51 protein-coding genes, 2 tRNA genes and 1 pseudogene (2 of these 54 cut by a window edge) are annotated in these 56,909 nt (G+C 65.8%); 25 read left to right on the plus strand and 29 right to left on the minus strand.

What is annotated here, in order from left to right:
- Positions 1-451, plus strand: partial view of an ABC transporter ATP-binding protein gene (locus AC4LGL_RS28895; protein ID WP_491841740.1) — the 3' portion only. It extends 551 nt beyond the left edge of the window; only the last 451 of its 1,002 coding nucleotides appear in the window; its start codon lies beyond the left edge, outside the window; the stop codon is at positions 449-451.
- 1 nt (position 452) lies between these two features.
- On the plus strand, positions 453-1,286 hold the full coding sequence (locus tag AC4LGL_RS28900; RefSeq protein WP_463805217.1) for an NYN domain-containing protein: 834 nt from the start codon (positions 453-455) through the stop codon (positions 1,284-1,286).
- Positions 1,287-1,290: 4 nt separating this feature from the next.
- Here the strand turns inward: AC4LGL_RS28900 and AC4LGL_RS28905 are convergent, their stop codons facing one another.
- The 4 genes from AC4LGL_RS28905 to AC4LGL_RS28920 are packed head-to-tail and all read right to left on the minus strand — an operon-like array spanning position 1,291 to position 5,931.
- The gene (locus AC4LGL_RS28905; RefSeq protein ID WP_491841741.1) at positions 1,291-2,787 is read right to left on the minus strand and encodes a SulP family inorganic anion transporter; all 1,497 of its coding nucleotides are present in this window, start codon (positions 2,785-2,787) and stop codon (positions 1,291-1,293) included.
- Between the two features lie 29 nt (positions 2,788-2,816).
- Positions 2,817-3,566 carry an ABC transporter ATP-binding protein gene (locus tag AC4LGL_RS28910; RefSeq protein WP_491841742.1) on the minus strand — a complete coding sequence of 250 codons (750 nt, stop codon included), beginning with the start codon at positions 3,564-3,566 and terminating at the stop codon, positions 2,817-2,819.
- A complete protein-coding gene (locus AC4LGL_RS28915) occupies positions 3,563-4,450 on the minus strand; it encodes an ABC transporter permease (RefSeq protein WP_491841743.1) in 888 nt (295 codons plus the stop codon). Before AC4LGL_RS28915 ends, AC4LGL_RS28910 begins: the two co-directional genes overlap by 4 nt.
- A gap of 23 nt (positions 4,451-4,473) precedes the next feature.
- Positions 4,474-5,931: an ABC transporter substrate-binding protein gene (locus AC4LGL_RS28920; RefSeq protein ID WP_491841744.1), complete on the minus strand. Its 1,458-nt coding sequence runs from the start codon at positions 5,929-5,931 to the stop codon at positions 4,474-4,476.
- Between the two features lie 143 nt (positions 5,932-6,074).
- On the opposite strand from AC4LGL_RS28920, the gene AC4LGL_RS28925 reads away from it, so the two are divergent.
- Positions 6,075-6,419: a YidH family protein gene (locus AC4LGL_RS28925; RefSeq protein WP_491841745.1), complete on the plus strand. Its 345-nt coding sequence runs from the start codon at positions 6,075-6,077 to the stop codon at positions 6,417-6,419.
- Positions 6,416-6,751, plus strand: coding sequence for a DUF202 domain-containing protein (locus AC4LGL_RS28930; protein ID WP_491841746.1), 336 nt, complete (start codon positions 6,416-6,418; stop codon positions 6,749-6,751). The genes AC4LGL_RS28925 and AC4LGL_RS28930 overlap by 4 nt, the downstream gene beginning before the upstream one ends.
- On the opposite strand, the gene AC4LGL_RS28935 is transcribed toward AC4LGL_RS28930, so the two are convergent.
- The 7 genes and pseudogenes from AC4LGL_RS28935 to AC4LGL_RS28965 form a co-directional block, all read right to left on the minus strand.
- Positions 6,727-7,626: a hypothetical protein gene (locus AC4LGL_RS28935; protein WP_491841747.1), complete on the minus strand. Its 900-nt coding sequence runs from the start codon at positions 7,624-7,626 to the stop codon at positions 6,727-6,729. The two genes, AC4LGL_RS28930 and AC4LGL_RS28935, sit on opposite strands and share 25 nt — an antisense overlap.
- 169 nt (positions 7,627-7,795) lie before the next feature.
- Positions 7,796-9,713, minus strand: a pseudogene (gene gyrB, locus AC4LGL_RS28940) (DNA topoisomerase (ATP-hydrolyzing) subunit B).
- 56 nt (positions 9,714-9,769) lie between these two features.
- A complete protein-coding gene (locus AC4LGL_RS28945; RefSeq protein WP_491841748.1) occupies positions 9,770-11,134 on the minus strand; it encodes an arylsulfatase in 1,365 nt (454 codons plus the stop codon).
- 62 nt (positions 11,135-11,196) lie between these two features.
- Entirely contained in the window at positions 11,197-12,009 is an 813-nt protein-coding gene (locus AC4LGL_RS28950) for a GntR family transcriptional regulator (RefSeq protein ID WP_491841749.1), read from the minus strand.
- 125 nt (positions 12,010-12,134) lie between these two features.
- The gene (locus AC4LGL_RS28955) at positions 12,135-13,010 is read right to left on the minus strand and encodes a formylglycine-generating enzyme family protein (RefSeq protein ID WP_491841750.1); all 876 of its coding nucleotides are present in this window, start codon (positions 13,008-13,010) and stop codon (positions 12,135-12,137) included.
- 18 nt (positions 13,011-13,028) lie between these two features.
- Positions 13,029-14,132, minus strand: coding sequence for a galactokinase (locus AC4LGL_RS28960; protein WP_491841751.1), 1,104 nt, complete (start codon positions 14,130-14,132; stop codon positions 13,029-13,031).
- Positions 14,132-15,166: a patatin-like phospholipase family protein gene (locus AC4LGL_RS28965; protein WP_491841752.1), complete on the minus strand. Its 1,035-nt coding sequence runs from the start codon at positions 15,164-15,166 to the stop codon at positions 14,132-14,134. Before AC4LGL_RS28965 ends, AC4LGL_RS28960 begins: the two co-directional genes overlap by 1 nt.
- Before the next feature lie 131 nt (positions 15,167-15,297).
- Between AC4LGL_RS28965 and AC4LGL_RS28970 the strand changes: the two genes are divergently transcribed.
- The 4 genes from AC4LGL_RS28970 to AC4LGL_RS28985 are packed head-to-tail and all read left to right on the plus strand — an operon-like array spanning position 15,298 to position 18,776.
- The gene (locus tag AC4LGL_RS28970; RefSeq protein WP_491841753.1) at positions 15,298-16,470 is read left to right on the plus strand and encodes an FAD-binding domain; all 1,173 of its coding nucleotides are present in this window, start codon (positions 15,298-15,300) and stop codon (positions 16,468-16,470) included.
- A gap of 46 nt (positions 16,471-16,516) precedes the next feature.
- Positions 16,517-17,428: a hypothetical protein gene (locus tag AC4LGL_RS28975; RefSeq protein ID WP_491841754.1), complete on the plus strand. Its 912-nt coding sequence runs from the start codon at positions 16,517-16,519 to the stop codon at positions 17,426-17,428.
- Entirely contained in the window at positions 17,425-18,153 is a 729-nt protein-coding gene (locus AC4LGL_RS28980) for a hypothetical protein (RefSeq protein ID WP_491841755.1), read from the plus strand. Before AC4LGL_RS28975 ends, AC4LGL_RS28980 begins: the two co-directional genes overlap by 4 nt.
- Positions 18,153-18,776, plus strand: a complete 624-nt coding sequence (locus AC4LGL_RS28985) for an Rv0361 family membrane protein (RefSeq protein WP_491841756.1) — start codon at positions 18,153-18,155, stop codon at positions 18,774-18,776. Before AC4LGL_RS28980 ends, AC4LGL_RS28985 begins: the two co-directional genes overlap by 1 nt.
- A gap of 4 nt (positions 18,777-18,780) precedes the next feature.
- Here the strand turns inward: AC4LGL_RS28985 and AC4LGL_RS28990 are convergent, their stop codons facing one another.
- Together AC4LGL_RS28990 and AC4LGL_RS28995 are read right to left on the minus strand one after the other, a co-directional pair.
- Complete coding sequence (locus AC4LGL_RS28990; protein WP_491841757.1) at positions 18,781-20,133, minus strand: cytochrome P450; 1,353 nt, start codon at positions 20,131-20,133, stop codon at positions 18,781-18,783.
- A gap of 78 nt (positions 20,134-20,211) precedes the next feature.
- Positions 20,212-20,424 carry a hypothetical protein gene (locus tag AC4LGL_RS28995; RefSeq protein ID WP_491841758.1) on the minus strand — a complete coding sequence of 71 codons (213 nt, stop codon included), beginning with the start codon at positions 20,422-20,424 and terminating at the stop codon, positions 20,212-20,214.
- Between the two features lie 453 nt (positions 20,425-20,877).
- Between AC4LGL_RS28995 and AC4LGL_RS29000 the strand changes: the two genes are divergently transcribed.
- Together AC4LGL_RS29000 and AC4LGL_RS29005 are read left to right on the plus strand one after the other, a co-directional pair.
- Positions 20,878-21,543 (plus strand): sensor domain-containing protein, encoded by a 666-nt coding sequence (locus AC4LGL_RS29000; protein WP_491841759.1) that lies wholly within the window; start codon positions 20,878-20,880, stop codon positions 21,541-21,543.
- Between the two features lie 105 nt (positions 21,544-21,648).
- Positions 21,649-22,323 carry a glycoside hydrolase family 25 domain-containing protein gene (locus AC4LGL_RS29005; protein WP_491841844.1) on the plus strand — a complete coding sequence of 225 codons (675 nt, stop codon included), beginning with the start codon at positions 21,649-21,651 and terminating at the stop codon, positions 22,321-22,323.
- Between the two features lie 199 nt (positions 22,324-22,522).
- Here the strand turns inward: AC4LGL_RS29005 and AC4LGL_RS29010 are convergent, their stop codons facing one another.
- From AC4LGL_RS29010 to AC4LGL_RS29030, 5 genes are all read right to left on the minus strand, one after another.
- On the minus strand, positions 22,523-23,626 hold the full coding sequence (locus tag AC4LGL_RS29010; RefSeq protein WP_491841845.1) for a fatty acid desaturase family protein: 1,104 nt from the start codon (positions 23,624-23,626) through the stop codon (positions 22,523-22,525).
- Between the two features lie 130 nt (positions 23,627-23,756).
- Entirely contained in the window at positions 23,757-25,235 is a 1,479-nt protein-coding gene (locus AC4LGL_RS29015) for a glycoside hydrolase family 130 protein (RefSeq protein WP_491841760.1), read from the minus strand.
- A complete protein-coding gene (locus AC4LGL_RS29020) occupies positions 25,232-26,209 on the minus strand; it encodes an AGE family epimerase/isomerase (RefSeq protein ID WP_491841846.1) in 978 nt (325 codons plus the stop codon). The genes AC4LGL_RS29015 and AC4LGL_RS29020 overlap by 4 nt, the downstream gene beginning before the upstream one ends.
- Before the next feature lie 38 nt (positions 26,210-26,247).
- Entirely contained in the window at positions 26,248-27,381 is a 1,134-nt protein-coding gene (locus AC4LGL_RS29025; RefSeq protein ID WP_491841761.1) for a glycosyltransferase, read from the minus strand.
- Positions 27,382-27,763: 382 nt separating this feature from the next.
- Positions 27,764-27,982, minus strand: a complete 219-nt coding sequence (locus AC4LGL_RS29030) for a hypothetical protein (RefSeq protein WP_491841853.1) — start codon at positions 27,980-27,982, stop codon at positions 27,764-27,766.
- Positions 27,983-28,173: 191 nt separating this feature from the next.
- Between AC4LGL_RS29030 and AC4LGL_RS29035 the strand changes: the two genes are divergently transcribed.
- Complete coding sequence (locus AC4LGL_RS29035) at positions 28,174-28,854, plus strand: sensor domain-containing protein (protein WP_491841762.1); 681 nt, start codon at positions 28,174-28,176, stop codon at positions 28,852-28,854.
- Positions 28,855-28,867: 13 nt separating this feature from the next.
- On the opposite strand, the gene stpK7 is transcribed toward AC4LGL_RS29035, so the two are convergent.
- The gene (stpK7, locus tag AC4LGL_RS29040; protein ID WP_491841763.1) at positions 28,868-30,667 is read right to left on the minus strand and encodes a serine/threonine protein kinase StpK7; all 1,800 of its coding nucleotides are present in this window, start codon (positions 30,665-30,667) and stop codon (positions 28,868-28,870) included.
- Positions 30,668-30,914: 247 nt separating this feature from the next.
- Between stpK7 and AC4LGL_RS29045 the strand changes: the two genes are divergently transcribed.
- Positions 30,915-33,290 carry a flippase-like domain-containing protein gene (locus tag AC4LGL_RS29045; RefSeq protein WP_491841764.1) on the plus strand — a complete coding sequence of 792 codons (2,376 nt, stop codon included), beginning with the start codon at positions 30,915-30,917 and terminating at the stop codon, positions 33,288-33,290.
- A 191-nt stretch (positions 33,291-33,481) separates the two neighbouring features.
- Here the strand turns inward: AC4LGL_RS29045 and AC4LGL_RS29050 are convergent, their stop codons facing one another.
- Both AC4LGL_RS29050 and AC4LGL_RS29055 read right to left on the minus strand, forming a co-directional pair.
- Positions 33,482-34,015: a hypothetical protein gene (locus AC4LGL_RS29050; RefSeq protein ID WP_491841765.1), complete on the minus strand. Its 534-nt coding sequence runs from the start codon at positions 34,013-34,015 to the stop codon at positions 33,482-33,484.
- Positions 34,016-34,042: 27 nt separating this feature from the next.
- Positions 34,043-34,285, minus strand: a complete 243-nt coding sequence (locus tag AC4LGL_RS29055; protein WP_491841766.1) for a hypothetical protein — start codon at positions 34,283-34,285, stop codon at positions 34,043-34,045.
- Between the two features lie 183 nt (positions 34,286-34,468).
- Here AC4LGL_RS29055 and AC4LGL_RS29060 point away from each other — a divergent pair, with 183 nt between their 5' ends.
- Positions 34,469-36,415, plus strand: a complete 1,947-nt coding sequence (locus tag AC4LGL_RS29060; protein WP_491841767.1) for an SNF2-related protein — start codon at positions 34,469-34,471, stop codon at positions 36,413-36,415.
- Here the strand turns inward: AC4LGL_RS29060 and AC4LGL_RS29065 are convergent.
- Complete coding sequence (locus AC4LGL_RS29065) at positions 36,399-37,520, minus strand: DUF7159 family protein (protein ID WP_491841768.1); 1,122 nt, start codon at positions 37,518-37,520, stop codon at positions 36,399-36,401. The genes AC4LGL_RS29060 and AC4LGL_RS29065 overlap by 17 nt on opposite strands.
- 145 nt (positions 37,521-37,665) lie before the next feature.
- Between AC4LGL_RS29065 and AC4LGL_RS29070 the strand changes: the two genes are divergently transcribed.
- From AC4LGL_RS29070 to AC4LGL_RS29080, 3 genes are all read left to right on the plus strand, one after another.
- Positions 37,666-38,112: a hypothetical protein gene (locus tag AC4LGL_RS29070; RefSeq protein ID WP_491841769.1), complete on the plus strand. Its 447-nt coding sequence runs from the start codon at positions 37,666-37,668 to the stop codon at positions 38,110-38,112.
- 167 nt (positions 38,113-38,279) lie between these two features.
- The gene (locus AC4LGL_RS29075) at positions 38,280-39,401 is read left to right on the plus strand and encodes an inorganic phosphate transporter (protein WP_491841847.1); all 1,122 of its coding nucleotides are present in this window, start codon (positions 38,280-38,282) and stop codon (positions 39,399-39,401) included.
- Positions 39,398-39,682, plus strand: coding sequence for a hypothetical protein (locus AC4LGL_RS29080; RefSeq protein WP_491841770.1), 285 nt, complete (start codon positions 39,398-39,400; stop codon positions 39,680-39,682). The genes AC4LGL_RS29075 and AC4LGL_RS29080 overlap by 4 nt, the downstream gene beginning before the upstream one ends.
- Before the next feature lie 4 nt (positions 39,683-39,686).
- Here the strand turns inward: AC4LGL_RS29080 and AC4LGL_RS29085 are convergent, their stop codons facing one another.
- Positions 39,687-40,586 carry a cutinase family protein gene (locus AC4LGL_RS29085; protein WP_491841848.1) on the minus strand — a complete coding sequence of 300 codons (900 nt, stop codon included), beginning with the start codon at positions 40,584-40,586 and terminating at the stop codon, positions 39,687-39,689.
- A gap of 349 nt (positions 40,587-40,935) precedes the next feature.
- On the opposite strand from AC4LGL_RS29085, the gene AC4LGL_RS29090 reads away from it, so the two are divergent.
- The 3 genes from AC4LGL_RS29090 to AC4LGL_RS29100 all read left to right on the plus strand — a co-directional run bounded on the left by AC4LGL_RS29090 (position 40,936) and on the right by AC4LGL_RS29100 (position 45,408).
- Positions 40,936-41,649: a TetR/AcrR family transcriptional regulator gene (locus AC4LGL_RS29090; protein WP_491841771.1), complete on the plus strand. Its 714-nt coding sequence runs from the start codon at positions 40,936-40,938 to the stop codon at positions 41,647-41,649.
- Between the two features lie 271 nt (positions 41,650-41,920).
- Positions 41,921-43,561: a PE-PPE domain-containing protein gene (locus AC4LGL_RS29095; RefSeq protein WP_491841772.1), complete on the plus strand. Its 1,641-nt coding sequence runs from the start codon at positions 41,921-41,923 to the stop codon at positions 43,559-43,561.
- Between the two features lie 206 nt (positions 43,562-43,767).
- On the plus strand, positions 43,768-45,408 hold the full coding sequence (locus AC4LGL_RS29100; RefSeq protein WP_491841773.1) for a PE-PPE domain-containing protein: 1,641 nt from the start codon (positions 43,768-43,770) through the stop codon (positions 45,406-45,408).
- Here the strand turns inward: AC4LGL_RS29100 and AC4LGL_RS29105 are convergent.
- Positions 45,405-47,066 (minus strand): DUF7937 domain-containing protein, encoded by a 1,662-nt coding sequence (locus tag AC4LGL_RS29105; protein ID WP_491841774.1) that lies wholly within the window; start codon positions 47,064-47,066, stop codon positions 45,405-45,407. The genes AC4LGL_RS29100 and AC4LGL_RS29105 overlap by 4 nt on opposite strands.
- A gap of 183 nt (positions 47,067-47,249) precedes the next feature.
- Between AC4LGL_RS29105 and AC4LGL_RS29110 the strand changes: the two genes are divergently transcribed.
- Both AC4LGL_RS29110 and AC4LGL_RS29115 read left to right on the plus strand, forming a co-directional pair.
- Positions 47,250-49,124, plus strand: a complete 1,875-nt coding sequence (locus AC4LGL_RS29110) for a DUF7159 family protein (RefSeq protein WP_491841775.1) — start codon at positions 47,250-47,252, stop codon at positions 49,122-49,124.
- Between the two features lie 133 nt (positions 49,125-49,257).
- Complete coding sequence (locus AC4LGL_RS29115) at positions 49,258-49,482, plus strand: hypothetical protein (protein ID WP_463791019.1); 225 nt, start codon at positions 49,258-49,260, stop codon at positions 49,480-49,482.
- A gap of 17 nt (positions 49,483-49,499) precedes the next feature.
- On the opposite strand, the gene AC4LGL_RS29120 is transcribed toward AC4LGL_RS29115, so the two are convergent.
- Together AC4LGL_RS29120 and AC4LGL_RS29125 are read right to left on the minus strand one after the other, a co-directional pair.
- A complete protein-coding gene (locus AC4LGL_RS29120) occupies positions 49,500-50,708 on the minus strand; it encodes an RtcB family protein (protein WP_491841776.1) in 1,209 nt (402 codons plus the stop codon).
- A gap of 475 nt (positions 50,709-51,183) precedes the next feature.
- Positions 51,184-51,275 (minus strand) — tRNA-OTHER (locus AC4LGL_RS29125).
- 238 nt (positions 51,276-51,513) lie between these two features.
- On the opposite strand from AC4LGL_RS29125, the gene AC4LGL_RS29130 reads away from it, so the two are divergent.
- From AC4LGL_RS29130 to AC4LGL_RS29140, 3 genes are read left to right on the plus strand one after another with little or no spacing between them, the layout of a single operon-like run.
- A complete protein-coding gene (locus AC4LGL_RS29130) occupies positions 51,514-52,236 on the plus strand; it encodes a hypothetical protein (protein WP_491841777.1) in 723 nt (240 codons plus the stop codon).
- Positions 52,233-52,862, plus strand: a complete 630-nt coding sequence (locus AC4LGL_RS29135) for a S1 domain-containing protein (RefSeq protein WP_491841778.1) — start codon at positions 52,233-52,235, stop codon at positions 52,860-52,862. Before AC4LGL_RS29130 ends, AC4LGL_RS29135 begins: the two co-directional genes overlap by 4 nt.
- Positions 52,855-53,955 (plus strand): ComEC/Rec2 family competence protein, encoded by a 1,101-nt coding sequence (locus tag AC4LGL_RS29140; protein ID WP_491841779.1) that lies wholly within the window; start codon positions 52,855-52,857, stop codon positions 53,953-53,955. The genes AC4LGL_RS29135 and AC4LGL_RS29140 overlap by 8 nt, the downstream gene beginning before the upstream one ends.
- 386 nt (positions 53,956-54,341) lie before the next feature.
- On the opposite strand, the gene AC4LGL_RS29145 is transcribed toward AC4LGL_RS29140, so the two are convergent.
- Positions 54,342-54,424 (minus strand) — tRNA-Tyr (locus tag AC4LGL_RS29145).
- A gap of 200 nt (positions 54,425-54,624) precedes the next feature.
- Here AC4LGL_RS29145 and AC4LGL_RS29150 point away from each other — a divergent pair.
- Complete coding sequence (locus tag AC4LGL_RS29150; RefSeq protein WP_463791023.1) at positions 54,625-55,116, plus strand: YajQ family cyclic di-GMP-binding protein; 492 nt, start codon at positions 54,625-54,627, stop codon at positions 55,114-55,116.
- Positions 55,117-55,186: 70 nt separating this feature from the next.
- Here AC4LGL_RS29150 and AC4LGL_RS29155 read toward each other — a convergent pair whose 3' ends face one another.
- Positions 55,187-56,365, minus strand: a complete 1,179-nt coding sequence (locus AC4LGL_RS29155) for an MFS transporter (protein WP_491841780.1) — start codon at positions 56,363-56,365, stop codon at positions 55,187-55,189.
- Positions 56,362-56,909, minus strand: partial view of an LLM class flavin-dependent oxidoreductase gene (locus AC4LGL_RS29160; RefSeq protein WP_491841781.1) — the end only. Its footprint extends 796 nt past the window's final position; 548 of the gene's 1,344 nt are visible here — the last part of the coding sequence; the start codon falls outside the window, past its right edge; it ends in the stop codon at positions 56,362-56,364. The genes AC4LGL_RS29155 and AC4LGL_RS29160 overlap by 4 nt, the downstream gene beginning before the upstream one ends.

A 56,909-nucleotide genomic window follows, 5' to 3' on the forward strand; every position in this document is an offset into this window, starting at 1 on the left:
GCTCATCCGCGAACTCGCCAGCGGCGACCACGTGGTCGTCGTCGCCACCCACGACACCCGCATCCTGCCGCTGGCCGACCAGGTCGTGGAGCTCGTCCCGCATGTCGCCGTCGAGCATCAGAACACCGAGACGGTGACCATCGCGGCCGGTGAGGTGTTGTTCTCCCAGGGCGAGATGGGTGACCAGATCTACATCGTCACCGAGGGCGAGATCGAACTGGCGCGCGAATTGGCCAGCGGCGGTGAGGAAGTCATCAAGACCGTCGGCCCCGGCGACTACTTCGGGGAAATGGGGCCACTGTTCAGCCTGCCGCGGTCTGCCACCGCGCGCGCGAAGACCGACGCCATCGTCGTCGGCTACACCATCCAGGCATTCCGGGAACTGCTCGGCCCCACCGGCGCCCGCAACCTGATCGGGCAGCCCGAGCCCGAGCCCGAGGCCGAGGACTGAGATGACCGAACTCGACACCCGCGTCGCGGTGTACCTCGACTTCGACAACATCGTGATCTCCCGCTACGACCAGGTCAACGGCCGCAACTCATTTCAGAAAGACAAGGCCAAGGGCCTGGAGCCCGACAAGCTCACCAAGGCCACCGTCGACGTCGCTTCCATCCTGGACTTCGCCTCCTCCTTCGGCACCCTGGTACTCACCCGCGCCTACGCGGACTGGTCGGCCGACGTCAACGCCGGATACCGCGAACAACTCGTCGGCCGCGCCGTCGACCTGGTGCAGCTCTTCCCCACCGCCGCCTACAGCAAGAACGGCGCCGACATCCGGTTGGCCGTCGACGCCGTCGAGGACATGTTCCGGCTGCCCGACCTCACCCACGTGGTGATCGTGGCCGGCGACTCCGACTACATCCCCCTCGCCCAGCGCTGCAAACGCCTGGGCCGCTATGTCGTCGGCATCGGCGTGGCCGGCTCCTCGAGCCGGATGCTGGCCGCCGCGTGCGACGAGTTCGTCGTCTACGACGCCCTGCCCGGCATCCCGACATTCGCCCCGGAGCCGGAACCCAAGCAGCAGAAGCGAACCCGAAAGAAAGAGGAACCCGACCCCCAGGCCCAGGCCACCGCGCTGCTGACCCGCGCGCTACAGATCGGCCTGGAGAAGGACGACGTCGAGTGGCTGCACAACTCGGCCGTCAAGGGCCAGATGAAGCGGATGGACCCGTCGTTCAGCGAAAAATCGTTGGGGTTCAAGTCTTTCAGCGACTTCCTCCGGTCGCGCTCCGATGTTGTCGAGTTGGACGAGAGTTCGACGACGCGCATGGTCAAGTTGCGCTGACACCTCAGACACCCAGCCGTCCTGATAGCCGGTTCAGCCGGTCCAGGCTCTCCCCGTCAAGCCCGGTGAACGACACGGACTTCCCACGTGAGGAGTACTTGAGCCTGACCGCATCGAGACTCGCCACCGATGACGCGTCCCATACCGACACACCGGACATGTCGATCACCACCTCGGCGGGATCATCCGCATAGTCGAACTGGTGCACCAGATCATTGCTGGACACAAAGAACAGATCTCCCCGGACCCGATACGTCCGCACCCCGTCCGGCCCGGTAACCGCCGTCACCGAGGTGAAGTGTGCAACGCGGCGAGCGAACGCCACCATCGCCGTGAGGACCCCGAGCGACACCCCGACCGCAAGATTTCCCGTGGCGACAGTCGCAATGACGGTGACCACCATGATCAGAGTTTCACTGCGCGGCAGCATCTTCAAGGTCTGCGGCGTCACACTGTGCCAGTCGAAGGTCGCGAACGACACCACGATCATCACCGCGACCAGTGCGGCCATCGGGATCCGCCCGACGAGATCGCCCAGCGACACCACCAGGATCAGCACGAACACCCCGGTAAGAAGTGTGGACAGGCGAGTCCGGGCCCCGGCCACCTTCACGTTCATCATGGTCTGCCCGATCACGGCGCAGCCGCCCATGCCGCCGAAAATCGCGGTGACCACGTTGGCCGTGCCCTGTCCGAACGCCTCACGGGTCTTGTTGGACGGTGTGTCGGTGATGTCGTCGACCAGCTTTGCCGTCATCAACGACTCCAACAGACCGACGAGCGCCGCACCCAACGCGTAGGGTGCGATCACCTGCAGCGTGTGCAACGTCAGCGGCACGTGTGGAAACCCCGGTACCGGTAGTGAATCGGGCAGGGCCCCTTGATCTCCCACGTCGGGTACGTCCCAGCCGAAGAGTACGACGACAACGGTCAATACCAGCACCACGACCAACGGTGCGGGCACCGCCGTGGTGAGCTTGGGCAGCAAGAACATCAGCCCCACCCCCACCGCCGTCAGCGGATACACCAGCCACGGGACGTCCATCAGATGCCGCAACTGCGACATCAACACCAGGATGGCCAACGCGTTGACGAAACCGACCATCACACTGCGCGGAATGAACCGCATGAGCTTGGCCACCCCGAACCCCGCCAACAGCATCTGGATGACGCCCGCCAAGAGGATGGTGGCAATCAGGTAGCCCACCCCGAACTCCCTGGCCACCGGTGCGACGACGAGTGCGACCGCTGCGGTCGCGGCCGTGATCATCGCCGGCCGTCCGCCGGTGAAGGCGATGGTGATCGCCATCGTCACCGTCGAGAACAGACCGACCCGCGGGTCGACCCCGGCGATCACCGAGAACGCGATGGCCTCGGGAATCAAGGCCAGCGCGACGACCAAACCGGCCAGCACCTCGGTGCGCAGCACGGCCGGCGACCACCGCGACGGCCGGGTGACGGCCTCTGAAGGCGCGCGGAATCCAGGGATGGTGATACTCATCGAATCTCCTTGGCGAACAGCCAGATCAGTTATGCAGCTGGACGATGCCCGAGAAAGTCCAGGATGGCGCGTCGGCGCCGTTGATAGGACTCCTCGAACTGTGCCTCGGGTGTGCGGGGCTTCTCGATCGTGATGATGTCGGCGACGGTCGCGGGCCGATGGCTCAACAGCACGATCCGGTCGGCCAGCAGCAGCGCCTCGTCGACATCGTGCGTGACGAACAGCAACGTCATCTGCTGGGTCTCCCACACCGACGTCAGCAGTTGCTGCATCTCGAGCCGGGTCTGCGCATCCAGTGCACCGAACGGCTCGTCCATCAACATCACCCGCGGTTCGCAGGCCAACGTACGGGCCAGTTGCACCCGCTGCCGCATGCCACCCGACAGCTGGCTGGGAAGGTGATCCAGGTAGTCGCCGAGCCCGACCTGTTCCAGCCGGGTGGTGGCCTTCACCTTGAGTTCGTTGCCGCGCGTCCCACGGAGTTTGAGTGGGAACTGAACGTTCTTGAGTGCGGAACGCCAAGGGAAGAGCGCGTCCTCCTGGAACACCATGGCGCACTGGGCGGCGTTACCGGTGACGGGTGCACCATCGACAGTCGCGGTGCCGCCCATGGGTTTCAGCAGCCCGGCCAGGGCCCGCAGGATGGTCGACTTGCCGCAGCCGGACGGACCGAGGAACACCACCACTTCACCCGGTTCGATCTTGAGGGTGATGTTGGCGGCGACCACGCCGTTGAAGCCGAGTTGCAGCTGCTGGAGGTTGACGGCGCCGGCGCTCATCGGGCGGCCCTCGGCAGCCAGCGGTTGACCCGGCGTCCGACGCGCTCGACCAGCCAGGCGGTTCCCAACCCCAGCGCTCCGATGGAGATCATGCCGACCACGACACCCGCATAGTCGAGCAGCCCGTAGGCCTGCCAGGTGTAGTACCCGATGCCGAACTGGCCCGAGATCATCTCGGCACTCACCACACAGATCCACGCCACGCCCATCGCCACCGACAGCCCGGCGAAGATGCCTGGCAGCGCCCCCGGGATGATCACCTGGAACAACAGCGCGACTCGGCCGGCACCCATGGTCTGTGCAGCCTCCTCCCACACCTTCGGCATGGAATCCATGGCGTGGATGGTGCTGACCACCACAGGGAAAAACGCCGCAAAGAACGTGATGAACACGATTCCCTGCTCGCTGGAGGGGAACAGCAGGATGGTCAGCGGCACCAGCGCGATCGCTGGGATCGGTCGGATCAGTTCGATGAACGGCCGCAACGTCATTCGCGCGACCTCGGAGCGGCCGACGAGCACGCCCACCCCGATGCCGACCATCGCGGCCAGACCGAAGCCGAGCAGGATGCGCTGCAGGCTGGCCAACAAGTCGTCGTAGTAACCGCCTGAGCTGATCCTCGCCAGCAGCGCCTGCAGCACTGCCTCCGGCGCCGGCATTCGGTTGAACCGCAACCAGGCGACCACGTTGTTGGTGGTCAGCAGGTGCCAGGCCACCAGAAAAGCGGTGATCGGGATCAACGGCAGCAGCAGCGCCGGAACGCGCCGGGTGACGGATGCGGGCAGCAGGTCCGCCAGGCTGCGGCGCGGCGACGTGTCGCTCCGGTGGGCCGGGGACCACAGCCGCGGGGCGGTGATCGTGGGCCGGGTCATGAGCTCGGTCATACGGTTTCCTTTCTGGGAGGGGTTCAGCCGGCAGTGCGGGACTGCCCCACGGCAGCCGGGTAGGCGACGGGTACTGCCTGCGGATGGCTTGTCCTGTAGGTGTCTGCGCCGCCGGCGGTCGCGAACGGCTTGTAGCGCTGCATAGGCGGTGCGGACGGATCGTCCAGCCACACAGCGTGATCGGCGAAGATCCGGAGCCCGGTCGGGGTATCGGGCACATAGGCCGCCCGCACCTCCGGAGTCGCGGCGACCCGGCGCAGCAGGCAGGTCGGGGTTGCGGCAACGTCGGTGCTCTCCGATCCCGACGCCCACACCTCGGACGCCTGCGCAGGGTCGTTCACCGGCAGCCCGCACAGGTCGTCGAAACCGGTGAGTGTCATCGGGTTGGCCACGCTGGCACGGCGCTGCGCATACTCGTCGCCGAGCAGCTGCTGCAGATAGCTATCGTTGAGGAAAGCGGTGACGTCGAAATCCTTTGTCACCGAACCGCGCCCGACCAGATACTCCTTGACGAAGGTGAACGCGGTGAGGAACTGCTCCTTGAGAGTCATGTCAAAGCTCACCAACCCGTTGGGACCGTTGTAGAGGTAGATGACCTCGGGTTCGATGCCGGTCAGCTCTCCCACCCGCTGCGCCGCGGCAAGCGGATGAGCGACGATGTCGTCGGTGGTCGACTTCATCGCCCGCAGGAACGCCGCCATCACCTCGGGATGACCCGCGGCGAACTGCTTGCGCACCACCACGCCGTGGAAGGTCGGCACATTGTTCTCGCCGCCGTCGTACAGCAGCCGGCCCTGGTTGCGGTAGATCACCAGTTGCGGCCACGGCACGAACTGCGCCAGTCCGTCGACCTGTCCCCCGTCGATGGCCGAGGCGCCCACCGACGGATCCTGGTTGACGATGTGCACCGCGCCCTTGTCCATCCCGCTGGCGCGCACAGCCGTGGAGAACATTCCGTCACCGGCCGACCCGAGGCTCGTCGACACCTTCTTGCCGGTCAGGTCGCCAAGCGTCCGGGCTGTTGAATCCGACGGCACCACTACCTGATTCAACGATCCACGCAGGTTGTAACCGGTTGTCGCGATCATTTCGGTGACGGCGTCGTCGTACTTGCGGGTCTTGGATCCGTTGGTCAGCAACCGGTAGTCACCCATCGAACCGATGTCGACGTGTGTGGCGATCATCTGCGCGGTCAGCGGCGCTCCCGAAGCGAAGTCCTGCCAGACCACCCGGTACCTGGTGCCGGTGGAGGCTCCCAGCTGCTTGAGAGCGTTCTCGAAGTCACCACGGTCGCGCAGCAAGGTGCCGGCGTTGACGGTATTGATGGTCTTCGATTGGTAGCCGACGTTGACGACGACGGTCGGCTCAGTGAGCAGACCGCAGCCGGTGAGGAGTTGGGCGCCGCCGACCGTGAATGCGGTCAGCAGCGCAGCCGACCGAGCTCGCCACCGGCCCCGAGGGAGATGTTGCACGTCGTCCATACCGACAAGGTTCGACGGCTTCTGTTACCTCGCTGTCATAGGAGGTTGCGCGGCAGTTACGCCATCGGCACACAAAGAACGCCGAGGTTACGCCACCACTACCGTCCTGGCAAGCCGTGTTCGTTTCGGAAAAGCTTGCAGCCGTGGATATCCCGATCGAACCCGACTACCGGTTCACGCTGGCCAACGAGCGCACGTTTCTGGCCTGGCAGCGCACGTCCCTCGGGCTGCTCGCGGCGGCCGTCGCGGTGGTGCAGTTCATGCCCGAACTGACAGTCCCGGGTCTGCGGCACATACTGGGAGTGGCGGTCGGTGTCATGGCGATCCTGACGGCCGTCGCGGGTCTGCGCCGCTGGGCCCAGGTGGATCGAGCGATGCGCCATGACGAGCCGCTGCCCCGAGCTGCCGTGCCCACCTATCTGACCGCAGGCCTGGCCATGATGGGACTGGTGACGGTGGGCTTGGCGATCGTGGCGACCGTCCGATGACGCGCCAGGCGCTGGCACAGGACCGCGGACTGCAGGCCGAACGGACTGCCCTGGCCTGGACCCGCACGTCGCTGGCGATCGCCGCGTCCGGCGTGCTGGTGCTTGTGCGTGACGGCTATCTCCTCGCCAGTCCCCTGCGCATAGCCGTCGTCCTCGCCGCGACCGTGCTGGCCGCCGCTGTCTACACGCTCGGAGCGCACCGCCGTCGGCAACTGGTGGCGCACCCGCGGCACTGCGCCGCCGCCGGGCGCCGCTATCTGCCGACCGTCGGCGCGACCGTCATCATCGAAGGTGCTCTTGTGGTGACCTACCTGGCGATGCTGGCGGCCTGACGCTGCGCGACCAGCAGCTTCTGCCGCACCCGCGGCACGAAGTCTGATGGACCGGACACCATCGACTGAGTCACCCACACCACCGACCAACCGAACGACTCGAGTTCGGCCGTCTGGGCATGCACCCACCGTCGATAGTCCGGGCAGTCCCGTTCTTCGTCGCACTCGATGGCGACCTGCCAACGGCGCCATCCCATCGCCACTCGGGTGCACACCAAGCCCCAGGTGTCGAAGAACGGTATCTGGGTTTCGAGTCCGGGTATGCCGATATAGCCCAGCACAAGTCGAGTTCGTGTCTCAAGCGGCGTTTCAGCACCGCCGTCGGCCTCCGCCAGTGCCATCCGCAGCTGGTCGACGCCCCGGATACCTCGATTCGCCTCGTACAACAACCACACTTCCTCGGGGTCAAACCCCGTCCTGTTCAGCAGCGCATCCAATATCGGAACCGCCTGCGTATGCGGCAACAACCGGCCGAGGTCGAACGCGGTGCGCGCGACGGTGGTGACCCGCATGCCGTCGAACTCGCAGACATCTTCTGGGGCAAGGGCATACGAGTGGACCCGCAGCCCGTCCGGCGCGTGCCGGTTGGCGCGCACGATCTCCGCGGGCGCCTCGGCGTCCAGCCACTTGGTGCCATGGACGGCCGCGGCCGACACTCCGCTGATCACCGCATCCGGGCCGGCGAACAACCAAGCCGCCTGGGCGCGTAGCAGTGGGGTCAACGCGACCTCATTGGCCAGGTAGACGTTGCGATAGATGGCTCTGTACTTGGTCTCGAGTTCGTGTGTGGTGAGAAGCCCGGCCCTGATCGCCTCTCTGCCCAGGAACGGGCTGGGCCGTCTGCCGGGAAACGCTCCGGGAAACTGCGTGGTCATGAGGCCAGCATCAGCGGGCTGACCGACAATTCTCGGGCTCTGTCGGGGGTTATCCACAAGTACGGGCACTGTGACGAGTGTGCAGGTTCTACGGATGATCTCGCGTTTCCGGCCGGAAAGGCTGCACGCTCGTCACAGTGTTTTGAAAGGCGTATGGGGAGTCAACCGGTCAAACGTCGAGGAAACGGATGTCTTTTGGCGTTGCGGGTGATGAAACTGCGGCGCGCCTCCACGTCGTCGCCCATGAGAATCGAGAACAGTTCGTCTGCGGCCGCCGCGTCGTCGAGCGTCACCTGACGTAGCACGCGCACCGACGGATCCATGGTGGTCTCCCACAGTTCCTTGGCGTCCATCTCGCCCAGACCCTTGTAACGCTGGATACCGTCATCGACGTTGATCCGCTTGCCGGCCGCCTTCCCACTCTGCAGCAGAGCGTCGCGCTCGCGGTCGGAGTAGGCGAACTCCGGTTGACTGCGTTGCCATTTGAGCTTGTACAGCGGCGGCTGCGCCAGGTAGACGTGGCCGTGTTCGATCAACGGCTTCATGAAGCGGAACAGCAGTGTCAGCAGCAGGGTGGAGATGTGCTGGCCGTCCACGTCGGCATCGGCCATCAGTACGATCTTGTGGTACCGCAGCTTGGTCATGTCGAACTCGTCATGAATCCCGGTGCCCAGAGCGGTGATGATGGCCTGGACTTCGGTGTTCTTCAAAACCCGGTCGATACGGGCCTTTTCGACGTTGATGATCTTGCCTCGTAGCGGCAGGATGGCCTGGAACATCGAGTCGCGGCCACTCTTGGCCGAGCCGCCGGCCGAGTCCCCCTCCACCACATACAGTTCGGACCTGCGCGGATCGGTAGAGCGGCAGTCGGCCAGCTTGCCCGGCAGCCCACCGATCTCGGTCGCACTCTTGCGTCGCACCAGTTCCCGCGCCCGCCGGGCGGCGACCCGCGCCTGCGCTGAGGACGCGACCTTGGTGATGATGATCTTTGCCTCGGCCGGGTTCGCCTCGAACCAGTGCGTCAACTGCTCGTTGCAGATCTTCTGCACGAACGACCGGATTGCAGCATTACCGAGCTTGGTCTTGGTCTGCCCCTCGAACTGCGGCTCGGCGACCTTCACCGAGATCACCGCCGCCAACCCCTCGCGGATATCGTCGCCGGTGAGGTTCGGGTCCTTGTCCTTCAGCAGCTTCTTCTCCTTGGCATACTTGTTCACCACACTGGTCAACGCCGCACGGAAGCCCTCCTCGTGGGTGCCGCCTTCGTGGGTGTTGATGGTGTTGGCAAAGGTGTGTACCGACTCGGAATACCCCGAGTTCCACTGCATCGCGATCTCGACTTCGTGTCCGGCCCCTGCACCATCGAACGCGATAATGCTCGGCTGGATAGGCTCTTTCACGCGGTTGATGTGGGCGACGTAGTCGATCAGTCCGCCTGGGTGGTGAAAACTGCGGGTGTCATCGTCGGCGGTTCGCCGGTCGGCCAGCGTCAGAACCAGACCCTTGTTGAGGAACGCCATCTCTTGCAGACGCCGCGCGATGGTCTCGGCGCTGTATTCGGTGGTCTCGAAAACCTCTGGGTCCGACCAGAATCTGACCGTCGTACCGGTGAGTGTGGACGGATCACCACGGTGAAGGGTCCCGGGGACCGACCGGTCGTAGCGCTGAGACCAGGTGTATCCGTCGCGGTTGATGATGACCTCGAGACGGATAGAGAGCGCGTTGACGACGGATACTCCCACGCCGTGCAAGCCACCCGACACCTGGTAGGACTCGCCGTCGAACTTGCCCCCCGCGTGCAGTTGGGTCATCACGACGTCGACTGTGGGAATTCCCGTCTCGTGCATGGCGACCGGGATGCCACGACCGTCATCGCTTACCTCGACACCGCCGTCGGGCAGCAATGCGACGTCGACGCGGGTGGCGAACCCGGCCATGGCCTCATCGACACCGTTGTCCACAACTTCCCACACCATGTGGTGGAGGCCGCGTTCACTGGTCGACCCGATATACATGCCGGGGCGTTTGCGGACGACGTCGAGCCCTTCGAGGATCGTGATCGATTCCGCACCATAGGTGGTGGTCATGGCTGGTCTTTCTTTGAGAGAGAAGCCCTGCCCCGACCGGGGCAGGGCTTCAGGTGCTACTTGGTGCTGGCAGGTTCGCGGACAGGGACGAAATCGATCGGCGCGCCGGCCGGAATCAGCTGTTCGGTCTCGACGCTGGCGTCGAACTCCTGGATGAAGCGGTAGGCATGCTGCATCACCCACCACCGCACCCAGGTCTGGTTGACGGCCTCACGTTCCTTTGGGTCCTCCAGCAGGTTGGTGATCCGCGCGAAGCCCAGCGGGATCTCGGGGTCGTGGAAGTGCTGCTGTCGTTTGAAGTTGATCTTGAACTGCGACCACTTCACCGCATGCAGTTCCTCGTTGAGCCACACCATGCAGCCCTCTCGATTGGATTCCTCAGCGCCGGCGAAGAATTCCCGTTGATCGATGCCGTCGATAATCCGATCTTCGGGAACCTCGCAGCCGGCCCACCGCAGCAAGGTCGGGAACATGTCGGTGACGTGCACCATCTCGTTGCTCTCACGCACCGCGACATGTCCGGGATAGCGGATCAGGCACGGGGTACGGATTCCGCCCTCGGCGGAGCTGAAGTAGGACCCGTCGAAGAAGCCTGCCGTGCCGCGACCGGCCAGGTGGTCTTCGGCACCGTTGTCTCCCGCCATGACGACGATGGTGTTGTCCTCGATGCCCAGTTCGGTCAGGTAATCCAGGATGCTGCCAAAGTCGTGATCGAGCATGAGCAGCGAATCACCCCAATTCCCATTGGTGCTCTTGCCCTTGAACTCCTCACGGACCTCCATCGGGAAGTGCATCAGTGAGTGGTTGTGGTACAGGTAGAACGGCTTGTCCGCCTCGACGCTGCGTTTCATGAATGCCTTGGCCCGGCGGTCGTATTCGCCGTCGACCTCACCCTTGAGTTTGACCGTCAGCTGCTGGTCGGTGGTCCGGACACCGTCTTCCTTGGTGCCGTCGTACATGTAGGAGTAGCCGTCGCGTTCGGCCTTGTACCAGGGATCGTCGGGCCACAGGCACTCGTCATAGGTGCGTGCCGGGCCGTACCACTCATCGAACCCGTGATCGGTCGGCCACCGGCCGTCCTCGGCACCGATATGCCACTTGCCGAAACATGCTGTGGCGTAGCCGGCTTCGGACAGAATGTCACCCATGGTCCGCTCCCAGGCCACGATCCCGCCGCCATTTCCGCCGAGCGCGATCGTGTGGTTGCCGGATCGGATCGGGTATCGCCCGGTCATCAGCGCGGAGCGGGTGGGCGTGCACTGTGGTTCGACGACGAAATGCGACAGCTTCAGCGACTCGGCTGCGAAGGCGTCCATCCGGGCGGTGTCAGCGCCGCGAAGGATGCCGCCGCCGTAGCAGCCGAGCTCGCCCATTCCTAGGTTGTCGACGTGGAAATACACGATGTTGGGTTTTTTGGGCATGGTTGAGCTACCTCTCTGTCGATAGGGTGAAATCCGGTGAAGGTGAAGCGGAGAAGTGCCGGCTACTTTGGCGGCTGTGACGGCTGGTCAGGCGACCGCGCGGCAATCGTCATCAACGAGCATCGATCCCCGCGATAGCGCACGGTCTCGAAGTCGAACGGGGTTCCATCTTCCAGGTGGGTCAACCGGTGCAGCAGCAACAGTGGTGCGCCGGAACGGATTTGCAGAAGCGCGGCGGTGTTGGCATCTGCCGAGACAGACTCCACGGTCATCTCGGCCCAGCCCAGCCGCATACCGAGTTCGCGTTCTATCAAGGCGAATACATCTTGGCGATCGAGGTTGGCGTCCACAGGTATCGCCCCGATCCGTAACGACGTGGTGTCCAGCGACAGCGGCACCCCGCCGACGGACCGCAGCCGTTCGATGAAGAGAATCGGTGCGTTCTCGGGCAATTGGAGTTTGGCGGCGACGAAGGGCGACGCAACCGACTCGCGCACGGAGAGCACCGTGTTCTCGACGGGCAGTTGGTGCCCTGCCAGAGACTCGGCCAATCCCTCAAGGCGATCGATGCGCTGGCTCAGCTTGGCGCCGGTGACGAAGGTCCCTGCCCCCTGCACGCGGGTGATCAGGCCCTCGCCACGGAGCAGCTCGAGCGCTTCACGGATCGCGTTGCGGCTGACCCCGAACTCGGTGGCGAGTTCGTTCTCGGGCGGCAGCAGCGGGCGCGCGGCCGCCAATCCGCCGTACACACCGTCGAGGATCTGGCCACGCAGGACATCGCGGGCCCACCGGGCGGCATCGGCCCGCGTCCCTGCGTATTCCCTGTTCGCAGGACGGGGAAAGTCCTTCGGCGGGATGTGCGGGCGGCGGGTCATGACTTCACTGTGCCACCGCTGGCACCCGGTGGCGATACGGCGCGTGTTACGCCACCTGTTACTTCGTAAAGCCCTAGGCCAGCGGCTATGAGGCGGCGTTTAGGCGCGGCTTCCGCCACTGCATGCTAGCTCGCGACACAGCGAAATCCGATGTGAGTGGTGGCGCTGTCCTGTGATTGCGAGGACCGGGCGGCGGGGCGGTAGCGATGGCAGTACTCGGGGGCGCACAGGTGTGACCCACCTTTCAGGACCTGCATCACCGATGGGTCACCGGTAGGTGCGGGGCAGCATCCAGATGTCTCGGCGACCGCGCGACGCCGAGGCGTGTAACGGGTGGTGGTCCACTCCCACACGTTGCCGATCATGTCGACCAGACCAAAAGCGTTCGACGGGAACGTGCCAACCGGTGAAGTCCCGGTCCAACCCAGAGCCCCGTCATTGCGGTACGGGAACTGGCCTTGCCACGTGTTGGCCATCAACTGCCCGCTCGGCCGGACATCGTCACCCCAGGCATAGACAGTCGTCACGCCCGCGCCGGCCGCGTACTCCCACTGGTCTTCCGTCGGCAGCCGTCGTCCGGCCCAGGCGGCGTACGCCGCCGCATCCGGGTACGCGACCTGGACCACTGGATGATCGGGCCGGTCGACGATGGCCGACCCGCGCCCCTCCGGATGCTTCCAACACGCGCCTTCCGCCCACGTCCACCACTGCCGCCAATTCCGCAGATCCACCGGTCCGTCGGTCGGTTGGAACACCAGCGCACCCGGGACGAGCTCCTCGGCGGGCACCCCCGGAAATGCCGCAGGATCCAGTTGCTGCTCGGCCACCGTGAGATAGCCGGTGTCAGCGACGAACTCGGCGAACTGGGCATTGGTCACCGGATGCCGCTCGATGGCGAACGGTGCGACCGTCACGTCGTGAACCGGCGATTCCTCGGGATAGAAGTTCTGCGATCCCATGCGGTACGTGCCGCCGTCAAGTGCGACGAGTTCGGTGAGCATGCGGACAGACTAGGTAGGTCAGGAAGCTGGCGCAGTCCGATGCTCCCACGGCCCCGCACCACCGCCGGCGTGCGTCCTGGTGATGCCCGGCTCCGGATAGCCAGCCGCACGCACCGCTCGCGACACCGCTTCGCCGACCGCGTCCGCCTGCTCCCCCGGCACCAGCGCGATGACGCAGCCACCGAACCCTCCGCCGGTCATCCGCGCTCCCAGTGCACCGGCTTGCACAGCGGTCGCCGCGATCAGATCGAGGTGCGGTGTGGTGATCTCGAAGTCGTCGCGCATCGAGGCGTGCGACGCGTTCCACAGCGCGCCGACTGCCTCGAACTCCGAGGAAGCCAGCGCGGCAACACAATCGATCACCCGCTGGTTCTCCGTCAGCACATGACGGACACGGCGGGCATCGACCGGATCGGTGACCCTGTGCAGCGCAGCCGGATCGGCCTCGCGGAGCGAGGCCACGCCGAGTGCGACGGCGGCCCGCTCACACGATGTTCGCCGGGCTGCATACTCGCCACCGGCGTGCGCGTGCCGGGCCCGCGAGTCGATCACCAGCAGTGCCACGCCGGATGCGTCGGGATCGAAGCGCACCGGTCGCACGGTGACGTCGCGGAAATCGATCAGCAGAGCCTGCCCGGGTTCACCGAACAGTGACGCCAACTGGTCGAGCAGACCCGTTGGCGCACCGACGTACTCGTTCTCGGCCTGCTGGGCAATGTGCGCCTGCTCGCGGCGATCGAGATCGACACCGACGGCAGCGAGCAGCGCTCCCAGCACCGCGCATTCCAGCGCTGCCGACGACGACAACCCCGACCCGATCTCCACTTCACTCGTGATCGCCATCGTCCCGCCGGGCACCGCGATCCCGGCATTCAGCAGCGCCCACACCACCCCGGCGACGTAGGCTGCCCAGCCGGTGACCTGCCCGGGCACGGTATCCAGACCGATCCGCGCCGGCCCGTCGCCGAGCGAACTCGATACCGACAGCACGCCCGACGGGTCCGGATCGAAACTCACAAAGGTCCGCTGCGGCAGGGCAATCGGCAGCGCGAAGCCCTGGTTGTAGTCGGTGTGCTCGCCGATCAGATTGACCCGGCCTGGGGCGGAGTACTCGATTCGCACTAGCGCGGGTCCACCCGCGTGGCCCGGCGGAAGCGGTCCAGGTAGGCGGGCCAGTCCCAGGTGGACAGGAACTCCGTCGTCGCCACGTAGCCCTTCTCGTACAGTGCCTCGGCCTCATTGCGGGTGATGTCGAAGTCCAGCACCCCGACATCGGTCGAATCCACCTGTACCGCACGTACCTTCACCCACGGCAGGCTCAGATGAGCCTGGTCGTGGCCGACCAGCATGGTGGTGAGCAGGCTTTCCAGGAAGGTCGGCTCGCCGCAGCGCAACATCCCCAACCCGGGGATGAGCTGCTCGGCCGACGGTGCCGGCAGATACGGCACCACCGTCACCCCGAACGTCGGCCAGCGCGGCGCGTCACCGTCGGGTCGGTCGAACGAGTCGATCGGGAAGTTCGACAAGACTCCGCCGTCCACCAGCGTGCACGGCTCGCCGGCAGCGGTGTTGAGCGTGACCGGATGGAACAGAAACGGGATCGACATCGAGGCCCGCACGGCGTCGGCGACCAGCTGCTCGTCGGGATCCAGTCCGTACACCCGCCGGTAATCCCAGGGCAGACGCACCAGCTGCCCGGTGGTCACGTCGGTCACCGTGGCCACGAATCGGTAGCGCCGTTCCGGAAGCAGATGATCATCGTCGATCGCCAGATCACCGAAAGTCTTGACGCCCAGGTTCTTCAGCTCGCTGCGTATCCAGTCGTATGCGAAATCCCCGCGATAGATGCCGGTCTCCCGCAGCAGCCCCCACGCCGTTCCCAATACGGGGATGCGCTCGATCGGCCCGCTGTCGCGAAATTTGCGGTAGGGCACGTTCAGCGCCAGCTCGCGCAGCTGGGCACTGGTCAGCTCGTTACGTTTCTCGGCCGCAGCCACCACAGCGCCGACCAGTGAGCCGGCCGAGGTCCCGGAGATCCGTTCGATCGAATAACCGGCGTCCTTGAGCGCGACGACGGCGCCCACCAGGCCGATGCCCTTGACGCCACCGCCGGAAAGTACGAGGTCGGCACGGTGCGGGGAACGTTTCGCAGCCATGCTCCCAGCTTGGCACGCGAGTCTGACGCTCGGCTGGACATCGGGGTGCTGGTTGACCTGGTCTGCGCTCGCGCCGGCCTCGTCAACGGCACGGCTCAGCACGCCGCCCCCACGAGTAGCCTCGAATCATCATGCGGATAGCCATCAGTGGAGCCGGGGTCGCCGGGGCGGCGCTCGCGCATTGGTTGCATCGCACCGGCCACGAGCCGACGCTGATCGAACGGGCGCCGGCGTTTCGGACCGGCGGCTACATGATCGACTTCTGGGGCATCGGCTACCGGGTCACCCGAAAGATGGGCATCGAATCCGCCATCCGCGACGCGGGCTATGACGTGGAGTCGGTGCGCTCGCTCGGACCCGACGGCGCGACCCGTGCCGAACTCCGCGTCGATGTATTCCGCCGTATGGTCGGCAACGACTACACCAGCCTGCCCCGCGGCGACCTGGCCGCCGCCATCTACCGCACCGTCGAGGACTCCGTGCCGACGGTGCTCGACGACAGCATCACCCGCATCGACCAGCGACCCGACGGGGTGCGGGTGGCCTTCGACAAGAACCCGGCCGACGATTTCGACCTCGTCATCGGCGCCGACGGGCTGCACTCCAACGTGCGCCGCCTGGTGTTCGGACCCGAGGACCGGTTCGAGCACTACCTGGGCTGCAAGGTCGCCGCCTGTGTGGTCGACGGCTACGGCGGCGGGACTTCGGATACCTATCTCACGTACAGCGTTCCGGGGCGCCAGATCGGGCAGTTCACCCTGCGCGGGGACCGCACCATGTTCCTGTTCGTGTTCCGCGACCAGCACGACGACCGCGGTATGACACCAAAAGAACAGTTACACAACCAGTTCGACGATGCCGGATGGGAATCGCGACAGATCCTGGCTGCCGTGGACAAGGCTGACGATCTCTACTTCGACGTGGTCAGCCAGATCCGCATGGACCGCTGGTCGAACGACCGGGTATTGCTGATCGGCGATGCGGCAGGCTGCATCTCGCTGCTCGGTGGCGAGGGCACTGGGCTGGCGATCACCGAGGCATACGCCCTGGCCGGGGAACTCGCCCGCGCCGGCGACGATCACCGCCGCGCCTTCGCGCGTTACGAGTCGCTGTTGCGACCGTTCATCGAGGGCAAGCAGGCCGGAGCCGAACGGATGCTCGGTTTCTTCGCCACCAGGACCCGGTTCGGGTTGTGGTTCCGCGATGTCGCGCTGCGCGCGATGAACCTGGGACGCCCGATAGCAGGGCTGTTCGCCGGCAGTGTGCGCGACGACCTCGATTTGCCCGACTACCCAATCATGTGAGCAGTAGGGTTGCTACCACTAGTTTCACCGGGGGAGGGTCGGTGCCGTGCGTAGCCAGTTTCACAACAACAGGAAGGGCCCGTCGTGGTGGGCCCGGCGCGGCGGAGCAGCGCTGGCCGCGGCGGTCCTCATCGCGAGTGGCGGTGCGGCGAGCGCGCACGCAGACCCCCTCGCCGACTCCTGCCCCATCCAGGTGTCGGCCAGCCAGGCCGTCGAGGCCAAGATCGACAGCCACAACACCATACCGCACCATTTCATCGTGCCGCGACAGCAGGCCGAAGCCAATGCATATGACGCAGAGGCAGCCCGACTCAATGCCGAGAAGGACGCGGCGAACGCGAATCTCGCCGCTTGCGCCGCAGCCACCTCACGCCTCGCCGCCGGCGGAAAGATCCGCGTACCTCTTGCGACGACTGTGCAGAAGATGAAGCAGGCGCAGGATCGGCTGGGCCAGCAGAAGCCGCCCGTGCTGCCGAACATCCGCGGCAACGCGAAGACCGCGGTCTGGGAGCCGGGCCGGGAGCTATACGACGTGTTGCGCAACACCTCGCCAGATCAGGAGGCGCTGGGCGACATCCCGTTGCAGGGTGAGGGCTGGCCAGAGGCAGGGTCACCGGATCCCGCCTACCCGTCCGGCAGCGGCGTGATGATCGGCACCAACGGCAACGGCACCCCGAAGGTCGAGCCCGACCACATCGTGCCGCTGGCCCGGCTGTTCTACATCCCGGGATTCATCAAGCTCCCTCCGCAGTACATGTATCAGGTGGCGCATTCGCCGCTGAACATGCAGTGGCTGTCACGGAAGGCCAACCGGTCCAAGCAGGCCGGCGAGGCCGCTGTGGTGACCGGAGCAGATCCAGATTGGATCGACAAGCAACAAGAACTGGAACTCGAGACAGTCGCCGAGCTGACCGAAATCACCAAGCAGATCCTCGATAGTCTGGGTATCCCGATATGAGCGTGAGCGACGACGAGATCGACGAACAGTTCCGCCGCGGCTCGGCCGTATCCCGACTAGGACCCGAGCAGCGGGAGATGGTCCCTGCGTCGTGGCTACCGGTGTTCGACGCAGCCGATCCGAGCGTGCGTGCGGTGGCGGCGCTGTCGCTGTGGACCGACGGCGCGCGCACATTGGTCCCGCGATTCTGGGGGGTGCTGCAAGAGTTCCTGGTCGACGCATGGGTGGGCCAGCGCGATGACCGTCCAGTGCTCGTCTATGTCGTCGAGTTTGTCTTCCGTTTCGCCGACGTGGGGTATGAGCAGACCCAGCGCACCGTGGCCGTATGGGTCGGCGAGCCGCCGACGGCGAAGGCGGTCGCGCGGTATCCGGAGCTGTGGTCGGCGGCGCCGGCGGCGCTGGTCGATTTCTATCGCACAGTCCATGGCTCGTTCACCGTGCCCGACGGGCAGTCCTTTGGCTTGATGGCCGTGGGCGCGATGCCAACCCTGGCGGAGGCGGTGTCCGACGGCGACCCCGACGACGTCCCAGAGTGGGATGAGGGGCCGGCGGCTGACCGGTTGCTGATGGTCACTCGGACTTACAGCGGCCTGCGCTTGTGTCTGTCCCCAGATGTGCCGCCCGGCATGGGCGTCCAGGTATACCGCTACGACGATCCTGACCCGCCAGGTGAGTTCGCAGAGCAACTCGACGCTCTCCTACTCGTCCGATTCGAGGTGGAATGATGTCCCAGCCTCCGCAGCCGCCGATCTTCGGCGGCCCGCCTGGTCCGTATGGTCCTCCCGGTCAGTTCGGCGGCCCTGGTCAGTTCGGGGGCCCTGGTCCGTTCGGCGGGCCTGGACCGTTCGGCGGCCCCGGTCCGTACGGTCCCCCAGGTCAGTTCGGCACCCCCGGACCATACGGTCCTCCCGGGGCACCGCAGCTGGCCTACTACCCGATGGGCGCTCCCCCCGCGAAGAAGTCGCGCAAGTGGTTGCTGATCGGCGCTCCTGTTGTGGCCGTGGTCCTCATCGCAGCCGGGCTCACCGCGTTTTTCGTGTTCCACAAGTCCGACAAGGAACTGATCACCAACGCCACCTACTCGTTTGCCGACGCGATCAACCGCGACGACATGTCCGCGGCGGCCGCGCTGATGTGCGCCGACCGGGCACACAGCCTGCAGGACACCGACGATGCCGACTCGCATTCGGCGCCAGACGAACAGCCGCAGGAACGCGGTTTCACCGTGACCGATGTGACGGTCAACGGTGATAGTGCCGCCGCGACGCTCACGTTCGACAAAACCGGCACAACCCGCCAACTGGACTTCCAAAAAGAGGGCGGGGCTTGGAAAGTCTGCGGCGAATAGTGGACTAACCCTCCCCCGCCAGCGACGCGTGAGTAGCACTGGGCGAGAGCACCTCCTGTACCGCCCGCACACAGACCCGCGCCCCACGGTTCGGGACCAGGGTGACGTGCTTGACGCGCTGCCCTTCGTCGGCCGCGGTGGTGGTGAAAAGGTCCACCCGGCGCAGGATTTCGCGTAGCACCACCCGTAGCTCGACCGTCGCGAACGTCGCGCCCAGGCAACGACGGTTGCCGCCGCCGAACGGGAACCACGTGGTGGGCCCCAGTGTCGCGCCGAGCATCCGGTCCGGGTCGAATTTGTCGGCGTCGGGATACACGTCGTCGCGTTCGTGCACCAGGCCGATACCCGGGGCCACCATCACCCCGGCCGGCAGGCGGTAACCGGCCACCTCCACCGGCTGTTTCAGCACGCGCCCAACGTCGAACACCACCGGCCGGATCCGCAGGATTTCCTTGGCCACGGCATCGAGGTATTCGTCGTCGCCGGTACGCGCGGCCTGCACCGCCTTGTCCAACACCGCAGGATGACGGGTCAGCCGTTCCAGCGCCCATGACAACGCTGTCGCCGTCGTCTCATGCCCGGCCACCAGCAAGGTCATCAGCTGATCGCGCAGCTCGCGGTCGGTCATGGTGTGCCCACGCTCATCGGTGGAACGCACCAGCATGGCCAGCACATCGGTGCGGGACGCCAGCTCAGGATCGGCGCGCCGCTCGGCGATCTCCGCACCCAACAGCCGGTTGGCCTCTTCGATATTTCGCCGCAGCGCCCGCCACGGGCGTCGCTGCATCAGGGCCGGCCGGGCGACCGCCATCAACTCCCACGGACCCACCGTGAGCAGCCGCGGCATCACCTCACGCAACGCCGCCAGCCGAGCGGGATCCGACGCCCCGATCACGGTTCGCAGGATCACCTCCAGGGTGATCTCGGCCATCTTCGGTGCCGCCGGGAACGCGGTTCCCACCGGCCAACCTGCGATGTTTTCCGCGGCGATCTCGGCCATGACCTCGGTCTGGCGGGCTACGGCGTCGCGGTGAAACGGCGGCAGCATCTGCCGACGGCGTTCGTGGTGTTCGTCCTCGTCGATCACCAGCACCGAGCTGTCGCCGAGCAACGCGCTGAGCACCGAATTCGCTTCCCCGGCATGGAAAATCGTGGGGTCTCCGGCGAACACCACCTTGATGTCGGCCGGGTCGGCCAGATAGACCATCGTGCCCATCGCCGCGACCCGCAGCGTGAACACGTCGCCGTAGCGGCGTCGGCAGGCCGAGACGAAACGCGGCCAGTAGTGCATCATCAACGCGGCCTGTACCACCCGGGGCAACGGTGGCCCCGGCGGTAGTGACGCGGAACCGCCCATAACCCCACCATACGAGCCGGCGGCGGCAAGCCAAAGGCCCGGACGCCGGCTTGCGTCCGGGCCTTGCCTCCCCCTGGCCTACTTGGCGTGGTTGCGCTGGTGGTGATGGTGGGTCGAGGAGCCGGGCTGGTGCATGTTGTTCTGGTGCGGGAAGGCCTGATGCGCGCTGACCGACGGCCCGGCGTTCAGGGTGGCGGAATCGGCATGAGCAGTGGCGGCGCCCAGGGCGATCAGCGCGGGAGCGGCGGCCAGGGTGAATCCGGCGGCGATGCGGCGGGTGAAGGTGCTCATGTCGACTCCTTTGTCGGATAAGGCTTTTGGTGTTTCTCCCGGGGTGTTCCGGCGTTGAAATAAGAATGCGCCGCTGGCGTGCGCGGCTGTATCGACCGACCGGCCCATCCACCGGACGAATCCCATGTCCCCCGATCAGGGGGAACGAGTGGACGTGGCTGCGGGTTGGGCTGCCGGCTGCGCCGTTTTCCACACCCGGGTCGTGACACCTCGGCCGTCACGACCCGGGCGTAGAAACGGGCGCGCGGGTCCGACAGAGCAGCTCACCGGTTTCCACCCACGGGTCGTTGACCGGGTAGGCGAGCAGCCGTGGGGTGGAAAACGGTGGCAGAGGAACTGGACCGGCCGGCCCTCGCAGTCGAACGACGCAGTTCACCCGCCGGTCACCGAATTACCGTCTGGCGCACCCCGCGATCACGTTTAGGATCAGCAAACAGATCCAAGGGGGACCCGATGAGCGCTCATCGCAACGCGGCGGCCGGCCTGGTGCTGTGCGCTGCACTGCTCAGCGCCTGCACCCCCACGGCCCCCGATTCCGACGGCACTCACGTCGACGTGCTCGGCAGCATGATGGCCAGTGAATCCGAGATCAACACCGTGATGAACGCCGAGGTCCGGCCGAAGACCGCGCTTCGTTCCCCGATGACGAACGCCAACTACGAGCCCGTCTCCCGCCCGGAGTGCATGGTCGTCGTCGGCAACGCGATGGAGTGGATCTACGGCCCCAGCGGTTACCGCGAGTTCCGCGAAACCCAACTGGCCGACGACGCCGACGACGTGGAGGTCGACCAGGCCATCGCCAAGTTCGACACCCCCAAGGACGCCAAGGCCGTGGTGGCCCGGACCGTCGACATCTGGCGCCGCTGCGGCAACGACATCCTGACCTTCAGCTATGACGGCGGCAAATCACAGGACGCCCGCCGGATGGCCGTCCCGAGCGTGCTCGACGGTGTCGACATCACGCACGACGAACCCGTGGACATCACCGACCGCATCACCCACCGGGCGATCCTGGCCGTCGACAACCTCGTCGTCGACCTGCGGATCAGCGGTAACGACATCACCGACCAGCAGACCGTGCAGCTGGCCAAGATCATCGCCGGCCGCAACGCACTCTGACCCCGCCCGGCCTACCCTGGTCACAGGAGAACGACCATGCCCAGTGGTGCTGTGAATCAAAGAGTCCCGCGGGGGAAGCGGCGCAAGTCCGGCCGAGTCCCGCGGCTGGTACAGACCGCCGCCGTCATCACGGACACCCTCTTCGCCGACGTCTCCGAGTGGCAACACCCCGTCGATGACAGTTACCCGTATCAGGTGCTGTCGATCCGGGTCAGCGACGGCACGTACCGCGACCACAATTTCGCGGCCAACTACGCCTGGATGCGCGGCGCGCTGGATTCCGGGCGGCTGGTGTTCGGCATCGTCTACACCTACTGCCGCCCCAACTGGTTGGCCAATGCCACCACCGTGCGCGCGATGATCGACGCCAACGGAGGCCTGCACCCGCGCATCGCGCTCATGCTCGACGTCGAACAGGGCGGCAACCCGTACGGCGACGGCTCGGATTGGATCAACCTGCTGTACGGGAACCTCGCTGATTACACCGGCGACCGCGCCCGCATCATCGGCTATGGGAACGTCGGCGACCTCAACAGCATGTGGCGCACCAAGCCCAGCGGGATCCGGCTCGTCATTGCCGCGTACGGCAGCAACCCCGATTACCCCGGCAAGGTCGCCCACCAGTACACCGACGGCAGCGGGTTCGGGTTCGGATTACCTCAGGGCGCACCGCCGTTTGGTCACTGCGACATGAACTCGTCCGACGGGCTCACTCCGGTGCAGTTCTCCGCGGCCTGCGGTGTCGCGACCCCATCGCAGGGAGGCATCGACCTGACCTGACCGGAGCGGAGCCACCTCAGCTCGGAAATGCACTGCACCACAATCGATTACGATTCGACATTCAATCGCGTTGACACGGCCGCAGTAGGGGCGTGTACTGGGGGTACAGGGCGCGCCACCCGATGATCGACAGCTTCTCCCTGTTCGACCACCAACGGCACAGGGGCTGCAGAAGTGAAGTTCCTTTTCGGGATCCCGGTCAGACGGGTGGCGCAGCTCGGAACAGCGATCGCCACCCTGCATTGGGCAATGCGAGTTTGAAGATCGTCCGCAGAGTCTGCAGATACTGCCGGGTCAGAGACCCGCTGGTGTAGGGCAGGTTGTACTTGTCGCACACGTCGCGCACGTGCACACTCACCTCTGCCAGACGGTTGCTGGGCAGATCCGGGAACAGGTGATGCTCGATCTGGTAGCACAGGTTTCCACTTGAAAAGGCCAGCACCGGGCCGGCTTTGAAGTTCGCCGCGCCCAGCATCTGTCGCAGGTACCACTCGCCGCGGGTCTCCTCCTGCAGCGTCTCCGGGCCGAACCGCTCCGCGCCGTCGGGGAAATGCCCGCAGAAGATCACCACGTAGGCCCACAGGTTGCGCAGCACATTCGCGCCCAGATTCGCGACAAGAGTTCGCTTCCACCGCCGCCCGCTCAACACCGGCAGGACGATGAAGTCCTTGGTGAGTTGGCGGCCGATCTTGGCGCGCAGCAGCTGCCGGGCGGAGTTCTTACCGTCTTCGGTGTCCGCCCGGTCCCTGGCGGAGTAGAAGTCGTGCAGGGCGATTCCCCACTCAAAGATCATGGCCAGCAAAATGTTTCGCAGCGGCTGGACGAGGTGCTGAGGTTCCCATTGCTGGTCGCGGCTCATCCGCAGGATGCCGAAGCCGAGGTCGTCGTCCACGCCCAGCACGTTGCTGAACACGTGATGGTGGTAGTTGTGCGAGTAGCGCCACTGCGCCGACGGGCCCACCATGTCCCACTCCCAGGTGGCGGAGTGGATCTCGGGATCGTTCATCCAGTCCCACTGGCCATGGCCGACGTTGTGCCCGATTTCCATGTTCTCGACGGATTTCGCATAGGCCAGCGCGGCTGTGCCGGCCAGCAGGCCCGACTTCGACCGGGTTCCTGCGATCAACAGCCGTGCGGCCACCTCGAGCGCCCGCTGGAACACGATGGTGCGCCGAATGTAGGCGGCGTCCCTCGCCCCCAGCGACTCCTCGATGTCGCTGCGGATGGTGTCGAGCTCGGCACCGATCGCGTCGATGTCCGCGCCGCTCAACATCGCGTATGCCGCGATATCTCTGATTGTCAGAATTCCCGGTCCGTCTGTGTACGGCGGCATGGTCCGGGCCACCTGGGTGAAAGTGCTTTCAGCCTAGGTGGTGACAGGGATCCCTGCCACCACACCAGGTCGGGCATCGATGACCGGTGCCCATGCTTCGCTACGGGCGTAATGCGCCCAGCAGTTCAGGCAGGGGAACGGTGGCGATGCGGATTGCGGCGTCACCGACCCCGAACGGCAGTACCAAGGTGCCGGCGTGCACGAACGCGCCGCAGGAGTACACGACATTGGGAACGTAGCCGTCACGTTCGTCGTCCGCCGCGCTCAGCAGGGGCTCGGCGAGCCGACCGAGAATCCGGGTCGGATCGTCCAGGTCGAGGAGGATGGCCCCGATCAGGTAGGTGCGCATCGGGCCGACGCCGTGAGTGAGCACCAGCCATCCATCCTCGGTCTCGATGGGTGGACCGCAGTTTCCCAGCTGAAGCGCTTCCCAAGGTTGCGTCGGCTGCTGGCACGGCGACGAGCTCGTCCATACCGCCGGGTGGTCCGAGTAGGCGATCGTGTTCGTTTCCCGGTCGGATCGCGACATGGCCGCGAATCGTCCACGGATCCGGCGCGGGAACAGGGCAAGTCCCTTGTTCGCGGCGGCCCGTCCGACCATCGGCACCGAGGTGAACGACCGGAAATCGGGGGTCGCGAGAAGCTGTTGGCTGATCTGCGAGCCGCTGTACGCCGTGTAGGTCGCGTAGAACGTGACCGCACCGTCGTCGTCGACGAAACGCACGAAACGCGCATCCTCCATCCCGGCGGCCTCGGCGCTCGTAGCGGGCCACAGCACACGTTGGGAAAGCGCGGTATCGGCTGAGAACTCGACCCCGTATGCGCGGTCCGCGATAGCGCGGATCGACGCGATCGTCGCCGGTGCATGCCGGCGCGTGCTGCGATGTCGCTGTAACTGCTCGAGCCGCTCATCCAGGTCGGCGCGGGTAAACCGGTCCCCGAGCGCATCGAGCACATAGTCGGACGCCTCGCCGCCACCGTGCAGCCATGCCAATTCGCTGCGGAACACATCCGCTTCGTGCAGCGTCGGCACGGTAGCACCGACGGAGGCGAACGGTACCGGGTCGTCGACCACGGCGCGGCCGGCAGCATCGACAGTGCCGGTCCGGAAGCCGATCGACGACCGGTGCCCCTCGCCGATCCCCCGCACACTCATCACGAATCGCACACTGCCCGTGGCGGTTCCGGACTGATCCGGATGCGCGACGATGCTGGGGTTGCACAGTGCAGCACCCTCGATCGCGTACTCGTTGGTGAACACCGCGCCAAGCAACAACATGCGAGGCTCGGACAGCTTCGATCCGGAAGCGAGCCGGTCGGCCAGTTCGGCGGCGTGGCGCCGAAATGTGTCGGTGAGTCCGCGGTGGCGATCACCGTATCTGAGAAGGACGTCGTCCAGCGCCGCCTGCACCTGAGTCTCGTCCAGATCCAGGATCCGCGTGAGAACCTTGCCCGCCCGGGATTCCTGGTGTTCGAAACCCTCCTGGCCCGGCACGAACAGCTGCGTGATCACGCGCGAATGGTCAGCTCTCAACCACTGCGGACTGCGCGTGAGGGCTACCTGCCGGGTCGATGTCATGAGGTGGCATGGGAAAAGCGTTGCGCCTGCAGAAAAGTCGAGAGAGCCGCCAGTGTCGACTCGGCACCCTGGTTGCGGTTCACCCCGTCGACGTGCAACCCGTCGAATCCGCCACCGGTCTCGGGATCCCACATCAGCTCGCCGACATCGTTGGCACCCTGGAACCAGGCGGCAGCGGCCCGCACGGTTTCCGGCCAGATCGCACTCGGATCGACCGCCGCAGCGCGAGCACAGGCGTCTGCCAGCGTGGCTACCTCGATCGGTTGCTGGTCGAACCCCGGCCGCGGGTCATCGATGCCCCAACCGCCGGCAGGCGTGACCGACAGGTGATCGTCGGCCGTTTCCCGCTCGACCAACCACGCCAGCAGGTCCAGGCCCCGGTTGGACACCGCCGAGTCGTCGATCGCGACACCCGCGGCAATCATAGCCTCGGCGAGAACCGCATTGGCGTAGGTGAGTCTCGGTTCGGGCCACGGCCAGTCCGGGTTACCGGTGGGCGCAGGGAGACCTGCGACATAGTCGGCGATCAGGGCGAGGGCGACCCTGTGCCCGGGGTGGGCGGAGAGCAGCTCAGCCGCTCCCAGCACGGCGAACGCCATCGCCCGAGGCCAAATCGACCTCTGCTGCGCGGCTCGCCTGAATTGATTGACAGCCATGTTGCGGACCATGCCGACATCACTGTGCGCAGCGGCGGTTCCCAGGCCCCATAGGCAGCGCCCCCACGAGTCTTCCAACGCCGGTTCGTCGACCCACGCACCGGTACTGTCCATCCGGTTGCGGCAAGCGCCGGTGAGGGTCTGCGCCTCGTTGAGGAAGCGCATCGCCACCCCGGCCAGACGATTCAGGTCCCGGTCAGGGCCGGGTGCGCGGGTGGCGACGACCAGTACACGCGCCATATCGTCTGTGCAGTAACCATTTTCAGATCTCGGTTCAGCCAATCGGGCATGTTCGAAGGTTCCGCTGCCGTCTGTCATCCGCAGCAGGTGGTCGAATCGGGGGATCGGCAGTTCGGTCACCGGCGTTTCGACCGATCGGCCAGGATCTGGCGTGCCACCGACTGGTACGCATTGGCGACGACGGACCACGACATCGTGGGCGCCAGCCGACGCGCCTCGGCGGCCATCGCGCCGGCGAGGCGCGGTTGGGTGAGCACGCTGCGCAAGGCGGATGTGAGCGCCTCCGGATTCCCATGCTCGACCGCGATGCCTGCCCCACTCCCGAGCAGCTCGACGGCATGCGGAAAGGCGGTGGCGACAACGGGCCGCCCATGTGCGACCGCGTCGACCAACACCCCGGAGGTGACCTGCTCGGTCGAGTCGTAGGGCAGCACCACCACGGCCGCGGCCCGGAGCTGAGCGCTCAGCGACGACGCGTCGAGGTAGCCGGAGTCGAAGTGCACCGAGTCGGACAGGCCACTCAACCGTGCCTTCTCGATACAGAACTCGCGGTATTCCTCGCCATCGGCGGCGAGCACCTTTGGGTGCGTCCGGCCGGCTACCAGGTACCGAGGTCGGCCGTTGAGCCGATGCAGGTCGCCCATCGAGTCGATGACCCGCTCGATACCCTTTCCTGGTCCGAGCAACCCCCAGGTCAAGAGGGTGGGCCTGCCGCCGCGCTTGGTCTGCACGGGTGCCGGGACCACCGCACCGTGCGGGATCGTGGTGACTTTGTGCCGGTCGACGTGGTAGCCGAGACACAACCGCCGGTGGGCCGACTCAGACATCACGACGACCCGGTCCGCCAGCGCCGCCACCACCTCGAGTAGTGAACGCTGGTGGGGCGTCGGATCTTTGAGGACGGTGTGCACGACGACGATCGACGGGATGTCGAGGTCACCGATGATGTCGACAACCTCGTCACCGTCCAATCCCCCGTAGATGCCGTACTCGTGCTGGATGACGGCAATGTCGTTCTGATTGAGCAGATCCGAACTGGCCGCGAGCGATCCCGCGGATCCGTTGACCAGCTCTCCGACCACCCGACCGGCGCCAGACGGCGGACCATCGGAGACCCTGACGACACCCACTTCCGCACCGGTCGCGGACAAACCGCCCGCGAGCGCTGCACTGAACGTCGCCAAACCGCAGGGGGTCGGCGGATACGTGCTGAGTATCCCGACTCTCAGAGATTCGAAACGGGCAGGCACAGCCGTAGGGTCGGTCGGCAAGTGCAGAACCGACGGAGCGCTCAAGACGAACCCGAGATGATTTGGGCGTGAACCACCGCCATGGCAGCCAAGGCCGCTATTGAAACTTCTGAGTCGTCAACACCTTTCAGCTTTGACGGTCCCATATCCGCGTGGTTGCCGATTACCCTCGGCTCGGTGATGTGCGTAATGACTGCCCTCGCTTCGGCTCGCGGCCGACCTCTCGGGCTACTCCGAGCACGTCGAGACCGACATGTATGAACTGAACCGAATTTCGCGATACCGCAAGAAAACTGATTGCTTTCTGCTAGCGCATGGATCGATTGTGCCTAGTGGCGGGATCCGGGCCAGAACATCAGTTAACGCTGCACCACAGGCATTGTCAATTGCGCCGACCTGCGTCGGCGCCCGCGCAACCGGCCGCACGCGTATGGTTCGGGGCACCGGGACCGACACAGGCCCCCAAATCAAAGGGGCCGACATGGCCGACAAATCGCCGCGGCAGAGCCTGACCAAGAAATCCGGCAAATCCCTCAAAGAAAAACGCGCCGTAAAGCGCGCCAAAGCCGGTGATGCGTCGTCCACGGATGACGTTCTGCATCCCAAGAAACGCTAAGCCGTTTCGATCCGATAGGTGGCGTCACGGGCTGTACCACGTTTCGGAACCGCATATCCCCGGCTCCTGTGGTGCTGCTGAGACCGGTGTGTCTACAGATGCTGCAGCAACCCTGGCGCGCTGCGCCGGACCCCTCTGAGCGTTTACGATCAGCAAACACGATCAAGGGGGGTCAGATGGACGTGAAGCGGGCGGCGGTACCGGCCATTGCGGCCATTGCGCTGGCCGGTTCTGCACTCACCGGGTGCGGCACCAAGCCGGCCGAAGACGACGACGGCTCACACGTCGACGTCCTGGGCAGCATGCTGGCCAGCGAATCGGAACTCAACACCATCCTGGCCACCTCGGACCTGCACCCCAAGACGGCGCTGCGTCAGCCCGCCCGGCTCGACGCCGACGAACACGCGTCGCGCCCGGTGTGCCTGGCCGTCATCGGCAACGCCATGGACGAGGTGTACCGCGACAGCGGATTCCAGCAGTTCCGTGAGTCCCTGTTCGCCGACGAGGGCGACGACCTCGAGGTCGACCAGGCCGTCACCGCCTTCGATACCCCCACGGCGGCAAGGACACTCGTCACCCGCACCGTGGACACCTGGCGACAGTGCGCCGGGGACAGCCTCAAGATCAGCTACGACGACAACCGTCGGCCCAGCACTTACGTGCTCGGAAACCCGAGCGTCGTCGACGACATCGACGTCACCAACGAACAGTCACCGTCGAGCCCGCAGCAGGGCAGTCGGCGCGCGATCCTGGCCGTGAACAACCTCGTGGTCGACGTGCGGATCACCGGAACCAACCTCACCGACAACCAGGTGGTGCAGCTGGCGAAGGCCATCGCCGGGCGCAACGCAGTCTGAAGACGGGAAACGCCTAAGGGGCCGCCCCGTTGATCACCGGCTGGTTGATCATCCCCATCTCCACACCCCACATCGTGGCGATCGTGCGGTACTCGCCGGTGTCCATCACGTGCTCCAGCGCCAGCCGCAACGATTCGGCCAGACCCGAACCCTTGGCCACCGGCCAGCCGTAGGGCGCCGAGTCGAACACCTCGCCGGCGGGCTCCAACGCGCCGCCGCTCAGCTTGATCGCGAACCCCGTGACGGGGGAATCGGCGGTCATGGCGTCCGCCTCACCGGCGATCAGCGCGGCAGTCACCTCGTCCTGATGGGTGCGGACCACCTTCTCGATGGCAGGCAGCCCGGCCGCCACACAGGCATCGGATTTGGCCGGGATCTCCTGAGTGTCCTGAATCGTGCTGTATGCCACGCCAACTCGCAGTCCGCACGGCGAACCAGGGTCCGCCGATGAGCCGGGCCGTCGCGCCCACAGCGTGCCCGCCTCGAAGTAGGTGACGAAGTCGGCCTGATTCTCGCGCTCGGCGGTGTCGGTCATGGATGACATGCCGACGTTGAAGTTGCCGTCCTGCACCGACGGCAGGATCCCCTCGAAACCCGTCTCGCGGAAGTCGGGTACCAGCCCCATCGTGCGGGTCACCGCCTTCATCAGATCGATGTCGAACCCGACGATCTCGCCGCTCGAATTCTTGAACTCGTTGGGCGCATAGGGCACGTTCACCCCGACCACCAATCGGCCGGAGTCACGGATGCCGGACGGCACGGTCTTCGCGATCTCGTCGACCGCACCCGTCGGCGCCTGCACCGGACCGGATCCGGCTGCTCCGACCGTGTTGGCGACACGATCCGAACCGTCATCGCGCAGCTGCCACACCCCCACCGCGCACAGTGCAGCCACCAGAACCGTCGCACCGGCGATCGCGGCCACCTTCTTCGACACCCGCACCCGGGTCGGAACCCGTTGCGCCGAATGGCGACCCGACCGCCCGGTGGTGCGCACCGGTACCTGCAGCGCGGCCCTCGCCGCTGCCGCCAGCGCCCCGGCACTCTGATAACGCTTGGACGGCTTCTTGGCCATGCCCTTGGCGATCACCTCGTCGAAGGCCGCCAGGCGCGGATCCTTCTCCGACGCCCGCGGCGCCGGGGACACCATGTGCCCGGCGATCTGCTGCTCGAGGCTGTCAGAGGGATAGGGCCGTTCCCCGGTGAGGCATTCGTAGAGCACGCACGCCAATGCGTAGACGTCCGAACGCAGATCGACCTTCCCGCCGTCGAACCGCTCCGGCGCCATGTAGGCCAGCGTGCCCAGCGTGCTGCCCGCGGTGGTCATGCCCGAATCACCCGCGGTGCGGGCCAGCCCGAAATCGATCAGGTACACGAAGTCGTTGTCGGCGATCAGGATGTTCGACGGTTTGACGTCCCGATGGATCAGCCCGGCCGCGTGGGCGCCGTCCAGCGCCTCGGCCACCTGCTCGACCATGCCGACCACGAAGGCCGGGTCCAGTGGCTTGCCCGTCTTGGTCAGCATGGCGCCGAGGTTGCGGCCCTCGATCAGCCGCATGTCCAGATAGAGCCGACCGTCGATCTCGCCGTAACCGTGGATGGGCACCACATGCGGATTGCTCACGCCTGCCGCGGCGTGCGACTCGCGGCGGAATCGTTCCTGGAACGTCGAATCCTGCGCGAGGTGCGGCGGCAGAACCTTGAGCGCGACGATGCGGTCGGTGTCGGAATCGTAGGCCCGGTAAACCTCGCCCATTCCGCCCCGACCGATCAGCTTCTGCAGCTGATAGTGCCCGAATGGGGTCGAATCCACCCGTTCAACTCCTCCGGACCGGCCAATTCGGCGTCGGCATGTCGATCGAAGTTACATCACGTTTGCCGCATACGTCGCACTAGATCACATCCGGCGAGCAAAAATTGTCGCCTGCGGTGACACATGAGAACGATGTGAATTCGTAACGGTCCAGATGACCATCAAATGCCGATATCGGCATCCGATCCCGCTACCTTGGTCGCGGGCTTTGATAGCGCGTCTCGATAACGGGCCGGGAAGGGGGAACATGCGCGTTGACGGACGGGACATCACCGTCACCGGCAGCCTCCTGCAACCGCCGACCCGTCGCACCAACGACATCCTGCGTCTGACACTGGCCGCGATCTTCCTGGCCACCGTCATCACCAGCTCACTGATCACCCGCTACGAATGGGTGGCGCTGGAAAAGTCGATCTCCGAGATCGTCGGCGTGCTGACCCCCACCCAGTCCAATCTGGTCTACCTGGCCTACGGCATCGCCATCCTGGCCCTTCCATTCGTGATCCTGGTCAGCCTGATCCTTGGGCGGCAATGGAAGTTGTTGGGCGCCTACGCGGCCGCGGCGCTGATCACCATGCTGTCGCTGTCGATCACCGCCAACGGCATCGCCGCCCCCAGGTGGCATTTCGACCTCTCCGACCGGCTCGACTCGCAACTGTCGCAGTTCCTCGACGACCCGCGCTGGATCGGCATGCTCGCCGCGGTGCTCACGGTGTCCGGGCCGTGGCTGTCGCGTCGGCTGCGGCGCTGGTGGTGGACGCTGCTGCTGGCATTCGTGCCCATCCACCTCGTGGTCAGCGCCGTGGTGCCGGCCCGCTCTCTGCTGGGTCTGGCCGCGGGCTGGTTCGTCGGCGCCCTGGTGGTGTGGATCGTCGGCACGCCGGCCCTGGAAGTCCCGCTCGACGGTGCCGTGCGTGCGCTGGCCCGACGGGGCTTCGTCGTCTCCGCCTTCACCGTGGTGCGCCCGGCCGGCGCCGGACCCCTGATGCTCGACGCGGCCTCCCAGGATCCCGACTCCAGTGCCGTCATCGAGCTCTACGGCCCCAACCAACAGAGTGGCGGCGCCGTACGGCAGGTGTGGCGCAAGCTGCGCCTGCGCTCCAACGAGACCGCACCCCTGCAGACCTCGATGCGCCGCGCCGTCGAGCACCGGGCCCTGATGGCCATCGCCATCGGCGACCTGGGCCTGGCCAGCACCTCGACCATGTCGGTCGCCGCGCTCGACCGCGGCTGGACCCTGTACGCGCACAACCGCAAACGCGGCATCCCGCTGGACAAGTGCACCGACGAGACCACCGTCGGGCGGGTGTGGAACGCCTTACGCACCTTGCACGACCACCAGATCTCCCACGGCGACCTCCGCAGCAAGGAGATCACCGTCGACGACAGCGCCGTGCTGTTCGGTGGGTTCGGCAGCGCCGAATACGGCGCCACCGACGCCCAATTGCAGTCCGACATCGCCCAACTACTCGTCACCACCACGGCGCTGTACGACCCACAGTCCGCGGTGGCCGCGGCGATCGACGCGTTCGGTCGCGACGCCGTGCTGACCGCGTCGCGGCGGTTGACCAAAGCAGCCGTGCCGTCGCGGGTCCGCGACGCCGTTCCCGACGCCAAGGCCATCATGGCCGCCGCGCGCGACGAGGTGAAACGCCAGACCGGTGCCGACCAGATCCAGACCGAGACCATCACGCGGTTCACCCGGACCCAGGTGATCCAGCTGGTGTTGCTGGGCGCCCTGGTCTACGTGGCCTACCCGTTCATCAGCACCGTGCCGACCTTCTTCTCCGAACTGCGCACCGTCAACTGGGCGTGGGCCCTGCTCGGGCTGACCGTCTCAGCGCTGACCTATGTCGGCGCGGCGGCCGCGCTGTGGGCGTGCGCCGACGGGCTGGTGAGCTTCCGCAATCTGTCGATCATGCAGGTGGCCAACACCTTTGCCGCCACCACCACGCCCGCGGGTGTCGGCGGCCTGGCCCTGAGCACCCGGTTCCTGCAGAAGGGCGGCCTGAGCACGGCGCGCGCCACCGCCGCAGTGGCCTTGCAGCAGTCGGTGCAGGTGATCGTGCACGTGATCCTGCTGATCCTGTTCAGCACCGCGGCCGGAGCCTCGGCCGACCTGTCGCACTTCGTCCCAAGTTCCACGATCCTGTACCTGATCGCGGGGTTGGCCCTCGGACTCATCGGCGCATTTCTGGCGGTGCCCAAACTACGGCGCTGGCTGGCGTCCTCGGTTCGGCCCAAGCTCGAAGAGGTCACCGCCGACCTGGTCAAACTCGCCCGCGAACCGCAACGGCTCGCACTCATCGTGCTGGGCGCCGCGGGTACGACTCTCGGTGCAGCCCTGGCACTCTGGGCCAGCGTCGAGGCATTCGGCGGAACCACCTCATTCGTCACCGTCACGGTCGTGACGATGGTCGGCGGCACCCTGGCCTCGGCGGCTCCCACCCCCGGCGGTGTCGGCGCGGTCGAGGCGGCCCTGATCGGTGGTCTAGCGGCGTTCGGCGTGCCCGCTGCGATTGCCGTGCCCGCAGTGCTGCTCTACCGGGTGCTGACCTGCTGGCTTCCGGTGTTCATCGGCTGGCCCGTGATGCGCTGGCTGACGAAGAACGAGATGATCTGACGCGCTTGCGCCGTGTCGCGGCGGGCGTGTCGCGGCTGGCGTGTCGCGGCTGGTGAGCGGATAGCGACCCGCCCGCCTGTGAGCGACAATTCAGCGACAATCGCCACATGCCTATCGTGAGCACCATTGGTCACGTCCGCGATGTGAACTTCCGTCACTCCAATGTGCATCAGCCTCGTATGCAACGGAATTCAGGCTGCCCAGCTATCAGCGACAGTGTCGCTAATAGGTGGGCACTGGACAGGTGGGGCTGATGTGGCCCATGGCGCTGGATTGGCGAAAACGCTCAGCGACAATGAGTTTGGTGAGACAGGAGCTACCGGTGTTGTGATTGTCGCTGAATTGTCGCTGACAGGCGGCCACATAGACCATTGGCCCGAACCGATTAAATCGGCATGCGATTGCCAGCGCAGCCAGGCCGGAAAACCGGTGGTGACCGAAAGCGCATAGCTGGTCGACGTGCCGGGATAGCGGGTGAGGAAGTCCTGCATCCAGCCGTAGTGCCGGAGTTGCTGAGCCACAAAGACGACGACGACCAACGCGACGGCACCGAGAAGCACCAGCCACAATCCGCTGACCCAGCGCCGGCCCAACCGAACCCTCGGGAACCGGGCGGGCGCCCGCGGAATGCAGCCGGCGAACTGTCGTTCGTCTACGCGTTCGCGCAGCGCCGCGTCGGGCCGATGGTTATCGAGCAGTTCCTCCAACCGGTTGTCGACGGCCATGCCCCGACCTCCTCATAACCGTGCGCATCACAGGATCCACGGGAAATTTCCGTACATCGGGAATGTGTTGACGAACGGCGGAGCATCGTTGATCTGCGCGTTTCCGGGTGAGATGCACTCACTACCCACGTTGGTGGTGGTACACGACTGTGGCGCCGGCCCGATGTGCTGACTGCCCGTCGGTACCGGTGCGGCTCCCGCGAGGGGCGCCAAGATGAGCGACGCCGCGACGCCGGCCGCGGCCAGCGCGGCGGCAGGAACTATTCGCATGATCCGCCACCTTCCATATGTTTTTATATGGTCCGCCCTCAAAGTTAGCTCCGCCAGCTGGGCATTCCCTGAGTCGAACATGAGCGCAAGCGAGAACTTTGCGAAGAGCCCGCCAGCGAAGTCCGGCCGTTCGGATAAATACCCGCGCCCCGCCACGGCCCGACAGTGCAATGATGATTTGTCATGGACAGCGCCGACCCCGCCGAGCTGATCCGCCATGCCGATGCCGCGCTCGCCGGAATCGGCAAACTTCGTGCCGACATCGCCGACCGTATCCACGCGGGCACCGACGAGGTGGTCACCCGGACACTGCAGGCTGCGCCGCTGGAACACCTGCGCCCATATCTGGCTCGCGGCGCCCGCCTCGGCGGGCTGGCCAACTCCGAGTACCGGACGGTCGCCGACATCCACACCGTGCCGGCCCGGGTGTTGACCCAGGTGCCCGGCGTCGACATCGAGGCTGCCCAATCCGTCCAGGCCGCGGCACAGGCCATGGCCGACCACATCCGCACCACCACTCGGCCGAGGCTGCGCAAGGAAGACACCGAGTTGCTGACGTCACTGTTGACGCTCGCTCACGCCGACGCACCGGTCAAACAGTTGCGCCGGCTGATGCCTCGGCTGCGCAGCCAGACCGCCTCCGATCAGTTGCGGGAATCGATCGCAGAGCTGCTCGACCGGATCGAGGAGGCCCACCACTCCCAGGGTGACCCGTGGGCGTCCTACCACGCCGACCCCCGCCCGATCGACCAGTTGCTGAGTGAATTTGCCTCCGGGACAACAGATGTTGACGCCGCCCAGGGTTTCGTCGGGGCGGAGATGGCCGCGCAGGTCGAACAGACCGTGCTGAACCGTTCCCTTCTGCAGACCGAGTTGCGCGGGTACCAGGAATTCGGCGCCCGCTATGCGGTGGCGCGCGAGCGGGTTCTGCTGTGCGACGACCTGGGCCTCGGCAAGACCCTGCAGGCCCTCGCCGTCGCAGCGCACCTGGCCGCCACCCAGCACCTGCGCCACACCCTGGTGATCTGCCAGCCCAACACCGGAATCCATTGGGCCGCAGAAACAGCCAAGCACACCGCGTTGCGGCCGGTCGAGATCCGCGGCAGCGAACGCGATGCGCGACTGGAGAATTGGAAGACTTCCGGCGGCGTGGCCATCGTCTCCTACGACACCCTGCAACGCATCAAACTGCCCGAGCGGCCCGGCCTGGTCATAGTCGACGAGGCGCACCTGCTGCGTGACCCGAAATCGGACCGGGCCCGCGCCGTCCGCAACGTGTTGACCTCCGACAACCGCGTGCTGTTCCTGTCCGGCGTGCCGATGCACCAGCGGATCGGCGGTTTTCGCCACCTCGCCGACTTCCTGCAGCCCGACGTCGCGGGCAAGGTGGCACCCAACGCGGGCGACCGCGGATCGGTCGCGTTCCGCCGCGCAGTGGACCGGGTGTACCTGCGACGCGACTACCGCGACGTGGTCGACGAGCTGCCGGCGCGGATCGCCACCGAAGAATGGGTGCGGCTCACTCGACCGGACCGCGAGCGCTACCGCCAGGCCGTCACCAGCGGCAACTTCAGCGCGATCCGGCAGGGTGCCTGGCCATCCGGTTCGCCGACGCCGGGCGCCAAGCTGGACCGGCTCGTCGAACTCACCAACGAGGCCCACATCAACGGAGCCAGGGTGGTGGTGTTCTCCCACTTCCCCGCCGTGCTCGAGGTGATTCGGAAAACATTGCCGGGCAACATCTTCGGAACCGTCGATGCGTCAGTGCCCGATCAGCAGGCCGTCATCGACGCATTCGCCACCGACCGCGGCCCGGCGACCCTCCTCGCCCACATAGGCGCCGGCAAGCTGGACCTGCGCCGACTGAACGCCCCGGCGGTATTCATCGTCGCCGAACCTCAGTGGCAGCCGCGCACGGAACGGCAGGTGATCGGACGTACCCAGCGGCTCAGCGAACTGCACACCGTGCGGGTCTACCGCCTGTTGGCCAGGGGCACGGTCGACGAGCCGATCCGCCGTCTGGCGCAGCATCCCGACCAGACTCCCCCGCATCAGGACGAGGTGGTGCGCGCCGAGCAGGCCCGGCTGGCCCGGGCCGGGCTCACCGCCAAGTTCAGTGGAAACGGTTGATGATCGGGATGCGTTCGATGATCCGGTCCCGCAGCCGGGGCTGCGGATAGGTCACCGGAGGCGGTACATACGGCGGCGGGCTGTACACCGGAGCCGGCGCGGGCGGCACATAGACCGGTGCGGGTGCAGGTGCGGGCGCGGCCGGAACCTGGGCGGGCGGCTGATGCGCCGGCGGACTGGCGGCCTCGACCGCTTGAGCCGGTGGCGGGGCGGCCGGAGCCGGCGGTGCCGGTTTGGTCGCGGCCTTGTCCACCGGCTTCTGCACCGGTTTCGGTGCCGGTCCGGCCTCGGGGGCCGACTCGTGGATGCTGGACGCCTGCGCCGTCTCCGACACCGCTCCGGGATGCAGATGCAGCCCGATCGCGGCCGAGGTCGCGACGACGAGCGTCACCAGGGCGCCACCGACCACCGACGACAGCGCGCCGACCTTGGTCCAGTGCACCGCTTTGACCGGCGCGGTAACGGTATTCACCGCGAGCGCCGCGGCCAGTCCCGCACCCCGGGCGAACGCCAGATCGGATTCGTTGGCGGTGATCACCGCGGCCGGAATGCACTCGGCCAGATCGGCGACGATCGAGCCGTGCGCATCGGAGCCCAGGATGAACAGCGCGCTGATCGGCCGCCCGGTGAGAGCTAGGAGCCCGGCGATGTCGGCGGCGAAGGTGTCCGAACGATCGATGCGGTCGGCGCTGACGTCGTCGGGCGTCACGATCGCCACCACCGCAGCGTCGGGTTCGACGATGCAGACCGCGATGTCGTCGTGTTCGGTGATCTCGGCGATGCCGCTGGCCAACATGCCGGCCGCCTCGATCTCCGACACCGCGAAAACATTTCCGTAGCCCCGGGTATCCAGGGATTGCATGATGTGGCCCGCCAGTGGCGCAGCGTCATTCGTCCACGTCACGCCGATCGCGTGAATGCGGTGTCCGCCGTCGAGTTCGGTGTCATCCACGAGGCCGCGCAGCAGGCCGTCGGGGTCGTAACTGCCGGCGTCCTCGAGAGAGATCGCGCCACGATCGAACGGACGCCCCTCGCCCGTCGTGCCTTCGACGAGCACCCACCGAACGGCCCTCGAGGTCATCGCGAGGCCGAGCACGAGATCCATACCGATCCCCCGATCTGCCTAGTCAGTCATTACCCAGGTTACCGGTGTGACGGCGCTTACACGTGGGTGCGGCGATCTCCGCGCAAACTCCCCTGCACGGCATCGTGCCGCGCGGGAACGGTTGCACCCCATAAGCTCGCTGCATATGAGGTACATCGCTGCCCTCGTGGCCACCACGTCTGTGCTCGCCGGTTGCGCTGTCGCAGGCAAGCCCACCGCAGCCCCGGTGACCGATGAATGGCGGCATGCCGTCATCGACGCGGTCGTCGGCCTCGGCACTCAACTCGGCCCGATCGGCGATGCGATGACGGCGCCCGTCACCAACTACGGCGCACTGCACACCGCGTGCACCGACTTGCGTAAATACGTCGACTCCGTCCAACCGAAGGTCCTGCCCGGGCCCGACGTCGCGGTCAACAACGCCCTCGGGGACGGCTTCGACGGCTTCCGCAGCATGGCCGACCAGTGTGAGGCTTTGACGCCGGCAAACAGTTCCGCCCGGCTGACGAAGTTGGGCGCCACCATGGAAGAGGCCCACTCGCACATCAACAAGGGGCTCAAGCTTCTCGGCATCGACATCCCGAAGCGCTGAGCGGGTTCGCTACCACACCATCGCGATCTCCGGGGTTCTACCAGCGGCGCCCAAACGTGACCGAAAACTCAGCCAGTTAATTAGGTTTTCGTTGCGTTTGTGTTCAAGAATTGTTTACCGTGTCGTTACAGTTCCTCCTGCTGTGCATCGTCGTCTTCACCGCGTTGATGTTCGACTTCACCAACGGCTTTCACGACACCGGCATTGCAATGGCGACATCGATCGCCAGCGGGGCACTCAAACCCCGTACCGCCGTGGCCCTCTCGGCACTGCTGAACCTCGTCGGTGCCTTCCTGTCCACCGCTGTGGCGGCCACGATCGCCAAGGGTCTGGTCGACGCCGATCTGGTGACCCTGGAGCTGGTGTTCGCCGGACTCGTCGGCGCGATCCTGTGGAACCTGTTCACCTGGCTACTGGGCATCCCGTCCAGCTCGTCTCACGCCCTCATCGGCGGCATCGTCGGGGCGATGATCGCCGCGGTCGGCGGTCACGGCGTGATCTGGCACGGCGTCGTTTCCACCGTCATGGTGCCCGCGGTGCTCTCGCCGCTGATCGCCGGCGTGGTCGCCTGCATCGCCAGCTGGCTGGTCTACCGGTTGATCCGCGGCCTGCCCAAGGACCGCACGATCGCCGCGTTCCGCTACGGCCAGATCGGCTCGGCATCGCTGATCTCGCTGGCGCACGGCACCAACGACGCACAGAAGACGATGGGCATCATCTTCCTGGCCCTGATCTCCTACGGCGCCGTCGACGAATCCGCGACCATGCCGCCGTTCTGGGTGATCGTGGCCTGCGCCGTCGCCATCGCCCTCGGCACCCTCTCGGGTGGCTGGCGCGTCATCCGCACGCTCGGCAAGGGCCTGGTCGATACCGAAGCTCCCCAGGGCATGGCAGCGGAAGTCTCCTCGGCGGCGACCATCCTGCTGTCCAGCCACTTCGGCTACTCACTGTCCACCACACACGTCGCCACCGGGTCGATCCTGGGCAGTGGGTTGGGCCGGCGTACCGAGGTGCGCTGGGGCGTCGCCCGCAACATGGCCACCGCCTGGCTGATCACCCTGCCGGCCGCCGGCCTGGTGGGTGCGCTGACCTACTTCCTGGTGCACGGGATCGGCGGCTTTGCCGGGGCGCTGGTTGGGTTCTTGGCCTTGGTCGCCTCGACGGTGCCCATCTGGCTCAAGTCACGTAAACCGCCGATCGACCACAAGAACGTCAACGACGCGTGGCAGGGCAGCCTCACCGCGGTCGACGGCACGACTGAAGGCAAGCAGGACGGGGCAATCAGATGAACAACTGGATCAACCTCGTGGCCGTCAGCAAGATCCTGCTCTTCGGCCTGGCCGTCGGCGCATCCGTACCCACGCTGTTCGCGATCGGTGTCCGGTTGCACATCGCGGGCGTGACCGAGGGGCCTGCGACTGCGGCCCAGCGCCGTCTGCTGGTGGGCCTCAGCTGGGTGATGTTCGCGTTGGTGCTGGTCGTGGTGGTTGTCGGAGTGCTCTACATCGCGAACAACTTCATCGGCCATCACACCGGCGTCTACCTGTTCGGCAACAACGCACACCACTAGGTGGCTATACCGGCGCAATCGGCGGCGGTGCGGCCGGTCCGGGACCGGGCTCGACGGGTGCGGCCGGGCCGGGTGCGGCGGGCGTCGGCGCTGCGGGACTCTGCGCCGGAGCCGGGCCGGGAAGATTCTGCGGGGCCGGGCCCATGTGCTGCGCAGGCTGCGGAGACTGCGCGGGCTGGGCCGGTTGCACCCGCGACGGCTGCGACGGTCCGGTACCCACCAGCGTGGCCGGCGACGGCGGCTGAGCTGCCTCCTGCGCCCAGTCGTCCTGAAGCTTGCTCGCCGCGAATGCTGCCCCCTGGTTCACCAGGCCGGCTTCCGCGTACTGGGTGTGGATACCGAAGCTCCTGCCCTGCGGATCGCACACCAGATCGTTGTCGACACACAGGTCGATGGCCTTCGCGGTGTAGCCCGGGCCCACGACCACCGAGGGGTTGTTCAGCACCTTCATGAAACGCGGCGACGGTTTGCCGAACAAGGCGACGGCCGCGACATGATCCGCCACATCGGGCGGCATCGGCGCAGGCACATCGGCCACTGAAACCCCGTCGGGCACAACACTGGCCGTCACGAAGCCGATGACCGCCGCGCCCTGAGAAAACCCGCCGAGCACCATCTTGGTGTCGGGGCAGTTGGCGGCGGTGGTCATGATGCGCGCTCGTGCGTCGGCGATTCCCTGAACGGCAGTTGGGAAGTCAGTGGTGGCGGGGTAATCGACGGGATAGACGTCAACCGATTTCGCGCCCACGTTGGCACGCAACGAGTTAACGAACGCCTCGCCGGTATCGCCTACTCCGGGCGCTTCCATCGTGCCGCGGGCGAATATCACCTCAGCATCCGGGCACGGTGCCGCATCGGCGGACGGCATCGTCATGTTGCTCATCACGGAAGCCGCCCCCGCCATGACGGCAACCAAACCGGCACTTCCGAACTTTCCCACCGATTTACTGTGGCATAGCAGCGCTGTTGGCGCGCTCCGAGAATGTGAAGCATAGAGTTCCCTCAAGAACCAAAGAGAACTCTCAATAAGTGGGCCAAGACGTTTGGCATCCGCGCAACCTCAGCCTGTCCGGCATATCCGACTAAATCGCCTTTCCCGCAACAACTCTCGGCCATCGCCCGATGCGAGAACCCGGCCGTCTGCCGGCACACCCGCAAATCCGTGCCGTCGTCGTCTGCCGGTCACCCGAGCCGGGCATCAGAAGGTCGACATCGAAGGTCTATGCCCCCGTGGCGCCACTACACTGCGATCCATGGGTAGACCGCCGGTGGCCCCCGATGCGCACGAGACGCCGGAGCCCACCGCAAAGCCCCGCGGGCAGCGCACGATCCGCGGACTCGATGCCGAGCAGCGTCGTGCCCATCGCCGCGAACAACTATTGACGGCAGCCTTCGAGCTGATCGCCCGCGACGGGTATCCGAACACCTCGATCGAGCAGATCTGCCAGGCAGCGTATGTGGGCAACAAGGCGTTCTACGAGGTGTTCGACAGCAAAGAGGACTGCTACCTGGCCCTGCTGACGCAGATCGCAGGACGCATCGAGGAGCAGGCGGTCGCAGCGCTCGCCGATGCCCCCGACGATCCCGACGAAACCGTTCATCGCCTGCTGTCGGCGTTCGCCCACGCACTTGTCGACGATCCCCGCGTGGCAGTGGTGGCTTTCGGTGAATGCGCCGGGATCTCGCCGCGGGTCGAACGGGCCCGCCGCGAGAATCGGCGCTGGACCGCGGCCTTTCTCGAAGGATTGTGGCGGCAACGCGAGTTCCCCTGCCTGCCCGAGAGCGGCGCGGTGGACTACCACAGCCTGGCGGTGTCGACCGTGGGCGGTCTGTTCGAGAGCGTGGCCGACTGGTTGCACCAACGGGAGACCGCCAGCGACTCGCCACCGACCATCGACACCCTGATCGACACCATGACGACCTTCGTCTCGGTGGTGCGCGCCGGGATCGCCGCGACGACGCGCTGAAACCGCAAACCCCCGTTTGCAACAAGAGCCCTTGTTTCGAAAAGTGCCTCTTGTCATAGATCACTACCCGCTGGTAACTTTCCCGCAGCGCGCGAAGTGGCGCCCGTCACATTTCACTGTTGACACGCTGGTCGCGGGCCCGATGTTCGGCCATGCCATCCGGGCGGCCGTTCACAACCATGAGGAAAGCGGGAACAGCATGAGGGGTCGGGGGGAGTCGTCGCGCGGTGCGCGCCGGCAGCGCGGTTCACGTCGTTGGGGTTCGATGTTGATGGCCGGCGGAGTTGTCGTCGCCGTGTCGGCCGGGGTCAGCGTCAGCACTCCATCCGCCGTCTACAGCGCCGCGGTGCGGCTGGTCGGCACCACGATCGGCGTCGGGCCCTCGTTCGACGGATTCGGCTTGAGCATCCCGCTGTTCTTCTACGGCAGCACGGTGCCCGAAGGCGACTCGTTCCACACCGTGCCCTACCCGGCGCAGATCAACCTCGACATCCCGATCATCTCCGACCTGCCCGGGCTGTCCGACATTCCGTACTGGCCGCACTCGCTCAAACGATCCGAGCAGATCGGCGCGGGCTACCTCCAGCAGGACATCGCCGAGACACCGGCTGACGACAAGGTCACGATCATCGGCATGTCGCAGGGCACCGAGGTGGCCGAGATCGTGCGCGCCGAGATGGCGAAGGACCCGAATTACGTTGCCAATGCGGACAATTACGAGTTCGTCTTCATCGGTGACCCGTACCAGCCCAACGGCGGCATCCTGGCCCGCTTCACCTCGTGGAGCGATGTGCCCGTGCTCGGCGACATCTTTCCGCTCGGCCGACCGGGACCGTCGGACAGCCCGTTCAAGACCACCTATTACCAGAACCAATACGACGGCTTCGCCGATTTCCCGGCCTATTTCAACGTGCTGTCCATTGCCAACGCCGTCGCCGGAATCCTGTTCCAGCACGTCTTTCCCGGCTATGTACTGGAACATCCCGACGCCCCCAACGCCGTGACCACTCAGGTCGGCAACACCACCTACGTGACGCTGCCCCAGTACCTTCCGCTGCTGGCACCGCTGCGCATCCCCGCATCCCTGATCGGCGCGGAACGCTTCGTCGACGCGATGGATCCGGTGCTGCGGGTGTTCATCGAGATGGGCTACGACCGCACCGCAGACCCCAGCCAGGTCAAGGAATTCGGCTGGATCACACCTGACGAGAAGATCCACGAAGCTCTGAACGCGTTGCCCGGTGCCTTCGAGCAGTCACTGGCGATCCTGGCCGGCGAGAAGTACACCCCCACGCTGCCGCAGCCTGTCGTCTCCGGCACCGAACCCGAAACCCCGGTGACCCAACATCCGATCGACCCGGTAGGCACCTCGCCGTTCGAGCAAGGCGTGCGTCACACGGTGGAGGATGTGGCAGCGGCCTTGTCGGATGCCACCCGACCGCTCGCCAAGGTACTGCAGGCGATCGGCGAAGCGACGGCACCGAAGAACGCCGTCAAGCAGGCTGACGCCACCGCGCCCGTGACCGCCAAGGTTGCGGCGGAGGTGGCCGCCGAGCCGGACCCCATAGCCAACGAAGATGCCAAGGACCAAGCCCAGACCGAGAGCAACACCACGCCGAAGCCCAGCCCATTGAGTCGGCACCAGCGGACACGAACCGATTCCCCCCAAACCGATTCGGCGCAGCGACGACTGAGAGCGGTCCCGGATGCCGACGGGTCCGGGAAACGCGCCCTGGGCACCGCACCCACCCGCACGTCGACCCAGGATCGGGGAGCCAGCATGTCGTCGGGAACCGAGCACCCCGACCGGGATTCGGTTCGATCAGCGAGGCGTGGCGCAAAGCAGTCCGCGCACTCGGCAGACGGTCAGCGCGAAGGAAATTCAAAGCGCGCGAGCGCGCACGCAAGTTAGCCGTCACCGGCTCCTGGAGGATTTCGTCGACGGTGTTGCCTGCACTGTCGGCGAAACTTCCTTTGCCGCAACAACTCCTGGCCGTCATTTTCCGAAAGGACGCCGCCACCGCCCGCCGAGAAGTTGCCGCAAACCCGCTGTAGGCCGCTGTTTTCGCTGGTAACTTCCGGTCCCTGTAAGCACCACATCGGGGAAAGGTGCAGGCGATGAAGGGTCGGGGTCGACAAGGGGTGCCGCCGCGCCGTGCACGCCGGTGGGGAGCGATGGTGTTCGCCGGCAGCGTCGTCGTCGCGGTATCGGCGGGAGTCACCGTCAGCACCCCGACGGCTACCTACAGTGCCGCGGTGCAACTGGCCGGAACGACGCTCGGTGTGGGAGCGTCCTACGACGCGTTCGGTCTGAGCATCCCGATGTTCTTCTACGGCAGCATCGTTCCGGACGGCGACTCGTACCGCACTGTCCCCTATCCGGCGCAGATCAGCATCAGTATCCCGGTCATCTCGGATCTGCCGGGCTGGTCCGACCTTCCGTACTGGACTCAGTCTTTGAAACGGTCCGAGGCGATCGGTGCCGGCTACCTGCTGCAGGAGATCGCCAGGACGCCGCTCGGCGAAAAGATGACGATCATCGGCGTATCGCAGGGCACGCAGGTCCTCGAGATCGCGCGCACCGAGATGGCCAAACTTTCGAATTATGTTGACAACGCCGAGAATTACGAGTTCATCCTGCTCGGTGACCCCTATCAGCCCAACGGCGGCATCCTCGCCCGCTTTGCCTCCTGGAGCGATCTGCCGGTACTGGGTGACATCTTCCCGTTCGGCCGCCCGGGCCCCTCGGACAGCCCCTTCAAGACCACCTTCTACCAGAATCAATACGACGGGATCGCCGATTTCCCGGCCTATTTCAACGTGCTGTCCATCGCGAACGCCCTCGCCGGGCAGGTCTTTGAGCACGCCTTCCCCGGCTATGTGCTGGAGTACCCAGACGCACCCAACGCCGTCACCACCCAGGTCGGCAACACCACCTACGTCACGCTGCCCCAGTACCTCCCACTGCTGGCACCGCTGCGCATACCCGCATCCCTGATCGGTGCCGAGCGATTCGTCGACGCCATCGACCCGCTGCTGCGGGTGTTCGTCGAGATGGGATACGACCGCACCGCAGACCCCAGCCGGGTCAAGGAATTCGGCTGGATCACCCCCGAGGAGAAGATCCACGAAGCCCTGAACGCATTGCCCGGTGCACTCGAACAGTCACTGGCGATCCTCGCCGGCGAAAAGTATGTGCCGACCCTGCCCCAGCCCGTCGTCTCCGACGCCCCACCGGACACCCCGCTGCCCGAGCATCCGGCCGACCCGGTGCGCGACTCTCCGTTCGAACAGGCGCTGCGACAGGTGGTGAACGACGTGGGGACGGCATTGACGGACGCCACCCGGCCGCTGGCGAAGGTGTTCCAGTCCCTCGGTGGTAGGACGCCGACGCCGACGCCGCAGAAGGTCGTTGCGCCGAGTGATGCCGACAAGGCTGCCCCCACAGTTGCGGCCGATGTCGACAAGGCAGACGAGGCAGACAAGGGGGACAACGACGGTGCCGTCGCTGCACCCAAGGCCCCTGCACCGAAGTCCACAGCCCCCAGTCGTGTCAGTCGGCCCACCAGAACCCAACCGGACGCGCCACGTACCGGTGTGGCACCGCGGTTGAAGGCAGTCCCTGGGGCGAAGGGCTCTGACCGCGATTCCGTTCGCTCAGCGATCCGTTCGACGATCGGCTCGGCCAAGAAGGCCCCGAAATCCCCACACTCTCAGCGCCATCGTCCCTCACAGCACCGGAGCGACCGCGCCGGTTAGCTCTGCGACGGCGGGCGCTGCGGACGACGCTGGATCCGCAGCGCCTGCGTCGGCACCTGCAGATCGGTGGTCGGCGGAGCGGCCAGCATGGTCGTCGAATCCTCTTTCAGACGAACAATTCTCGGCACCGACGCCGCCCGGGGCTGCCGAACGATGGTCGGCGGCGCGGACTCCTCGACGGCGGGCTTTGACGGCACGATCTCCGTGGGCGGTTCCGGGGTCACCGGCTTGGCCGCACGGGTTTGGCGGCGCACCAGGTAGCCGGCGAACGGCCCGGTGAACACCATGACCGCCAACACGAGCAGGCTCAGCACACACACCGCGACATCGAAGGTGCTGGTGATCTGCTGGGCGAGGTTGTTGCCGTAGATCGCCGCGGGCGCCGGCCCGGAGTAGCGCGGCGCCAGGGCGACCCCGATGGCCACGTTCGCCACGGTGAAGACGAACAACACCGCACTGAAGGCGGCGGCCACGGTCGTCGACGTCAGCCCCCTGTCGAGCTGCCGGTGCAGCCACCGCGCAACCAGGGCGGTGACCAGGTTGAACACCGTCATCGCGACCGTGTCGTACAGCGCGCGCGGAAGGTCGAGCGACAGGGCGATCAGGAAGTCGACGACCCGCAGTGCCGCCGCCGCGAAAGCCCAGAAGGCGATCAGCGTCAGGCACTTCTGCGCGGCACCACGGTAGGCGCCGATGGTCGGCGGCCGGATCAGAAAGACGGCGTACAGCGTCGTCGGCGCCACGATCGCGGCGGCCGCGGCCCAGGCGAGGTAACCCTCGTAGCCCACCGCCGCCGTCGAGGTGTTCTGGGCGATGCCGTGAAACGCATCGATATCGCGGCCGATGCCGGCCAGCCACACCAGGGTGGCGGCGACCGCGCCCGAGACGCCGATGGCCGTCGTGGCCAGCCGGGCTGCCCCGGTCCGTTCGGTCAGCCAGCGTGAGGCGATGACGAGCGCGATCATCGCCTCCGCGCCGTAGAGCAATGTGGTGACGATGACGGCGATGTCGTGCCCGCCGAACTCGACCTGGGTGACGAACAGATACCGCAACCGCCAGTAGAGGTTGAATGCCACCGACAGCGTCGCCAGCGCGATCGACAGGAAACCGATCACCCGCGCAATGGCATACCAGCGTCGAAACTTGTTGTCCTCGACGGTGATCGACGTGATCGGCGGCTGCCCGGCCAGCAGCGCGCCCGCGACGCCGAGCAACATGCCCGGACCCACCCCCGGCGGGACGGCCCCGGTGCCGCCACCGCTCACCGTCTGCACCACGTGATAGCCGGCGAAACAGACGACCACCACCAGGTACGCGGCGGTGAGCAAGAACCGGACGCGACTGGTGCGCCCCACGTCGGAGTGGCTCGCGCCGAGGCGGAACGGTCCCAGGTGCGGCGCCAGCGCGGCGGCGATTGCGAGCACCGTCACGATGGCCAACATCACAAACGTCGACCCGGCACTGCCGGGCACACCGACGCCGAATTCCAGGTTCCACGGGAGCAGCATCGCGATGACGAGCAATGCCACGGCGAGACCGTCACGTACCCGGTTGGTCCGGGTAGGTACGTAGCCGACCCGCGGCGGACGCTCCGCCGCCGGTACGGCCGTGGTCGCCACCTGGACGGTGGCGGACGCGTCGTAACGCTCGTCGCTCACGTACCGATTCCTCTCTATGAGTGACCTCGCAACGGACCCAACCAGCGTGCTCACTTTTGCTCCGGCGCACAAGCAGTGCTGGCAGCCGCGGTCGTTCGGCCACCAAGGTAGGCCCTGGCTGTGCGGTAGCTTGGATTTGTCCGTCGGGGCTCGTACAACATGCACAAAGCAAGGAGAAGAACCGTGGACGTAGTCCTCGGGGTGGCGGTCACCGGGCGTGTGGCGCGCTTGGCCATGATCGGATCGCCCGCGAGCGGCGGCCAGGTTCTGGATCAGTACGCGCTCGACCTGCCCGATGACTTCGTGGCCGAGATGTCGGAGCTTGCCGAGACCATCATCGGCACCTACCGCGCGGTGACTGAGTCGGGCAACCAGGTTGCCGCGACCCGACTGTGCCTGCCCGACGAATCGGCGGCCGACACGCTGCGCCAGACCGTGCTCGACGCCGGAGTGCCGAACGTCGAGGTGGTGGCAGAAGCCGAGGCCGCCGCCGCCCTGGCCCGCAGTGTGGGCGCTGATGCCGCATTGCTGGTGGCCGACGATGACACCGTGTCGCTGACCGTGGTTGGCGAAGAGGCTGCCGCGCCGAACTCGACATTGGCCACGGTTCCGATCGGCACTGCCGGGGCCGCCGCTGCGTGCGCGGCGGTGCTCAAGCGGGTGTCCGCCGACGAGGCCCCCAGCCGGGTGCTGTTGGTCGGACAGCGACTCGATCTTGATTCCGTTGCGGCAGAGCTTCGTTCGACCGCCCCGGTCGAGGTGGCACCGGATGCGGGCTATGCCATCGCCCGAGGCGCGGCCCAGTTGGTCGACGACCTCGCGCCGGCGAGTGCGTCGACCCAGATGGCGCCCGTCGTCGGTGCGCCACTGGATGCAACCCAGATGGCCCCCGCGGCCTCGGACGCGACGCAGATGGCACCGGCGTCGGACGCGACCCAGATGGGACCAATGACTCCTGCCGCCGAGGCCACCCAGATGGCACCTGCCCCCGCAGATTCCGCGGCCGTCGGACCGGATCTGGCGTACTCGCAGGACCCCGACGACCAACCGTGGGCCGACGAGATGCCGATGGACGCGGTCAACGAGTTCATCCCCGAGCAGGACGACGACCCCGACTACACCACCGTCATAGCACCGCCGCCGCCGCGGATGCTGTTGATGGGCAGTGCGCTGGCCTTCGTCGTGGTGAGCTTCGCCACGCTGGCCACCGCGGTCGCGATCAACGTCCGCCCCACGGCCGACGTGCGCGCGCAGCCCGCGCCCACCGAGCAGGCGGCGACGGTGCCCGGCAATTACCTCCCACCGGTCCCGCACGAGCCGGATCCGGTGGCGCTGCCCGTCTCGGTACTGACCCCGCCGCCCGCTGCTCCGGCAGCACCCAAGGTGCGCCAGGACACCGGCAACCAGCCGGTCAACCAGGTTCCTCCAGTGGCCCCGCCGGTCGCGCCCCCGGTCCAGCCGGCTCCCCCGCCGGTCGCTCCACCCGCGCCGGTGCCCATCCCGATTCCGGTGCCCGTTCCGATCCCGCTTCCACCGGTCGTGTGGCCCACGGTGCCGACGTGGACCCCGCCGACCACCACCGCACCGCCGACGACCACGACGGCTCCCCCGACCACCACCACGGCGCCACCCACGACAACGACGGCTCCCCCGACGACGACAACCGCGCCGCCAACCACCACCACGGCACCGCCTACGACGACGGCGCCGCCCACCACCACGGCGCCACCCACGACGACCGCGCCTCCGACCACGACGGTGGCGCCGACCCGTACGTCGGAACCTCCCATCGAGGTACCGACCCACACCGTGCCGACCTACACGGCACCGGTCGAACAGCCCACGTACCAGGCTCCGGTGACGACGGTGGCGCCGCAGTCGCCGTTTGGTGGAGGTGAGTCCCCATATGGGGGTGGCTCGTCGTCCGGTGGTAGCTCGTCCAGTGGCGGGTCATCCAGTGGCGGATCTTCGGGCGGCGGCCTCTTCGGTGGTGGAAGTGGTTCTGGGAGCGGTAGTTACGGTGGCTCGCCGGTGACGACGATGCCCACCAGCCCATAGCCGTTCAGTAGTCGTGGTTCGGGCAGGCGACGTCGACGTAGACGGTGACGAAGGTCGTCGGGCGGGCTCCTGATTGGCGGGATTGAGCGATTACCTTGGAATCCGATGCCCCTCACCCGAAAGGAACGCGCTCGTGGCCAAGAAGCGGTGGAATGACCTGTCCCCTAGAGCCAAGACGGCCGTGATCGCGGTGGCGGCGGTAGACGCCGGCCTGCGGGCCTGGGCGCTGCGTGACCTCGCCGGCCGCGACGCGAGCCGGATCAACGGACCGAAGTGGTTGTGGGGCAGCGCCCTCGGGATGCTGACCACCTCCGGCGTGCTGCCCGTGGCCTATCTGGTTGTCGGACGTAGGTCCTGAGCCCCCGAGCCCAGGACCTACGTGCCCTTCACGTTGAGCACCTGACGGAGCTCGTGTTCGATCTCGATCAGGCTCGCGGCGTCAGCCATCACCACGTCGATGTCCTTGTACGCGTCGGGGATCTCGTCGACCCACGCCTCGCCGTGGCGGTACTCGATGCCCTGCATCCGCTGCGCGAGGTCGTCCGCCGTGAACCGGCGACGTGCCTCGTTCCGGGAGAACCGCCGGCCGGCGCCGTGCGGAGCTGAGCACAGCCCGGCGGTATTTCCCTTGCCGCGCACCACATATGACCGCGTTCCCATGCTGCCCGGGATCAGGCCCATGACCCCGGTGTGCGCGTCGATCGCACCCTTGCGGGTCAACCACACCTCACGGCCACCGTGGTGTTCCTTGCGGGTGTAGTTGTGATGAGTGTTGATTCGCTCGACCTCGAAGTCGCCCGCAGTCTTCGGCTGGTCCAGATGGGCATAGCCCATCCAGGCGGCGAACACCCACATGTAGCGGTCCATCATCTCGGCACGGTTCTCGAAGGCGAACCGCTGCGCCCAGTTGAGATCCCGCAGATAGTCGCCGAACTCCGGCGTGCTCTGCGGAAGGTAGGCCAGATCGGGGTTGGGCAGGTCGATCCACCACCGCTTCATGAGCTTCTGCGCAATCCGGATGTGCTTCTGCGCGATCTTGTTTCCGACCCCACGGGAACCGGAATGCAGGAACAGCCACACCCGGTCGGCCTGGTCCAGGCACAGTTCGATGAAGTGGTTGCCGCCACCGAGCGAGCCGAGCTGCTCACGCCACTTGGGCGAGTGCGACAGGTCGATCCCGCCGTCCTTGGCCAGGTGCTCGAGGTCGGTGATGCGGCCCGCCGTGAACGGGAACCGGGCGAGCGTGTCGTTGTAGTTGCCCGGTGACAGCGGGATCGCCGCCTCGATCGCCGTCCGCAGCGCCGCCAGATCACGGTCCTGGATGTCGGCAGCGGTGAATTCGGTGCGGGCCGTGATCATCCCGCAGCCGATGTCGACGCCGACGGCCGCGGGGATCACGGCGTCGATGGTCGGGATGACGGTGCCGACGGCCGACCCCTTGCCGCTGTGAGCATCCGGCATCAGCGCGACGTGCGGGTGCACGAACGGCATCGAGGCGGTCTGCTTCGCCTGCTCGATGGTGTTGTCGTCGATGTGGCTGGCGAAGTTCAACAGCTTGTGGTCGACGACGCGATGCGTAGTCATGACGTCGATTCTGCCCATGCTGTCGAGCCTTTTTGTTTGTCGCCGCGCACTACCGGGTATCGCTCGTCAGCGGGTCGCCAGATTCCTACGTAGAGTCGGATTCACCGCTTCGGCCCAACGCCTGTGCCGGATCTGACGTGATGCCGTCGTCCGGTGAAAACTGGATACGGACTCGTGGGCACTGTCGGGACCGGGGGTCCGGTGAAATTTGGATGGTACGTATTCCTGCACCGCCCGGACGGTGGCGTGATGCCAGTCGCCGGGTTCTGGCGCAAACGCACCACGCTGCGATGGGCCGAGGAACGGGCCGAATCAAACCAGTGCCTTGAGGTCCACCGTTTCAGCTGGTGGTCGCCCGACGCTGCCGGCCAACGCACGGCTGCCGATCCGGCGAGCGGAGGCCGGGGATCAGACGGCCGCTCGGCGGTCGGCCCAGAAACCAAACAGGCCCCCTCGAAAGGGGGCCTGATCAGGGTGGCAGATGCAGGATTCGAACCTGCGTAGGCGTAAGTCGACGGATTTGCCATTAGCGTAGGTTCGTTTGCCTCAGCCCTGGCAGAAGCTGCCAGTTGAACATGGTTCACCAGGACCACGTCGCGCTGTTCGCCACCGTCGGGAAGACCGCACTGTCGCCAGGTTGGCACTGGGAGCCGCGTACGCGACCGCCGAACCTTCTGACTAGCCAACTGCGCGACCTTCTACAGCCGCCCACCCTAGGGCATACCCGCTGCTAGCGCCGATCATTGGCCGTATTGTTAGAGTCTCTAGACAGGACTCAACTGCAGCGAAGTGGGGGGAGCATAGGTTGGCGGACACCGTAGTAGCACTCGACGCGCTCACGGTGGTTATCCGTGGTCACTTTAATGCGGCTATCTTTTCACCCGCCTGGCTACTTCAGCAGAATGTAATCGGCGCAAGCGATTTCGCGCAGGCTGAGGTAGAAATAATTACCAGAGATTTCGCGTCAATCGCGACGGGCTGGCTGACATGTCAAGTCACGCCCGATGCGCTGCAGCTATCGACGCCCGAACCGGATGATTTCGAAAGATTGCGTGACGTGGCAGTCGGCATACTTAACGCCCTGCCGCATACGCCGGTTGCCGTGCTTGGAATAAATAGAGAAATGCACTTCCAAGCGCGAGATCAAGATCACTACCAATTAATAGGCGACCGGCTGACCCCCAAAGATTTTTGGGAGCGCACGTTAGAACTGCCAGTTATGAGGGAAATCATAATGTGGGGCCAGCGCGAGAGTAATTATGGTGGCCGGACTCAAGTAAAAGTAGAGCCTTCGGTCCGTTTTGAGGGCCACATTTTTGTAGCACATAGCGACCACTTCAACTTACAGATGATAGAAGAGCGTCCGTCGACACGGGCAGAAGCCTGGACGACAGAAGCGATCCAAAGTCAACGCGCCGAAGCATTAGCAACCAATATCCCAATTGTTAATGATATCCTCTCGAAAGAGTGGTCCAGCTCCCTGTCGCACGCAAGTACAGTCCTGAAGGCGATTGCGAGTATTTCATGAGCCCATCAACCATTCACGCTTCAGTATTTAATACGTCGAACGAACAGAGCGAAGACTTCGCGGATCCTTTCGTGGCATGGCGAAATTTGGCGAATCTGCTTGCCGAATACTCCGAGTCATTCACTGGGGACGCGATTCTGTTTGAGCCAAGCGATGCAGCCAGGATGAACCATGTGGACAAGTGGGCCGCCCTAAGTACTGTTTCTGCCCATGCGCTAAATAGGTTGAAAGACCGAAAAACCGCCGCGATTCGGTCAGCCTTCGAGGTTGTGAGCGAGCGACGTTCTCGACCGCCGGAGAGACCATCAGCAGCAATAACCGGCATGGAGAAGTGGGAAGGCAGCGTAACCGAGGTCGACAGCGATTTCTTCACTGTTCAATTGCAGCCGCAGGGCGATGGCACAGAACTAACCGCAGATTTTCCACGCGAGCTCGTCCCAGACGATGACCTGCAAGTCGGTGACGTAGTGTACGTCACGGTGCGGACTGTTCAAGGCGTAGGCGGGCCGCAGCGAACATCAGCAGTACGGCTCAGAAGATTGGGCCGGTGGACCGAAGCGGAAGTAGAGGCGCATAAAGCGAGGGCGAAGTTAAAGCATTCACGGCTGGAAGCCAAATTTGCCTGAGCTTCACCGGCCACCACTGCAAGACGAGATTGAGATATCAATCTTCGGACCGGGCAAGGGCGAGTCTATCGCTGTACATGTTGGCGCGGGCCAGTGGTTGATCGTGGACTCCTGCATTGACCAACAGTCCAAACAGATTCCGGCCTTGCAGTATCTGTCACTACTCGGAGTAAACGTTGCGCACGATGTTGTGCTTGTCGTCGGCACGCATGCGCATGATGATCACATCGCGGGTTTGTCGCAAATCCTGGAAGAGTGCGAATCGGCGACATTCGTATGCTCATCTGCATTGACTAGCGAAGAGTTCATGGCGACCCTTGAGGCCGATGCTGATATTGAGCGCATGTTTCGAAAGTCCATTCGCTCTGAGTACCGGCGGATTTTTGAAATAATCGATCAACGTGACGCCACCGGGTCGACAGTGCCTGCGATGCGTGCCGTGGAGCTACGCGAGCTTTGGTCGCGGCCGGCATCTAACGAGATTCCGCCAGCCTCGGCACGCGCACTGTCGCCATCAGACCTTGCCGCGAGCAAAGCCTTAAACACAATTGCGGCCGGTTTAGCGAAAGCAACTGATCGACGCCTGATCCGCCGGGTCGACCCCAACGAATTTGCAGTGGCCATATGGGTCACTGTGGGCGACGAGGCGATACTGCTCGGCGCAGACCTCACGGCGGGTCCGCAAGGATGCGGTTGGAATGCGGTTGTCACCAGGTTTGCGCCCGTCACCCGCGCGACGGCGTTCAAAATCCCCCACCACGGATCACCCAACGCCCACCACGACGAAGTGTGGTCTCAGCTGGTTTCGGATGACGTCATTGCCCTCCTAGCTCCATTCCGGATGGGCCGACGGCCACTGCCCGCTGAGGAAGACGTACAACGAATCAAGATGACGGCGAGCGCAGTGTACTGCTCGGCGAATCCAAAGGCGCCTGCGCTAAGCAAGGACGTCAAGCGAACTCGGTCCGCACTCGCCAGCCTTGGCGCAAGCAATGTTCGATTCGAGGGCAGAACAGGCCAGGTACGTGCACGAAAAGCGAGCAACTCTGATACATGGCGAGTCGAATGTTTCGCGCCAGCCATGCAGCTGTAGGCTTTCGCTGCTCGCTCGCGTCCAATCAGGAACGTGATAGGACGGGCTGTACTGACCACAGGCGTAGCGTACGGCGTCGCGCAGCGACGTAGAGCGACCCCCGAGTGAAGTGCAGGCCGTCTAGGATGCACCAACTTCACTCCCGGAGGTCTTTGTGCCCCCGCCGTAATGCTCCCGCTGTCCAAAACCGGGCGTCTGCGCTTTGAGGGACTGACCCGGTCCAACGCGACCGTCAATTGTCGGTGAGCAGGCCGGAAAATATGAGTTCGTTGCTCGTTCGCCTTGGCGCCGAGGGTACCGGCTGGCGGTCGGCACCCAGAGTGCCGACACAGTGGAGAATCCCACAGAAACCAAACAGGCCCCCTCGAAAGGGGGCCTGATCAGGGTGGCAGATGCAGGATTCGAACCTGCGTAGGCGTAAGCCGACGGATTTACAGTCCGCTCCCATTGGCCGCTCGGGCAATCTGCCTGGTTTCGCCCCGCCCCGTTTCCGGTTTGGTGCGAATAGCAGGGTACAACGAGGACCTACCCAAGTTACAAACCGGCAGGCCAGGTGTGACGAGCGCGTCGCCACAGCAGCCCGCGTGTGGTGGGGACAGCAAGGTGCGACGAGGATGTACCTAAGCTACAAACCGGCAGCATTCACCGAGGGAAGAGGAGGGGCGTCCAATGGCGGATTCCAGCTTCGACGTCGTCAGCAAGGTCGACCGGCAGGAGGTCGATAACGCGCTCAACCAGGCCGCCAAGGAACTGTCCACCCGCTTCGACTTCCGCGGCACCGACACCACCATCGCCTGGAAGGGCGAGGAGTCCATCGAGCTGGTCAGCTCCACCGAGGAGCGCGTCAAGGCCGCGGTCGACGTGTTCAAGGAGAAATTGGTCCGCCGCGACATCTCGATGAAGGCCTTCGACGCCGGCGACCCGCAACCCAGCGGCAAGACCTATCGCGTGTCCGGCGACATCAAACAGGGCATCACCAGCGAGCAGGCCAAGAAGATCACCAAGATCATCCGCGACGAGGGCCCCAAGGGCGTCAAGGCGCAGATCCAGGGCGACGAGATCCGGGTGAGCTCGAAGAAGCGCGACGACCTGCAGGCCATCATCGCCCTGCTCAAGGGCTCCGACCTCGACGTGGCATTGCAGTTCGTCAACTACCGCTAGCGGGGCCGTCGACGGTGCACTCAGATCGCGTTTGACGACGAAATCGCGATCTGAGCGCACGCTCGGCGCGTCAAGGGATAGGCCGCGGCGAGAACCTTGGGATGAACCGGTGCATGGTGGCCGCCCCGGCGCACGACACCGCGCCCAGGGCGGCCGCCGCAACGCCCAGTGGCGCCACCGCGGCCACCCCACCGACCGCCAGCGGCCCGAGGAACATCCCGCTGTCGTGCATGAGCCGCCACGCGGCCAGGAACTCGGCCCGGGTTGCCGTGGGCGCGACGTCCGCACCCAGCGTCATGATCACGCCGTTGCCCAGCCCGTTGCCCACACCCATCAGCACCGCCACGGCCGTCATGCCGATCAACCCGGCGGCGAACGGCAGTGCGAACAGCGACGCACCGATCACCACGAGCGAAGGCACCGCCATCGCCCGCCGCCCGTAGCGGTCCATCACCACCCCGGACGGGTACGAGCACACCAGGTCGGCCAGTGCTCCGATGCCGAAGACCACCGAGGCGGTCGCGGCACTCAGCCCGATGTGATCGGCCCACAGCGGCAGCACCGCATCCCGAGACGACCGTGCAGCCCCCATCATCAGCGCGCCCAGTCCGAGGGTGCCCAGCAGCGCGTGGTGAGTGCGCACGATCTCGGTGAGCCGGGCACCGCCGGGCACCGCTCCCTCGGCGCGCGGCGGATCGGCCAGCCGGGCCATCAGATATCCCGACACCACGATGCCGATCAGCTGCACGATGAAGCCACCGTGCGTCCCGACGGCAAGGATCACCGCCGCGCCGATGAGCGGCCCGATGAAATAGCCGAGCCGCCACGTCATGGCGAACATCGCCATTGCGCGGGCTCGCCGCTCGACGCCCACGGCCTCGGCCAGATAGCTCTGCCGTGCCAGACCCCATACCGCACTGGAGAACCCGGTCAGCAACACGCCAATGCCGAGAACCAGTGGATTCCAGGCGATGAGGCACAGCAGCACGCCCACGGTGCCGAGCGAGGATCCGACGATGATGGACCGGCGCTCGCCGAACCGAGCGACCATCCGCCCGGCCGGCAGGTCGCCGCACACCGCACCGAGGCCGACGAGCGCGACGATGAACCCGGCCACTCCCACCGAAGCGCCCAGATCCCTTGCGACGAGCGCGATCACGGGTGCGCCGGCGCCCTGCCCGATCCCGAAGATCGCGGACGGCAGGAAGACCGTGGTGGCCAGCGAGCGGAGCGGGACGCCCTCGCTCACGCGCTGGTTTCGGCCGCCGTCGCCGTGTAACGGCTGGGCCGGTGCGCCAGCCCGTAGTGACCCCGCAGCGTCGTCGCGGTGTAGTCGGTCCGGAACAGACCGCGCCGCTGCAGGATCGGCACCACCTGCTCGACGAAATCCTCCAGGCCGCCGGGCAGATACGGCGGCATGATGTTGAAACCGTCGGCGGCATCCTCGGTGAACCACAGCTCCAGGTTGTCGGCCACCTGCTCGGCGGTGCCGGCGAAGGTCCGGTGCCCGCGCCCGCCACCGAGTTTGGCGATCAGTTGCCGCACGGTCAGCGATTCGCTGCTGGCCAGATCCTTCACCAGTTGGTAGCGGCTCTTGTTGCCCTGAATCTGTTCGATGGGTGGCAGCGCGGGCAACGGCGCGTCTAGCGCATGCGCGGTCAGGTCCACTCCGAGCATCTGCGACAGCTGACGCAACGAGTACTCGGGCGAGATCAGATCGGTGAACTGCTGTTCCAGTTCGAGGGCGGCATCCTCGGTGGAGCCGATGAACGGCACGATGCCGGGCAGGATCT

Source organism: Mycolicibacterium arcueilense (assembly GCF_058536225.1).

What these genes read in the sequence shown, in the direction of transcription:
- AC4LGL_RS28900 (WP_463805217.1), top strand. Translation starts at nt 453, where the DNA reads ATGACCGAACTCGACACCCGCGTCGCGGTGTACCTCGACTTCGACAAC.
- AC4LGL_RS28905 (WP_491841741.1), bottom strand. Translation starts at nt 2,787, where the DNA reads ATGAGTATCACCATCCCTGGATTCCGCGCGCCTTCAGAGGCCGTCACC.
- AC4LGL_RS28910 (WP_491841742.1), bottom strand. Translation starts at nt 3,566, where the DNA reads ATGAGCGCCGGCGCCGTCAACCTCCAGCAGCTGCAACTCGGCTTCAAC.
- AC4LGL_RS28915 (WP_491841743.1), bottom strand. Translation starts at nt 4,450, where the DNA reads ATGACCGAGCTCATGACCCGGCCCACGATCACCGCCCCGCGGCTGTGG.
- AC4LGL_RS28920 (WP_491841744.1), bottom strand. Translation starts at nt 5,931, where the DNA reads ATGGACGACGTGCAACATCTCCCTCGGGGCCGGTGGCGAGCTCGGTCG.
- AC4LGL_RS28930 (WP_491841746.1), top strand. Translation starts at nt 6,416, where the DNA reads ATGACGCGCCAGGCGCTGGCACAGGACCGCGGACTGCAGGCCGAACGG.
- AC4LGL_RS28935 (WP_491841747.1), bottom strand. Translation starts at nt 7,626, where the DNA reads ATGACCACGCAGTTTCCCGGAGCGTTTCCCGGCAGACGGCCCAGCCCG.
- AC4LGL_RS28945 (WP_491841748.1), bottom strand. Translation starts at nt 11,134, where the DNA reads ATGCCCAAAAAACCCAACATCGTGTATTTCCACGTCGACAACCTAGGA.
- AC4LGL_RS28950 (WP_491841749.1), bottom strand. Translation starts at nt 12,009, where the DNA reads ATGACCCGCCGCCCGCACATCCCGCCGAAGGACTTTCCCCGTCCTGCG.
- AC4LGL_RS28955 (WP_491841750.1), bottom strand. Translation starts at nt 13,010, where the DNA reads ATGCTCACCGAACTCGTCGCACTTGACGGCGGCACGTACCGCATGGGA.
- AC4LGL_RS28965 (WP_491841752.1), bottom strand. Translation starts at nt 15,166, where the DNA reads ATGGCTGCGAAACGTTCCCCGCACCGTGCCGACCTCGTACTTTCCGGC.
- AC4LGL_RS28970 (WP_491841753.1), top strand. Translation starts at nt 15,298, where the DNA reads ATGCGGATAGCCATCAGTGGAGCCGGGGTCGCCGGGGCGGCGCTCGCG.
- AC4LGL_RS28980 (WP_491841755.1), top strand. Translation starts at nt 17,425, where the DNA reads ATGAGCGTGAGCGACGACGAGATCGACGAACAGTTCCGCCGCGGCTCG.
- AC4LGL_RS28985 (WP_491841756.1), top strand. Translation starts at nt 18,153, where the DNA reads ATGTCCCAGCCTCCGCAGCCGCCGATCTTCGGCGGCCCGCCTGGTCCG.
- AC4LGL_RS28990 (WP_491841757.1), bottom strand. Translation starts at nt 20,133, where the DNA reads ATGGGCGGTTCCGCGTCACTACCGCCGGGGCCACCGTTGCCCCGGGTG.
- AC4LGL_RS28995 (WP_491841758.1), bottom strand. Translation starts at nt 20,424, where the DNA reads ATGAGCACCTTCACCCGCCGCATCGCCGCCGGATTCACCCTGGCCGCC.
- AC4LGL_RS29000 (WP_491841759.1), top strand. Translation starts at nt 20,878, where the DNA reads ATGAGCGCTCATCGCAACGCGGCGGCCGGCCTGGTGCTGTGCGCTGCA.
- AC4LGL_RS29015 (WP_491841760.1), bottom strand. Translation starts at nt 25,235, where the DNA reads ATGACATCGACCCGGCAGGTAGCCCTCACGCGCAGTCCGCAGTGGTTG.
- AC4LGL_RS29020 (WP_491841846.1), bottom strand. Translation starts at nt 26,209, where the DNA reads ATGACAGACGGCAGCGGAACCTTCGAACATGCCCGATTGGCTGAACCG.
- AC4LGL_RS29030 (WP_491841853.1), bottom strand. Translation starts at nt 27,982, where the DNA reads ATGCAGAACGTCATCCGTGGACGACGCATCACCGGCTTTGGCGCGCTT.
- AC4LGL_RS29035 (WP_491841762.1), top strand. Translation starts at nt 28,174, where the DNA reads ATGGACGTGAAGCGGGCGGCGGTACCGGCCATTGCGGCCATTGCGCTG.
- AC4LGL_RS29045 (WP_491841764.1), top strand. Translation starts at nt 30,915, where the DNA reads ATGCGCGTTGACGGACGGGACATCACCGTCACCGGCAGCCTCCTGCAA.
- AC4LGL_RS29050 (WP_491841765.1), bottom strand. Translation starts at nt 34,015, where the DNA reads ATGGCCGTCGACAACCGGTTGGAGGAACTGCTCGATAACCATCGGCCC.
- AC4LGL_RS29055 (WP_491841766.1), bottom strand. Translation starts at nt 34,285, where the DNA reads ATGCGAATAGTTCCTGCCGCCGCGCTGGCCGCGGCCGGCGTCGCGGCG.
- AC4LGL_RS29060 (WP_491841767.1), top strand. Translation starts at nt 34,469, where the DNA reads ATGGACAGCGCCGACCCCGCCGAGCTGATCCGCCATGCCGATGCCGCG.
- AC4LGL_RS29065 (WP_491841768.1), bottom strand. Translation starts at nt 37,520, where the DNA reads ATGGATCTCGTGCTCGGCCTCGCGATGACCTCGAGGGCCGTTCGGTGG.
- AC4LGL_RS29070 (WP_491841769.1), top strand. Translation starts at nt 37,666, where the DNA reads ATGAGGTACATCGCTGCCCTCGTGGCCACCACGTCTGTGCTCGCCGGT.
- AC4LGL_RS29075 (WP_491841847.1), top strand. Translation starts at nt 38,280, where the DNA reads ATGTTCGACTTCACCAACGGCTTTCACGACACCGGCATTGCAATGGCG.
- AC4LGL_RS29080 (WP_491841770.1), top strand. Translation starts at nt 39,398, where the DNA reads ATGAACAACTGGATCAACCTCGTGGCCGTCAGCAAGATCCTGCTCTTC.
- AC4LGL_RS29085 (WP_491841848.1), bottom strand. Translation starts at nt 40,586, where the DNA reads ATGGCGGGGGCGGCTTCCGTGATGAGCAACATGACGATGCCGTCCGCC.
- AC4LGL_RS29090 (WP_491841771.1), top strand. Translation starts at nt 40,936, where the DNA reads ATGGGTAGACCGCCGGTGGCCCCCGATGCGCACGAGACGCCGGAGCCC.
- AC4LGL_RS29095 (WP_491841772.1), top strand. Translation starts at nt 41,921, where the DNA reads ATGGCCGGCGGAGTTGTCGTCGCCGTGTCGGCCGGGGTCAGCGTCAGC.
- AC4LGL_RS29100 (WP_491841773.1), top strand. Translation starts at nt 43,768, where the DNA reads ATGAAGGGTCGGGGTCGACAAGGGGTGCCGCCGCGCCGTGCACGCCGG.
- AC4LGL_RS29120 (WP_491841776.1), bottom strand. Translation starts at nt 50,708, where the DNA reads ATGACTACGCATCGCGTCGTCGACCACAAGCTGTTGAACTTCGCCAGC.
- AC4LGL_RS29135 (WP_491841778.1), top strand. Translation starts at nt 52,233, where the DNA reads ATGAGCCCATCAACCATTCACGCTTCAGTATTTAATACGTCGAACGAA.
- AC4LGL_RS29150 (WP_463791023.1), top strand. Translation starts at nt 54,625, where the DNA reads ATGGCGGATTCCAGCTTCGACGTCGTCAGCAAGGTCGACCGGCAGGAG.